This window comes from Mesorhizobium sophorae (assembly GCF_002270415.1).
In the GTDB taxonomy this organism is placed as follows: Bacteria; Pseudomonadota; Alphaproteobacteria; order Rhizobiales; family Rhizobiaceae; genus Mesorhizobium; species Mesorhizobium sophorae.
Genome location: NZ_NNRI01000024.1, coordinates 1 through 55686 on the forward strand (window position 1 = coordinate 1; position 55686 = coordinate 55686).

56 protein-coding genes and 2 pseudogenes (1 of these 58 only partly in view) are annotated in these 55686 nt (G+C 63.6%); 27 read left to right on the plus strand and 31 right to left on the minus strand.

The window, feature by feature from the left end:
* Nucleotides 1-320, plus strand: a pseudogene (locus tag CGZ66_RS38115) (LysR family transcriptional regulator); the annotation flags it as partial.
* A 30-nt stretch (nt 321-350) separates the two neighbouring features.
* On the opposite strand, the gene CGZ66_RS38120 reads toward CGZ66_RS38115, so the two are convergent.
* The 9 genes from CGZ66_RS38120 to CGZ66_RS38160 form a co-directional block, all read right to left on the minus strand.
* The gene (locus CGZ66_RS38120) at nt 351-2381 is read right to left on the minus strand and encodes a dipeptide ABC transporter ATP-binding protein (protein ID WP_095091850.1); all 2031 of its coding nucleotides are present in this window, start codon (nt 2379-2381) and stop codon (nt 351-353) included.
* Nucleotides 2374-3252 (minus strand): ABC transporter permease, encoded by an 879-nt coding sequence (locus CGZ66_RS38125; protein WP_095091851.1) that lies wholly within the window; start codon nt 3250-3252, stop codon nt 2374-2376. The genes CGZ66_RS38120 and CGZ66_RS38125 overlap by 8 nt, the downstream gene beginning before the upstream one ends.
* Complete coding sequence (locus tag CGZ66_RS38130) at nt 3249-4202, minus strand: ABC transporter permease (RefSeq protein WP_095091852.1); 954 nt, start codon at nt 4200-4202, stop codon at nt 3249-3251. The genes CGZ66_RS38125 and CGZ66_RS38130 overlap by 4 nt, the downstream gene beginning before the upstream one ends.
* 12 nt (nt 4203-4214) lie before the next feature.
* A complete protein-coding gene (locus tag CGZ66_RS38135) occupies nt 4215-6566 on the minus strand; it encodes a molybdopterin guanine dinucleotide-containing S/N-oxide reductase (protein ID WP_095091853.1) in 2352 nt (783 codons plus the stop codon).
* A gap of 132 nt (nt 6567-6698) precedes the next feature.
* Entirely contained in the window at nt 6699-8363 is a 1665-nt protein-coding gene (locus CGZ66_RS38140) for an ABC transporter substrate-binding protein (RefSeq protein ID WP_095091854.1), read from the minus strand.
* Between the two features lie 236 nt (nt 8364-8599).
* Entirely contained in the window at nt 8600-9784 is a 1185-nt protein-coding gene (locus tag CGZ66_RS38145) for a mandelate racemase/muconate lactonizing enzyme family protein (protein ID WP_095091855.1), read from the minus strand.
* Nucleotide 9785: 1 nt separating this feature from the next.
* Entirely contained in the window at nt 9786-10892 is a 1107-nt protein-coding gene (locus CGZ66_RS38150; protein WP_095091973.1) for a mandelate racemase/muconate lactonizing enzyme family protein, read from the minus strand.
* A 36-nt stretch (nt 10893-10928) separates the two neighbouring features.
* Entirely contained in the window at nt 10929-11621 is a 693-nt protein-coding gene (locus CGZ66_RS38155; protein WP_095091856.1) for a GntR family transcriptional regulator, read from the minus strand.
* A 120-nt stretch (nt 11622-11741) separates the two neighbouring features.
* The gene (locus tag CGZ66_RS38160) at nt 11742-12530 is read right to left on the minus strand and encodes a HalD/BesD family halogenase (RefSeq protein ID WP_095091857.1); all 789 of its coding nucleotides are present in this window, start codon (nt 12528-12530) and stop codon (nt 11742-11744) included.
* Between the two features lie 104 nt (nt 12531-12634).
* Here CGZ66_RS38160 and CGZ66_RS38165 point away from each other — a divergent pair, with 104 nt between their 5' ends.
* Nucleotides 12635-13567: a LysR substrate-binding domain-containing protein gene (locus tag CGZ66_RS38165; protein WP_095091974.1), complete on the plus strand. Its 933-nt coding sequence runs from the start codon at nt 12635-12637 to the stop codon at nt 13565-13567.
* Between the two features lie 21 nt (nt 13568-13588).
* On the opposite strand, the gene CGZ66_RS38170 is transcribed toward CGZ66_RS38165, so the two are convergent.
* The 3 genes from CGZ66_RS38170 to CGZ66_RS38180 are packed head-to-tail and all read right to left on the minus strand — an operon-like array spanning nt 13589 to nt 18183.
* A complete protein-coding gene (locus tag CGZ66_RS38170; protein WP_095091858.1) occupies nt 13589-14740 on the minus strand; it encodes an efflux RND transporter periplasmic adaptor subunit in 1152 nt (383 codons plus the stop codon).
* 15 nt (nt 14741-14755) lie between these two features.
* The gene (locus CGZ66_RS38175; protein WP_095091859.1) at nt 14756-17935 is read right to left on the minus strand and encodes an efflux RND transporter permease subunit; all 3180 of its coding nucleotides are present in this window, start codon (nt 17933-17935) and stop codon (nt 14756-14758) included.
* Nucleotides 17929-18183, minus strand: coding sequence for a hypothetical protein (locus CGZ66_RS38180; RefSeq protein ID WP_095091860.1), 255 nt, complete (start codon nt 18181-18183; stop codon nt 17929-17931). The genes CGZ66_RS38175 and CGZ66_RS38180 overlap by 7 nt, the downstream gene beginning before the upstream one ends.
* A 260-nt stretch (nt 18184-18443) precedes the next feature.
* Here CGZ66_RS38180 and CGZ66_RS38185 point away from each other — a divergent pair, with 260 nt between their 5' ends.
* Entirely contained in the window at nt 18444-19034 is a 591-nt protein-coding gene (locus CGZ66_RS38185; protein ID WP_095091861.1) for a TetR/AcrR family transcriptional regulator, read from the plus strand.
* Nucleotides 19035-19364: 330 nt separating this feature from the next.
* Here the strand turns inward: CGZ66_RS38185 and CGZ66_RS38195 are convergent, their stop codons facing one another.
* The 4 genes from CGZ66_RS38195 to CGZ66_RS38210 all read right to left on the minus strand — a co-directional run bounded on the left by CGZ66_RS38195 (nt 19365) and on the right by CGZ66_RS38210 (nt 23343).
* Nucleotides 19365-20387, minus strand: coding sequence for a LacI family DNA-binding transcriptional regulator (locus tag CGZ66_RS38195; protein ID WP_095091862.1), 1023 nt, complete (start codon nt 20385-20387; stop codon nt 19365-19367).
* Between the two features lie 124 nt (nt 20388-20511).
* Nucleotides 20512-21303: an ATP-binding cassette domain-containing protein gene (locus CGZ66_RS38200; RefSeq protein ID WP_095091863.1), complete on the minus strand. Its 792-nt coding sequence runs from the start codon at nt 21301-21303 to the stop codon at nt 20512-20514.
* Between the two features lie 3 nt (nt 21304-21306).
* On the minus strand, nt 21307-22293 hold the full coding sequence (locus tag CGZ66_RS38205; RefSeq protein ID WP_095091975.1) for an ABC transporter permease: 987 nt from the start codon (nt 22291-22293) through the stop codon (nt 21307-21309).
* A 114-nt stretch (nt 22294-22407) separates the two neighbouring features.
* The gene (locus tag CGZ66_RS38210) at nt 22408-23343 is read right to left on the minus strand and encodes a substrate-binding domain-containing protein (RefSeq protein WP_095091864.1); all 936 of its coding nucleotides are present in this window, start codon (nt 23341-23343) and stop codon (nt 22408-22410) included.
* 197 nt (nt 23344-23540) lie between these two features.
* On the opposite strand from CGZ66_RS38210, the gene CGZ66_RS40240 reads away from it, so the two are divergent.
* Entirely contained in the window at nt 23541-23708 is a 168-nt protein-coding gene (locus tag CGZ66_RS40240) for a hypothetical protein (protein WP_167392421.1), read from the plus strand.
* On the opposite strand, the gene CGZ66_RS38215 is transcribed toward CGZ66_RS40240, so the two are convergent.
* Nucleotides 23705-24862: a fumarylacetoacetate hydrolase family protein gene (locus tag CGZ66_RS38215; protein WP_095091976.1), complete on the minus strand. Its 1158-nt coding sequence runs from the start codon at nt 24860-24862 to the stop codon at nt 23705-23707. The two genes, CGZ66_RS40240 and CGZ66_RS38215, sit on opposite strands and share 4 nt — an antisense overlap.
* Before the next feature lie 243 nt (nt 24863-25105).
* Here CGZ66_RS38215 and CGZ66_RS38220 point away from each other — a divergent pair, with 243 nt between their 5' ends.
* The 7 genes from CGZ66_RS38220 to CGZ66_RS38250 all read left to right on the plus strand — a co-directional run bounded on the left by CGZ66_RS38220 (nt 25106) and on the right by CGZ66_RS38250 (nt 32055).
* Nucleotides 25106-26389: an NAD(P)/FAD-dependent oxidoreductase gene (locus tag CGZ66_RS38220; protein WP_095091865.1), complete on the plus strand. Its 1284-nt coding sequence runs from the start codon at nt 25106-25108 to the stop codon at nt 26387-26389.
* A gap of 85 nt (nt 26390-26474) precedes the next feature.
* Nucleotides 26475-27359: an ABC transporter permease gene (locus CGZ66_RS38225; protein ID WP_095091866.1), complete on the plus strand. Its 885-nt coding sequence runs from the start codon at nt 26475-26477 to the stop codon at nt 27357-27359.
* Nucleotides 27356-28225 (plus strand): ABC transporter permease, encoded by an 870-nt coding sequence (locus tag CGZ66_RS38230; RefSeq protein WP_095091867.1) that lies wholly within the window; start codon nt 27356-27358, stop codon nt 28223-28225. The genes CGZ66_RS38225 and CGZ66_RS38230 overlap by 4 nt, the downstream gene beginning before the upstream one ends.
* Nucleotides 28210-29274 (plus strand): ABC transporter substrate-binding protein, encoded by a 1065-nt coding sequence (locus CGZ66_RS38235; protein WP_095091868.1) that lies wholly within the window; start codon nt 28210-28212, stop codon nt 29272-29274. Before CGZ66_RS38230 ends, CGZ66_RS38235 begins: the two co-directional genes overlap by 16 nt.
* A gap of 204 nt (nt 29275-29478) precedes the next feature.
* Complete coding sequence (locus CGZ66_RS38240) at nt 29479-30087, plus strand: cupin domain-containing protein (protein ID WP_095091869.1); 609 nt, start codon at nt 29479-29481, stop codon at nt 30085-30087.
* Nucleotides 30077-31162, plus strand: a complete 1086-nt coding sequence (locus tag CGZ66_RS38245) for an ABC transporter ATP-binding protein (protein WP_095091870.1) — start codon at nt 30077-30079, stop codon at nt 31160-31162. Before CGZ66_RS38240 ends, CGZ66_RS38245 begins: the two co-directional genes overlap by 11 nt.
* A 539-nt stretch (nt 31163-31701) precedes the next feature.
* Complete coding sequence (locus CGZ66_RS38250) at nt 31702-32055, plus strand: nuclear transport factor 2 family protein (protein WP_095091871.1); 354 nt, start codon at nt 31702-31704, stop codon at nt 32053-32055.
* A gap of 99 nt (nt 32056-32154) precedes the next feature.
* Here CGZ66_RS38250 and CGZ66_RS38255 read toward each other — a convergent pair whose 3' ends face one another.
* The 3 genes from CGZ66_RS38255 to CGZ66_RS38265 are packed head-to-tail and all read right to left on the minus strand — an operon-like array spanning nt 32155 to nt 33556.
* The gene (locus tag CGZ66_RS38255) at nt 32155-32634 is read right to left on the minus strand and encodes an SRPBCC family protein (RefSeq protein WP_095091872.1); all 480 of its coding nucleotides are present in this window, start codon (nt 32632-32634) and stop codon (nt 32155-32157) included.
* The gene (locus CGZ66_RS38260; RefSeq protein WP_095091873.1) at nt 32631-32987 is read right to left on the minus strand and encodes an ArsR/SmtB family transcription factor; all 357 of its coding nucleotides are present in this window, start codon (nt 32985-32987) and stop codon (nt 32631-32633) included. Before CGZ66_RS38260 ends, CGZ66_RS38255 begins: the two co-directional genes overlap by 4 nt.
* Before the next feature lie 5 nt (nt 32988-32992).
* Nucleotides 32993-33556, minus strand: coding sequence for a dihydrofolate reductase family protein (locus tag CGZ66_RS38265; protein ID WP_095091977.1), 564 nt, complete (start codon nt 33554-33556; stop codon nt 32993-32995).
* A gap of 154 nt (nt 33557-33710) precedes the next feature.
* Between CGZ66_RS38265 and CGZ66_RS38270 the strand changes: the two genes are divergently transcribed.
* The gene (locus CGZ66_RS38270; RefSeq protein ID WP_095091978.1) at nt 33711-34067 is read left to right on the plus strand and encodes an ArsC family reductase; all 357 of its coding nucleotides are present in this window, start codon (nt 33711-33713) and stop codon (nt 34065-34067) included.
* A gap of 173 nt (nt 34068-34240) precedes the next feature.
* On the opposite strand, the gene CGZ66_RS38275 is transcribed toward CGZ66_RS38270, so the two are convergent.
* The 3 genes from CGZ66_RS38275 to CGZ66_RS38285 are packed head-to-tail and all read right to left on the minus strand — an operon-like array spanning nt 34241 to nt 36870.
* The gene (locus CGZ66_RS38275) at nt 34241-34597 is read right to left on the minus strand and encodes a DUF488 domain-containing protein (protein WP_095091874.1); all 357 of its coding nucleotides are present in this window, start codon (nt 34595-34597) and stop codon (nt 34241-34243) included.
* Between the two features lie 21 nt (nt 34598-34618).
* A complete protein-coding gene (locus CGZ66_RS38280) occupies nt 34619-35875 on the minus strand; it encodes an aminopeptidase (protein WP_095091875.1) in 1257 nt (418 codons plus the stop codon).
* 26 nt (nt 35876-35901) lie between these two features.
* Nucleotides 35902-36870, minus strand: a complete 969-nt coding sequence (locus CGZ66_RS38285; RefSeq protein ID WP_095091876.1) for a LysR substrate-binding domain-containing protein — start codon at nt 36868-36870, stop codon at nt 35902-35904.
* A gap of 95 nt (nt 36871-36965) precedes the next feature.
* On the opposite strand from CGZ66_RS38285, the gene CGZ66_RS38290 reads away from it, so the two are divergent.
* The 3 genes from CGZ66_RS38290 to sbmA all read left to right on the plus strand — a co-directional run bounded on the left by CGZ66_RS38290 (nt 36966) and on the right by sbmA (nt 39840).
* Nucleotides 36966-37190, plus strand: a complete 225-nt coding sequence (locus CGZ66_RS38290; protein ID WP_095091877.1) for a hypothetical protein — start codon at nt 36966-36968, stop codon at nt 37188-37190.
* Nucleotides 37191-37309: 119 nt separating this feature from the next.
* Nucleotides 37310-38467 (plus strand): YbfB/YjiJ family MFS transporter, encoded by a 1158-nt coding sequence (locus tag CGZ66_RS38295; protein ID WP_095091878.1) that lies wholly within the window; start codon nt 37310-37312, stop codon nt 38465-38467.
* A 113-nt stretch (nt 38468-38580) separates the two neighbouring features.
* Nucleotides 38581-39840 (plus strand): peptide antibiotic transporter SbmA, encoded by a 1260-nt coding sequence (gene sbmA, locus CGZ66_RS38300; RefSeq protein ID WP_095091879.1) that lies wholly within the window; start codon nt 38581-38583, stop codon nt 39838-39840.
* Between the two features lie 30 nt (nt 39841-39870).
* Here the strand turns inward: sbmA and CGZ66_RS38305 are convergent, their stop codons facing one another.
* Nucleotides 39871-40869: a polysaccharide deacetylase family protein gene (locus tag CGZ66_RS38305; RefSeq protein ID WP_095091880.1), complete on the minus strand. Its 999-nt coding sequence runs from the start codon at nt 40867-40869 to the stop codon at nt 39871-39873.
* Between the two features lie 191 nt (nt 40870-41060).
* Between CGZ66_RS38305 and CGZ66_RS38310 the strand changes: the two genes are divergently transcribed.
* Both CGZ66_RS38310 and der read left to right on the plus strand, forming a co-directional pair.
* Nucleotides 41061-41726: a tetratricopeptide repeat protein gene (locus CGZ66_RS38310; RefSeq protein WP_095091881.1), complete on the plus strand. Its 666-nt coding sequence runs from the start codon at nt 41061-41063 to the stop codon at nt 41724-41726.
* Nucleotides 41723-43162, plus strand: a complete 1440-nt coding sequence (gene der / locus CGZ66_RS38315) for a ribosome biogenesis GTPase Der (RefSeq protein ID WP_095091882.1) — start codon at nt 41723-41725, stop codon at nt 43160-43162. The genes CGZ66_RS38310 and der overlap by 4 nt, the downstream gene beginning before the upstream one ends.
* A gap of 27 nt (nt 43163-43189) precedes the next feature.
* Here der and CGZ66_RS38320 read toward each other — a convergent pair whose 3' ends face one another.
* Nucleotides 43190-44113, minus strand: coding sequence for a LysR substrate-binding domain-containing protein (locus tag CGZ66_RS38320; protein ID WP_095091883.1), 924 nt, complete (start codon nt 44111-44113; stop codon nt 43190-43192).
* Nucleotides 44114-44235: 122 nt separating this feature from the next.
* Between CGZ66_RS38320 and CGZ66_RS41280 the strand changes: the two are divergent.
* The 8 genes and pseudogenes from CGZ66_RS41280 to CGZ66_RS38355 all read left to right on the plus strand — a co-directional run.
* Nucleotides 44236-44970, plus strand: a pseudogene (locus CGZ66_RS41280) (MFS transporter); the annotation flags it as partial.
* Between the two features lie 88 nt (nt 44971-45058).
* The gene (locus CGZ66_RS41285; protein ID WP_245331401.1) at nt 45059-45520 is read left to right on the plus strand and encodes an MFS transporter; all 462 of its coding nucleotides are present in this window, start codon (nt 45059-45061) and stop codon (nt 45518-45520) included.
* Nucleotides 45521-45669: 149 nt separating this feature from the next.
* Nucleotides 45670-46854, plus strand: a complete 1185-nt coding sequence (locus CGZ66_RS38330) for a cell wall hydrolase (protein WP_095091884.1) — start codon at nt 45670-45672, stop codon at nt 46852-46854.
* 255 nt (nt 46855-47109) lie between these two features.
* Entirely contained in the window at nt 47110-47517 is a 408-nt protein-coding gene (locus CGZ66_RS38335; protein WP_095091885.1) for an AtpZ/AtpI family protein, read from the plus strand.
* A gap of 59 nt (nt 47518-47576) precedes the next feature.
* Nucleotides 47577-48335: a F0F1 ATP synthase subunit A gene (locus CGZ66_RS38340; RefSeq protein ID WP_095091979.1), complete on the plus strand. Its 759-nt coding sequence runs from the start codon at nt 47577-47579 to the stop codon at nt 48333-48335.
* 73 nt (nt 48336-48408) lie between these two features.
* Nucleotides 48409-48633 carry a F0F1 ATP synthase subunit C gene (locus CGZ66_RS38345; protein WP_006206606.1) on the plus strand — a complete coding sequence of 75 codons (225 nt, stop codon included), beginning with the start codon at nt 48409-48411 and terminating at the stop codon, nt 48631-48633.
* Nucleotides 48634-48700: 67 nt separating this feature from the next.
* Nucleotides 48701-49300 (plus strand): F0F1 ATP synthase subunit B, encoded by a 600-nt coding sequence (locus CGZ66_RS38350; RefSeq protein ID WP_095091886.1) that lies wholly within the window; start codon nt 48701-48703, stop codon nt 49298-49300.
* Between the two features lie 10 nt (nt 49301-49310).
* Nucleotides 49311-49802 carry a F0F1 ATP synthase subunit B gene (locus CGZ66_RS38355; protein ID WP_095091887.1) on the plus strand — a complete coding sequence of 164 codons (492 nt, stop codon included), beginning with the start codon at nt 49311-49313 and terminating at the stop codon, nt 49800-49802.
* 72 nt (nt 49803-49874) lie between these two features.
* On the opposite strand, the gene CGZ66_RS38360 is transcribed toward CGZ66_RS38355, so the two are convergent.
* Together CGZ66_RS38360 and CGZ66_RS38365 are read right to left on the minus strand one after the other, a co-directional pair.
* The gene (locus CGZ66_RS38360) at nt 49875-50570 is read right to left on the minus strand and encodes a ribonuclease HII (RefSeq protein WP_095091888.1); all 696 of its coding nucleotides are present in this window, start codon (nt 50568-50570) and stop codon (nt 49875-49877) included.
* A gap of 152 nt (nt 50571-50722) precedes the next feature.
* The gene (locus tag CGZ66_RS38365) at nt 50723-51877 is read right to left on the minus strand and encodes a PA0069 family radical SAM protein (RefSeq protein ID WP_143748966.1); all 1155 of its coding nucleotides are present in this window, start codon (nt 51875-51877) and stop codon (nt 50723-50725) included.
* 150 nt (nt 51878-52027) lie between these two features.
* On the opposite strand from CGZ66_RS38365, the gene CGZ66_RS38370 reads away from it, so the two are divergent.
* Together CGZ66_RS38370 and CGZ66_RS38375 are read left to right on the plus strand one after the other, a co-directional pair.
* Nucleotides 52028-52546, plus strand: a complete 519-nt coding sequence (locus tag CGZ66_RS38370; RefSeq protein WP_095091980.1) for a glycosyltransferase — start codon at nt 52028-52030, stop codon at nt 52544-52546.
* 147 nt (nt 52547-52693) lie between these two features.
* The gene (locus tag CGZ66_RS38375; protein WP_095091981.1) at nt 52694-53668 is read left to right on the plus strand and encodes a hypothetical protein; all 975 of its coding nucleotides are present in this window, start codon (nt 52694-52696) and stop codon (nt 53666-53668) included.
* A 147-nt stretch (nt 53669-53815) separates the two neighbouring features.
* On the opposite strand, the gene moaB is transcribed toward CGZ66_RS38375, so the two are convergent.
* From moaB to CGZ66_RS38395, 4 genes are all read right to left on the minus strand, one after another.
* On the minus strand, nt 53816-54358 hold the full coding sequence (moaB, locus tag CGZ66_RS38380) for a molybdenum cofactor biosynthesis protein B (RefSeq protein WP_095091890.1): 543 nt from the start codon (nt 54356-54358) through the stop codon (nt 53816-53818).
* Between the two features lies 1 nt (nt 54359).
* Nucleotides 54360-55247 (minus strand): 4-(cytidine 5'-diphospho)-2-C-methyl-D-erythritol kinase, encoded by an 888-nt coding sequence (locus CGZ66_RS38385; RefSeq protein WP_095091891.1) that lies wholly within the window; start codon nt 55245-55247, stop codon nt 54360-54362.
* A gap of 26 nt (nt 55248-55273) precedes the next feature.
* Nucleotides 55274-55459, minus strand: coding sequence for a membrane protein (locus CGZ66_RS38390; RefSeq protein ID WP_027023000.1), 186 nt, complete (start codon nt 55457-55459; stop codon nt 55274-55276).
* A 133-nt stretch (nt 55460-55592) separates the two neighbouring features.
* Nucleotides 55593-55686: the 3' end of a S49 family peptidase gene (locus CGZ66_RS38395; protein ID WP_095091892.1), read on the minus strand. Its footprint extends 770 nt past the window's final position; 94 of the gene's 864 nt are visible here — the last part of the coding sequence; its start codon lies off the right edge, out of view — the gene reads right to left on this strand; it ends in the stop codon at nt 55593-55595.

Below are 55686 nucleotides of genomic sequence, written 5' to 3' on the forward strand. Positions count from 1 at the left end.
GCGCCTTTGCCGGCATGGTCAAGCCGGCCATCTCGGCCGGACTGGTCTTCATCGGTCTGCAGCATGTGCTGTCTCGGCAGGCGGCGGCCTACCTGCCGCTCAGTGCCGTCAGCACGCATATCGAGCGCGGCGAAATGCGCCGCATCGACAACGCGCCGGTGTTCCAGCGCCCGATCTACCTTGCCTATCCCAGCAATCCGGTCTCGTCGGATGTCCTGGATGTCGCGCTCACCGGGCTGCGCTCGCTGGCTGGAGATTGGGCGGAAGGTCAGGGGTTTTCGGAAGGCGACCGTTCCCTGGGCATGACCGGCCAGATGTGACGGGTCAGGCCGTATCCATGGCCATGCCCGCTACGCCGGTTCGGTCACCACTTCCTTCTGCAGCCGTGCCAGTTCCTCGTAGGGGATATGGCAGCGGATCGAGTGGCCGGGCTGCGCTTCGCTAAGCGGCGGTTCCTGCTGCTCGCAGATCGCACCGATCTTGCGCGGGCAGCGCGTGTGGAACACGCAGCCCGACGGCGGGTTGGTGGCGCTGGGGATTTCGCCGTCGAGGCGAATGCGCGCCGTCTCGGTCTGATCGAGCTTGGGCACGGCCGACAGTAGTGCTTCGGTATAGGGATGATGCGGGCCGGAAAAGACGTCTTCCGACGGTCCGAGTTCCATGATGCGGCCGAGATAGAGCACGGCGATCTTGTCGGAGAGGTAACGCACCACGGCAAGATCATGCGAGATGAAGATGTAGCTGACGTCTTCCTTCGACTGCAGGTCGGCGAGAAGGTTGAGGATCGCCGCCTGCACCGACACGTCGAGCGCCGAGGTCGGCTCGTCGCACACCACGATGCGCGGGTCGCCGGCGAAGGCGCGCGCAATGGCGACGCGCTGCTTCAGGCCGCCAGAGAGCTGGCGTGGCTTGACGGCAAGATGCCGGTCGGTCAACCGGACTGAACGGACGAGGTCGTTGAGCCGAGCCTCGAGCGCCTTGCCGCTCAAGCCGGCAAGGCGCTTCAGTGCGCGGCCGATCAGGTGCCGGATCGAATGCGAGCGGTTGAGTGCCGAGTCCGGATTCTGGAAGACGATCTGCATCGCCTTGATCTGGTCGTCGCTGCGGTTTTCCAGCCGCGGCGCCAGCGCCTTGCCTTCGAGCACGATCGTGCCGCCGTCATCCGGCGGCACCAGGCCGAGCAGCAGCCTGGCGAAGGTCGTCTTGCCGCTGCCGGACTCGCCGACCAGCCCAAGCGTTTCGCCCGGGCGCAAATCGAGCGAAACGTCCTTCACGGCGCGCAGCGCGTGGCCATGGCTGGAATAGGTCTTGTTCAGCCCGGCGACGCGCAGCACCGGCACGGCTGCCGCCTTTGGGGCGGGCGCGACATCGCTCGGGGTTGCGCGCGGCAACGCCTGCGCCTTCTCGTGATAGAAGCAGCGCGACAGCCGGCCGCCTAGATCGTAGAGCGGCGGCAATTCGCTGCGGCAGCGGTCGTCGGCGAGCGCGCAACGGTCGGCGAACGCACAGCCCTTGATGTCGACGCCGATGCCGGGCAGGAAGCCCGGAATGGTGTCGAGCCGACCCTGGTCCTTGCGCTGACCGCCGCGCGGCAGGCAGCGCAGCAGTGCCACCGTATAGGGATGGCGCGGATCGTTGAATACGACCTCGGTCGGCCCTTCCTCCACCAGCATGCCGGCATAGAGCACACCGACCCGGTCGCACATGTTGGAGACGACCGCGAGGTTGTGGCTGATGAACAGGATCGAGGCCGACAGTTCCTGCCTGAGCTGCGCGATCAGGTCGAGCACTTCGGCTTCCACCGTCGCATCGAGGCCGGTCGTCGGCTCGTCGAGGATCAGCATCGACGGATCGTTGGCCAGTGCCATGGCAATCGCCACGCGCTGCTGCATGCCGCCGGAAAGCTGGTGCGGGTAGCGCTGCATGACGCTTGTCGGATCGGAGATGCGCACGCGGTTGAGCATGGCAACCGCGCGATCCTCGACCGCCTTGCCTGTTATGCCGCCCAGTTCAAAAATCTCGGTCAGCTGGCGGCCGACGCGGATCGACGGGTTCAGCGCCTTGCCGGGATCCTGGTAGACCATGGAGACGCTTTCGGCCCGCGCCCGCCTGAGGGCCTCAGCATCCAGCTTCATGACGTCCTGGCCGTCGAGCGAGATCGCGCCGCCGGTGATCGAACCGTTTCGCGGCAGATAGCGCACGACGGTGAGCGCCACCGTGGATTTGCCGCACCCGGACTCGCCGACGAGCCCGTAGGCTTCGCCCTGGCCAATGTTGAGGCTGAGGTTGCGCAGCACCGCGCGGTTGCGGCCGGCGACGCGATAGGCAACCGACAGGTCTCTGAGTTCGAGCGCGTTTTCTGCTTTCGCGGATTTAGTCATTGAGCGCTCCGTGAACGCCGTCTGCCGCCAGGTTGACGCCAATCACCAGCGAGGCGATCGCCAGCGCGTCGAACAGCACCGTCCACCAGAAACCGCCGCCGATCATGCCGTAATTGTTGGAGATCGACAGCCCCCAGTCGGGCGAGGGCGGCTGGATGCCGAAGCCCATGAAGGAGAGCGTGGCGACCGCGAAAATGGCATAGCCGAGCCGCACGGTGGTCTCGACCAGGATCGGCGGGATGACGTTGGGCAGGATCTCGACGAACATCGTATGCGCAGCACTTTCGTGCCTGAGCTGTGCGGCAGCGACATAATCGAGTTCGCGCTCGGCAAGCACCGCCGATCGCACCGTGCGCGCGATGATCGGCGCGAAGCTGAGGCCGATGACGACGATGACCGTCGTCTTGGATGTGCCGAGCGCCACGATCGCCAAAAGCGCAACGATGACCACCGGGATCGCCATGAAGGCTTCGAGGATGCGGCTGACGACATCGTCGACGAGGCCGCGAAAATAGCCGGTGAGCAGGCCGAGCGCCGTGCCGGCCACGGTCGCCAGCAAGGTTGCCAGCGGGGCGACGGTCAGGATGTCGCGCGAGCCGACGATGACGCGCGAGAAGACGTCGCGGCCGATCTGGTCGGTGCCGAACCAGTGTTCGGCCGAAGGCGGTGCGAGCGCGTTGATGATGTCGTCGGCAAGCGGGTCGTAGGGCGCGAAATGCTCGCCGAACAGGGCGCAGGCAACCCAGAACATCACAATGGCGAAACCGGTCAGGAAGGTGCCGGAGCGCAGCAGCGACAACAGCACCTCCGCCAGCGGGCCGCGCTTTCGCGTGTCGTCGGGAGTGGGGGAGGTGGTCTGGACAGCGCTCATTGATCTGACCCCAGCCGGATGCGCGGATTGAGCACGGAATAGAGGAAGTCGGCGACGAGCGTCGCCACGGCATAGACGATGCCGATGGTGAGAATTCCCGATTCCAGCATCGGGAAATCCTTGCCGCGCGCCGCGGTGAAGATCAGCGAGCCGATCCCTTGGTAGCGGAACAGCGTCTCGATCACGACGAGGCCGCCGATGAGATAGCCGGTCTGCGTCGCGATGACGGTGATGGTCGGCAGCAGCGCGTTGCGCAGCACATGCCGCCAGATCACCGTGCGCCATGGCAGGCCCTTGAGCACGGCTGTTCGTGTGTAGTCGGAATCGAGCGCCTCGATCATGCCGGAACGCGCCATGCGGGCGATATAGCCGAACAGCACCAGGAACAGCGGCAGCGAAGGCAGGATCAGGTAATAGAGCTGGGTGAAGAAGCCGGCATTGCGCGGCCAGGCGGCCGATATCGGCAGCCAGCGCAGCCAGACCCCGAAAATCAGGATCAGGATGATGCCGGTGACGAATTCGGGCAGCACCGTCACCGACAGGCCGCCAAGGCTGATGATGCGGTCGAGCGGCCGGTTGAGATTGAGCGCGGCGACGACGCCGCCGAGGATGCCGATCGGCACCACCAGCACGAAGGCGACCGCCGCGAGCTTCATCGAATTGCCGAGCGCATCGATGACGAAGGGCGCGACCGGCGAGCGGAAGATGTAGGAGGTGCCCATGTCGCCCTGGACGAAGTTCGAGATCCAGCCCCAGTATTGCGCCAACAGCGGGCGATCGACACCGAGCGTGTGGTTGAGCGCGTCGACGGCGCGCTGGTCGGCGAACGGGCCTAATATGGCGCGTCCGACATTGCCGGGTAGCACCTGGCCGCCCAGGAATACCATGATGCTGAGCAGGAACAGCGTCACCAGCGACAGCGAGACACGCCGGACGAGGAAGGAGAGAATGGCATCGACTCCTTATGTAAGATCCATCGGCCCAGGCATGCCGGACACGTCGGGTAAACTCACTGTGACAGGCGGATCGAATGCTGTCACCGGGGGAACGGCTCCGTCAAATCGCGACACCTCGACCAGCGTCGAATTGCAGGTCGGCGATTGGGCAAGGCGCGACGTCCCCCGATCGGGTGTCAGCACATTCGGATTGCCATGCTTTTCCAGACTGTTCGGCTGTCCGGGCGAGGAGGGGTCGAACCATGCACCGGTGGGCAGTTGGACGACGCCCGGAAACAGGCCATCCGTCAGCACGGCGCCCGCGAGGCACGCACCGCGATCGTTGAAGACGCGCACGACCGTGCCGTCCAGGATGCCGCGCGCGACGGCATCGGCAGGGTTGATCCACAGCGGCGCGCGGCCCGACACTTTGCCCGCCCGGCTCACCGAGCCATGATCGTACTGGCTGTGCAGCTTGTCCGCCGGCTGCGGGGACAGAAGATGCAGCGGGAACCGGCTGGCAAGCTCGCTGCCCAGCCATTCCCGCGGCTCGCGCCAGACAGCGTGACCCGGACAGTCGTCATAGCCGAAGGAATCGATTGTCGGCGAGAACAGCTCTATGCGGCCCGATGGCGTCGCCAGCCGATGCCGCTCTGGATCGGCGCGGAAGGAACCGAGCAGTGTCTGCGACGTAACCTGCCGGGCAAGGTCGGCGTGGCCGTCATGCCAGAAACGGTCGAAGGGTGGCATCTCGACCCCGGCCGCGTCCGCATTGTCCCTGGCTTGCTCGTAAAGCACCCGGATCCATTCGCTGGCTCCGCGCCCTTCGGTGAAGGCTTCGCTGGTGCCGAGCCGGGCCGACAGGTCTGCAAAGATCCGATAATCGTCGCGGGCTTCTCCAACCGGGTCGATCGCTTGCTTCATGGCGACGACGAGGTTTTCCCGGTTCGAAAAGGCGAGATCGTTTCGCTCCAGCGGTGTGGTGACTGGCAGCACGATGTCGGCATGGCGCGCCGTCGCCGTCCAGAAGGGCTCGTTGACGATGATCGTTTCAGGCCGCCGCCAAGCCTCGACCAGCCGGTTCAGGTCCTGGTGATGGTGGAACGGATTGCCGCCGGCCCAGTAGACGAGCCTGATGTCGGGGTAGACAAGCGCGGCGCCGTTGAAGTCGAACGAGCCGCGCGGATCGAGCAGCATGTCGGCCATCCGCGCGACCGGGATGAAGTCCGGCACCTGGTTCCTGCCTTGCGGCACGGACGGCCACCGGAATCCCATCTCCGGTCTTCCGGCGCCATTTGTCGACGAATAGCCGAAGCCAAGGCCGCCGCCCGGCAATCCGATTTGGCCCAGCAGAGCGGCAAGCGTGATTGCCGCCCAATATGGCTGCTCGCCATGGTCGGCGCGCTGCAGCGACCAACTGACCATCAGCATGGTGCGTTTGGCGGCCATTTCCCTGGCCAGCGCGACAATCTTTTCTGTGGCCACGCCGCTCAGGGCAGCCGCCCATCTGGGGCTCTTCGGCTGGCCGTCGCTTTCTCCCAGGATATAGGCCCGCACGACCTCGAAGCCGATGCAGTATCGCGCCAGAAATGTCTCGTCATGACGGGCCTCGGTGATGAGGACATGGCATAGAGCCAGCATCAAGGCGGTGTCGCTGTTTGGCCGAAGCGGCAGCCATTCGGTCTCGACGCCGCGCGGGGCATCGTCGCGCACGGGCGATACGTTGATCAGATGGGCGCCGTTGCCGACGGCGTTGCGCAAGGCCGCCGCCGCTTCGTGACGTGCCGCGCCGCCCCCCTGTATCTGCGCATTGCGCCAGGGCAGGCCGCCAAAGGCGACGATCAACTCGCTATTCCGTTCGATCCCGTCCCAGGTGGAATGATTGCCCGTCAGGCCATCGGTCCCGCCAAGCACGTGCGGCAGGATGATCTCGGCAGCGCCATAGGAATAGCTGAGGACCGAGCTTGTATAGCCGCCGATCGTGTTGAGGAAACGGTGGACCTGGCTTTGGGCATGGTGGAATCGCCCCGCACTCGCCCATCCGTAGGACCCCGCATAGATCGCGGCATTCCCATGCTCGACGCGAATTCGGTCCAGTTCGGCCGCCACGATATCCAGTGCGGTTTCCCATGGGACTTCGACAAAGGGTTCGCTGCCGCGCCCGCCCTTGGCGCTGGACCTGTCCCCCTCCAGCCAGCCACGCCTGATGGCGGGACGGGAGACGCGCAGGTCACCCTGTACCGTACCAAGCATGGACTTGCCGATCGGCGATGGATCGGGGTCGCCGCTCCATGGCTCGACGCCGACGAGCCTGCCGTTCTCGGCACGGACTTCGTAAGTCCCCCAATGCATGGTGGTGAGCAGGGTCTCGGACTCCATGGGACAATGATAAATCGCCCGCAACGCGGGTTTCGCGTCAGGCCGACGCGCAGCGCCTTGCCTCGGCCTGGCAGCGAAAGCGCCAGCCCCCGCAGGGGCTGGCAGTTGCGGGATGGCCTTGTCTGCCTCCGTTCAGGCCTTCGATGCCTTGTCTAGGAACAGCTGCGACATCGCGGTCGGCTGCACGCCGGCCACGCCTTTCGCCGTCGCTGTCAGATAGTCGTAGAAATAGCCGAAGATGACCGGCGTTTCCTCAAGCAGCAGGTTCTGGATCTTGCCTGCCGTCGCCTTCTGCGCCTCGAGGTCGAGTGCGGCGATGTAGCTGGTCGCCAGCGTGTCGTAGTCCTTGTTCTTGAAATGCGCGGCGTTCCAGGTGCCGTCGCTCTTCAGCGGTGCTGCAAGATAGACATTCGGCACCCCGCGGTGGCCATAGTCGGTGATGCCCATCACCGAATCCAGCCAGTTCGACTTGCCGAACACCGCGTCTCCGTAGTAGCCGCCCTGGTCGAGGATATTGAGCTCCAGCTCGATGCCGATCTCCTTGACCCAGTTCTGGATCAGCTGGGCGTATTCGGGGATTTCCAGATAGCGCTCGGTGGTCAGCGTCACCTTGAAGCCCTTGCCGGCGCCCGCCGCTTCCATCAGCTGCTTGGCCTGCGCGATATCCTGCTTGCGCTGCGGCACGCTCGCATCGGTTGACGGATAGGCCGGGGCGAACGGGCTGTCATTGCCCGGCGATGCCCGGCCTTTCATCAGACCGGCAACCAGCTTGTCACGGTCGAGGCTGAGTGCGATGGCGCGGCGCACGCGAGGGTCCTTGAACGGGTCGGAATCGCAGCGCATATGCAGTTGCTGGTGAGCGACCGATTTCAGGCTGATGATGTCGACGTTCGGATCGTTGAGCAGCGCGACACCGGACAGCACCGGCAGCTGGTTGATGATGTCGACCTGCCCGCCCTGCAGTGCCAGGATTTGCGGCTGCGTGTCGGTAAAGAAGGTGAATTCGGTGCGCTCCGGCAACGCCTTCGTGCCCCAATAGTCTTCGTTGCGGACGAAGGAGGCGCCGACCTTTGCCGTGTATTTCTCGATCTTGAACGGCCCGGTGCCGTCGAAGCTCTTCTCGTACTCGCCCTTGTAGCTCGCCGGGATGATGACCGCGTTGTAGTTGTCGGACGACAGCATGTAGGGGAAGTTGCCGTTCGGCGCGTCGAGGTGGAACTCCACGGTGTAGTCGTCGACCTTCTTGCTGGCGCCCTTCTGCAGGATGCCGTTGAACACCGACAGCGCGTTGGACGAGTTTGCCGGATCGGCGAGGCGGTCGATGCTGGCCACAACGTCATCGGCCTTCATCTCGCCGCCGCTGTGGAATTTCACGCCCTTGCGCAGCTTGAACGTCCACACCGTGCCGTTGTCGTTCGGCTTCCAGCTTTCGGCCAGCGCCGGCTGCAGCACGAGGTCGGGGCCGTCGACGCAGAGGAATTCGGCAACCTGCTGCATGACCAGGAGGCCGCCGGCGTCGGCAATGGTAACAGGGTCGATCGTTGCCGCCGGCACGCTGCTGGCGACGCGGATGGTGGCGCCGGGCGCGCCCTGGGCGCGCGCCAGCGATGGCATGCCGCCGAGGCCGGCGGCTGCGCCGATGCGGCCCAGCAGCGGCAACGACAGGCCGAGCAGGCTGCCGTGACGGATGAAGTCGCGGCGGCTGACCCTGCCGTCGACCAAGCCATCGATCAGGTGATTTTCAAGCGGCGAGCGATTGCGCCGGATCAGGTCGAGAATGTGATAATTCTTGCTCATGGGTTTTTACCCTTCCCCTACGTTTTTGTGGCTGACGAATTTCTGCGGAAAGCTCCATTTGCGGCCGCCAGAATAGCCTGTGACCGGGACTGTAGCATGCGATCTTGTCCGGTCCATCCAGTCCTTGGCGTGGATGCGCCGGATTCCTGGCTGCACTGCTCTCACCCGTCTTTGTCCAACCTTCCCGACCAGAGTCGCGGTGGTTGGCTTCTCGTTTCTTGGTCGTCTGCCGTCATCTAGTTCAACGGCAAACGGCGATAGGTTCCGGGCTTTGCCGGGTCATGATACTTGTTGCATGGTCCTTTCTCGGTAAAGTCTCTGTGACAGGCAGCCAGGTTTTCCCGTGCCAGCGTGACGCCGAGACCGGGGCCCTCCGGAACGCGCACGACGTTGTTCCTCGGCGAAAACGGCCCTTCCTCGGTGACATCCATCGGCAGCATGCGAAACAGCGACTGGTTCGGCTCCCTGATCCAGCCGAGCGCCGCGCACAGATGCAGATAGGCCGCGCTGCCGATGCCGCTGTCGCCGCTGTAGCACCAGAAGTCGATGCCGGCATGCTCGCAGGCGCCGACGAAACGCAGCAGGCGGCCGATGCCGCCATGCGTCGTCGGGTTGCCGACGAAAGCGTCCGGCACCTTCATGTCCATGGCGCGTGCAATGTCGATGTTGTGGGTCGAGAACGGGATCGAGCAGTGGCGCCGCAGTTCGCGCATCTCCTCGATCGTCGCCACCGGATCCTCCCAATTGCGCACGCCCAGCTCCTCCAGCGGCCGCGCCAGGCGGCGCGCCGTCGTCAGCGAATAGGCCTGGTTGGAATCGATGCGAATCATCGCATCGTCGCCAAGTCGTTCGCGGATCAGCTCGACCATTCTCAGCGAGACTTTTGGATCCTGAGTCGAAAACTTGCCTTCGAAGAAGGTTGTCCCATGGATCTGGTGCAGCTCGACGCAATAGTCGGCGACCTCTTCCGGCGTCGTCTCGCCCTTGACCTTCAGCCCGTCGCCGCGCAGCGAAAAATAGTCGGTGAACGGGATGTCCTTGCGCACGGCGCCGCCGAGCAACTGGTAGAGCGGCTGGTTCCATGCCTTGCCGCGCAGGTCCCAGAACGCCATCTCGATGGCGCCGAAGGCCATGATGCGGGTGCGGTCGTTGATCGACTGCACGCCGGTCCAGTAGGGCAGGCAGACATTCTCGGCGCCCGCGATGTCGAAGGCATCGCGGCCGACAAGGCGCGGCGCCAGGACATCGTTAATGATCGCGGCGGCCGCCGGCGTCGGCGCCTCGCCGAGGCCGATCATCCCATCCTCGGTCTCGACCTCGACGATGGTCGGCGAGAACCCGTCGAGTTCGCCGAACACCCAGGCGTAGGGCGCCTCGAGGCGCAGGTTGATCGGCGTGGCCTTGATGCCGCGGATTTTCATCTCAGCGGCCGATTTCGAAGAACGGCGCCCCGAGCAGGTCGGGGACCACGTCGATGCCGAGGCCGGGTCCATCCGGAATGCCCATGCGGCTGCCGGTGACCGGCGGCTTGTTCGAAGCCGTGCGCACCGTCACCCATTCGTGGAAGGCGATGGCGTGCAGGCGGCGTTCCTCCGGCGTCGACAGCGACAGATGCGCCATCGCCGCGGTGTCGATCTCGGCGCCGCCAGTGTCCTCGACGGTGATCATGAAGCCGAGGTCGACGGCGAGATCGCGGATCTGCCGCGTCTTCGTCACGCCGCCAAGCCGCGAGATCTTCAACGTCAGCCCGTCGGCGGCACCCTTGCGATGGATATCGAGCATGTCGTCCAGCGAGGCAACGGATTCGTCGAGCACCATCGGCTTGTCGAGCGAGCGGCGCACCGACATGCATTCGTCGATGGTCGTGCAGGGTTGCTCGAACGTGTAGTCGATGGCCCGCGTCGCGTCAGCGAACTGGCGCGCCTGGTAGGGGGTCCAGCCGGCATTGGCATCGCAGAAGATCACCGTGCCTGCCGGCACCGAGGCGGCGACCGCAGTGACGCGCTCGATGTCGTCATGGACATTGCCGCCGACCTTGACCTGGAGCCGGTGGAAGCCGTCCTTGACGATGCGCTTGGCCAGCGCCGCCATGGCCTCGACGCTGCCGTGGGTGACGACCTTGTAGAGCTCCGCCGTCTCGCTCTCCCGGCCGCCGAGCAGCGTCACCAGCGGCACGTCGGCGGCGCGCGCGGCAAGGTCCCAGCAGGCCATGTCGAGCGCCGACTTGATGTAGGGATGGCCCTTGAACACCGTATCCATCAGCCGGCCGATGCCGGCCAGCCCGCGCGGATCGTGGCCGATGAGATGCGGCGCGATCTCGACCACGCCGGCACGCACGCCGGCCGCGAAGGCGGGCGAGTAGAAATTGCCTAGCGGCGCCATCTCGCCCCAGCCGGTGATCCCGCTATCCGAGGTGATGGCGACGATCACCGCGTCGAAGGCGTCGGCAACGCGTCCTTTGGACATGCGGTAGGGCCCGTCCACGAAGGGCTGCACGACATGGTAGGCTTTGATGGTTTCGATCTGCACGTGTCTGTCCATTGTCTGCGGTGGTGAGGAACGGGGTCAGGCGCCTTTCGACGGGCGCTGTTCGAGACCGCGCGCGTAGGAAAGAAGCTCCTCGAAATCGAGGTCGATATGCTCGCGGGCATGGCGCTGGGCAGCGCGCATGTCGGCACCTTTGAGCAGCGACACATAGGTCTCGTGAACGTCTTCGGCCGGCACCGCTTCGTTGCGGGCCTGCTGATGCAGGGCGAAATACATCTGCAGCCGGCTGGTCAGCCGCTGCCAGGTTTCCAGCAGCACCGAATTGTCGGCCCATTCGTAGATCAGGCCATGCAGTTGCAGCGCCGTTTCGATCTGGCGGGTGGTGTCGCGGTTGCGGGTCGCCTGTTTCACCGCCTCGTGGCGTTGGTCGAGCTCGTCGAAGAAACGCTGGTCGCGCAGCGGCCAGGTCCGCTCGATGGCGAATTCGTCGAGCACCTTGTTGAGCGAATAGGCATCGTCGATGTCCTTGGCGGTGACATCGACGACGAAAGTGCCGGCATAGGGAATGCTGGTCAGGATGCCTTCCTGCACCAGCTCGCGCATCGCCTCGCGCAGTGGCGCGCGGCTGACCCGCATCTGTTCGGAGATCCGGAGCTCGTTGAGTTTCTGGCCCGGTTCCAACTGGCCGGTCAGGATCGCGCGCCGCAGCAGCGCGACGATCTCGGCGCGCCGCGTCGTATCCGCGATCGGACTGAAATCCACTTTCGCCATTCGGCTACTCCCAAGGAAACCGAGAGCAAGACAAGCAGATTGTCGACAATCTAACAAGAGGTCAATTTCGGATTCTTGGGGACCGCTTGGGGGACCGCTGGCATGTCTGCTTCTTCGGCCTCAGGCCGCGCGGCCGTAGAAGCCGACCCGTTCCTCGGCGCTGAACATAACGCCGGGCTTCTCGTAGTAGGAGAACACCGCGATCATGCGCTCGCGCTCACCTTCGACGGTGGTGACGCGATGCGCGGTGTTCTTGCCGCGAAAGACGTTGAGTGTGCCCGGCTTCATGCGCAGGATCTTGGCTTCGGGGTCACGCCCTTCGAGCAGCCTGGCGACGCCGTCATAGTTCGGATTGTCGTCCGACCGCAGGTCCGTGCGGTATTCGAGGTCGCCGCCGCGTTGCGCCTGCTGCAGCAGAAGGGTGGTGGTGAATTCCGAACGGTCGAAATGCCAGTTGAGCGCCTCGCCGGCGCGATAGGCCATGACATTGGTGCGCGCCAGTGGGTCCTGCATGACATGCAGCCTGGTCTTGCCCATCGCCGCCGCCAGGAAGCGCAGCAGCGGTTCGTATTCGTAAATGGCGAGCACGACGCTGCCGGGGATCTGGTCGGCGCAAACGGTGTGGCTGATGGTCTCGACCTTGCGCAATGCCGGATGGTCAGGCGCAAGCTCGGGAATGTCAGGCTTGAAATAGATGTTGTGCATCCGTTTGTGCACATGCGAGCGCGCAGCCATGACAGGCTGGATTTCCCCCACCGCCTTTTCAGTGACGCCGGGCCGTAAGAACCCCTCGAGGTTGAACATGCCGTCGGCTTCCAGTGCCGCGATGGATTGGTCGACGAGGCGCTGCCATTCGGCGCTGCCTTCGCGGTCGAGCGGATAGCGGTCGAGATCGAGGATGTCTTTCATGGTCGTGGGCTCCGAGTTTCAGAGCCTATGAGACGGCAAAAAAATCTTTCTCTCAACGCGCAAAATAATTAGGATTGGCCAAGAAAAACTTTGGGAAGATCGATGTGGAACGGCTGCCTCCGCTGAATGCGATCAAGGCCTTCGAGGTCGCGGCGCGCGCCGGCAGCTTTACCCTGGCTGCGACCGAGCTTGGCGTGTCGTCGGCGGCGGTGAGCCAGCAGATACGCAATCTCGAAACCTGGTTCGGCAAGCAACTGTTCGTGCGCAGCGGCAACCGTATCGCACTGACCGACGCCGGCCACGCCATCTATCCGCAAACCGCGCGGGCGCTGGGCGACATAGCGGCGATCGGCCGGCGCATGCTGGAAGGCGGCTTGCGAACCCGCCTTGTCGTCAGCGTGCCGTTTTCGCTCGCCGAACTGTGGCTGGCGCCGAAGCTCGCCGTGCTTCTCGATGCCTTTCCGCAGATGGCGATCGATGTCCGGGTCGAGGACGATCCGGTCGACCTGATTCGCCAGAACATCGACCTGCGCATCAGCTATGGCGACTATCACTATCCCGGATTGAAGCTCGTCCGGCTTGTCCATGATGATGTCTTGCCGGTCTGCGCGCCCGAATTCTGGCACCGGCACGGCAATGGCGATTCGGGTCTGGCGGACCTGCATGAAAACCTGTTCATCCACACCAATTGGGGACCGAACTACGCCTCGCATCCGACCTGGGCCGATTGGTTCGCGGCATCCGGCGGCAGTCGCTCGCCCGACCCGTCGCATGGGCGGCGCGTCGGCCTGTCCAGCCTGGCAATCACCTCGGCGAGACTGGGTCTCGGCATTGCGCTTGGTCAGCAGGTCATGGCGCGCGCCGATCTGGAGGCAGGCCGCTTAATCGCGCTGTCACCCGTCTCGGTCCGCCTCGGGCATCCCTACTGCGCGTTCATGCCGCCGGCCAAGGCTGATCGTGCCGATGTCGTGGGCCTGGTGGAGCTGCTCACGAAAGCGGCGCCCGCGACCTATGGGAAGGTCGGGGCGCCGCGCTGAGGCCGGACCTGACGGGGGTGTTCAGGTGGCCGGCTTTTCCGGCAGCGGAGAAATCGGCATTCCGGGTCCGATCTTCTGCAGATTGCCTGTTATCACCTGATCGCCTTCGGCCACGCCGGTCAGGATCGCCACCTGACTGCCGCTGGTCGGGCCAAGGGAGACCAGCCGCTGGTCGACCGTGTTGCCCTTGCCGACGACGTAGAGATATTTGCCGAGCTGGCTCGAGCCCAGCGCCGTCTGCGGCACCATCAGCGCATCGGCCTGCTGCTTCACATGCAGCCGGACGCGTACATATTGGCCCGGCAGCAGCGTGAACTTGCCGTTGCCGATCGTCGCCCGCGCCGTGATGGTGCCGGTCGAACGGTCCACCGTATTGTCGATGAAGGTGAGTTCGCCCTTCTGACTGGCCTCGGTCTCGCCGGGAAGCAGCACCTCGACCTCGATCGGACCGGCCGCGCGAGCCTGCTCGATCTCAGCCAGGTCCGACTCGCTCGGATTGAAGGTGACGTAGATCGGATCGAGCTGCACCAGCGTGTTGAGCACGGTGCCGGCAACGCTGACCAGCGTCCCGACCGAGGCCTGGTTGCGACCCAGGCGTCCGGCGAACGGCGCGCGGATTTCGGCATAGCTCAAATTGAGTTCGGCCGTGCGGACCGCCGCCTGGTTGAGCGCCAGCGACGCCTGTGCTTCGCGCAAGGTGCTGGTGCGCTGGTCGAACCCGTCCTTGGCGAGATAGCCGCTCTTCGCAAGCTCGGTGCCGCGTCCGAGATTGGACTGGGCATACTCGAGCGTTGCGGTATCGCGCTGCACCTGCGCCTTCGCCTGGTCTAGAGCCGCCTGGAAGTCATCAGGCGAGATCTTGTAGAGCAGATCGCCCTGGCGGACGTCGACACCGTCTGCAGCGGCCTGCTCCTGCAGATAGCCCGGAATCCTGGCCTGCAAGGTGATGTTGCGGATCGGCTCCGTCCGCGCGGCGTAGTCGAGGTAGATCGGGATCGTCTTCTTGACGACGCTGACCACCGGTACCGGCATGACGAACGCCGCCGGGGCGGGCGCCGCACCAGCGGTGCCAGCATTGAGGCTGACGTTGCCCATGTCGAGCAGATGGACGCTGGCCACCGAGATCGCTCCCAGCGCGACGGCCGTTCCCAGCGCGATTTTCCATTTACGCATGATTAGTCTCCAATCTTATTCGGCCGCTTCCGCCAGGGGAGGGAAGGCGGTTTCGGCAGTTGGTTCAGTGTGTTCGTCAGCGGCGGGCTCGTCATTGCCGCCGCGTTCGCGCAGCTGTTCGATGACCGCGTAGAAGACCGGTACGAACACCAGCGACAGGATGGTGGCCGCCACCATGCCGCCAAAGACGGTGGTGCCGATCGACTGACGGCTTGCGGCACCGGCGCCGGTGGCGAACATCAGCGGCAGCACGCCGAGGATGAAGGCGAAAGCCGTCATCAGGATGGGCCGCAGCCGCAGCCGTGCCGCCTCCATCGCCGCGTCGACGATGCTGAGGCCTTCCTCGCGTCGTCTCCTGGCGAACTCGACGATCAGGATGGCGTTCTTGGCCGCCAGGCCGATCAGCATGACGAAGCCGATCTGCGAGTAGACGTCGATCTGCATGCCACGCGCCCACAGCACCGCGAACGCGCCGAACAGGGCGAGCGGCACCGCCAGCAGCACCATGAACGGCATCGCCCAGCTCTCGTACTGCGCCGCCAGGATCAGGAAGACGAAGACGATGGCGAGGCCGAAGACGACGGACGCGATCGATCCTGCCTTGAGTTCCTGGAAGGTGATGCCGGTCCATTCGAAACCGAAATCCCTGGGCAGTGCCGTGGCGGCTGCCCGTTCCATCGCGGCAACCGCCTGGCCCGAGGAGAAGCCCGGTGCGGCACCGCCATTGATCGAGGCCGACGCGTTGTTGTTGTAGTGCGGCACGGTTTCGGGGCCGACGAACGGCACGAGCTTGCCCAGTGTGCTCAACGGCACCATGCCGCCGGAGGCATTGCGCACATAGAGCCGGGAAATGTCGGCAGCGCCCGCACGTGCATCCTTGTCGGCCTGGATGGTCACCCGGAAGGTGCGGCCGAACAGGTTGAAGTCGTTGACGTAGAGCGAGCCGAGATAGATCTGCAGCGTGTTGAACACATCCGGCAGGTTGAGGCCGAGCAGTTTCGCCTTGCTGCGGTCGAGGTCGTAGTTGAACTGCGGCGTCGAGGTCGAGAACGGCGAGAACAGCTGCTGCGGATTGATCTCGGGCTGCTTGCGCGCCTCGGCGATCACGGCTTGCGTCGCGTCGTTGAGGGCTGAACTGCCACGGCCGGTGAGATCCTCGACGACGAATTCGAAGCCGCCCGTGGTCCCGATACCGGGGATCGAGGGCGGATCGAAGCTCAACGCGAAGGCTTCCGGGATCTGCAGCAGCTTGCCGCGCACATCGGCGACGAGCTTCGACGCGCTCTGGTCGGGACTGCGTTCCTCCCAGGGCTTGAGGATGGCGAATTCGACCGCCGAGTTCGACTGCGCCGCACTGGTCAGGAAGTTCAGGCCGCTGATCGAGCCGACGATGTCGACGCCGGGTGTCGCCTGGAGGATGTCGCGCGCCTTTTGCGCCACGGCGTCGGTGCGCTCCAATGAAGCGCCGTCGGGCAGCTGGATGACGACGAAGAAGTAGCCCTGGTCCTCAACCGGAAGGAACGTCGAGGGCAGGCGCTGCCAGACGAAGTAGGTGGCGACAAGTCCGGCTGCAAACAGGCCAAGCATGATCCAGCGCAAGCGGATGAGGATGCGCACGCCGTGCGCATAAGCATGCGACAGCCGGTCGAAGCCTGTGTTGAACCAGCGGAACAGCACGAACTGCGTTGGCTCGCGATGCCGCAGGAATGCGGCACTGAGCGCGGGGCTCAGCGTCAGCGAATTGAAGGCGGAGATGCCGACCGAGATCGCCACCGTCAGCGCAAACTGGTTGTAGAGCTTGCCGGAGACGCCGGGAATGAAGGCGACCGGCACGAACACCGCCATCAGCACGGCGGTGGTGGCGATGATCGGACCGGTGACCTCGGCCATCGCGGCCTTGGTCGCCGCCAGTGGCTTGAGCCCGGCCTCCAGTTGTCGTTCGACGTTCTCGACCACCACGATGGCATCGTCGACGACCAGGCCGATCGCCAGCACCATGCCGAGCAGGCTCAGCATGTTGAGCGAGAAGCCAAGCATCTCCATCACGACGAGCGTCGCCACCAGCGACACCGGAATCGCGATGGTCGGGATGATCGTCGTGCGCCAGCTCTGCAGGAAGATGAACACCACGGCGACGACGAGGACCAGCGCCTCACCGAGCGTGATCAGCACGTCATGCATCGACGCCGAGACGAAGCGGGTCGTGTCGTAGTGCATGGAATAGGAGACGCCCTTCGGGAAACGGGCCGACAGCTGCTGCATCTTGTCCTTGACGCGCTGCTGCAGATCGAGCGCGTTGGAGCCGGGCATCTGGTAGACGGCGAGCACCACGGTCGGATCCTTGCCGAAGAAGGCCGACGATGAATATTGCAATGCGCCGAGCTCGATGCGGGCGACGTCGCGCAGCCGCACCAGGGAGCCCGTGTCGGTGTTGGCGCGCACGACGATGTCGCCGAACTCCTTGGGATCGCTCAAGCGGCCGACGGCGTTGACCTGCATCTCGAAGGCGGTGCCGGCCGGAGCCGGCGACTGACCGATCTTGCCGGCCGCCACCTGGACGTTTTGCTCGGCAATAGCGTTCTGGACGTCGACGGCGGTGATGCCGAGATTGGCGAGCTTGTCCGGATCGAGCCAGACGCGCATCGAATAGCGCCGCTCGCCGAAGATCTGCACGTCTCCCACACCGGGCAGCCGCTTCAGCGGATCGACCACCTGCAGATAGGCAAGGTTGCTCAGCGCCACCGGATCGACCGAACTGTCGGGCGAGGTCAGGTTGACGATAAGGACGAAGTTCGGATTCTGTTTCTTGATCGTCACGCCGCCCTGATTGACGATCGCCGGCAGCGACGAGGCCGCTTGCGAGACGCGGTTCTGGACGTCGACGGCGGCGGTGCTGAGCGAATAGCCGACATCGAAGGTGATCGTGATGGTCGAGGAGCCGTCATTGGAGCTCGTCGACGACATGTAGGTCATGCCTTGCACGCCGTTGATCTGCTGTTCCAGCGGCGTCGTCACGGTGTCGGCCACCACCTGCGCGCTGGCGCCCGGATAATGAGCACTGACCACGACCTGCGGCGGTGTGATGTCGGGAAACTGCGAGACGGGCAGCAGGAAATAACAAATCGTCCCGGCGAGCACCATGATGATGGCGATCGCCGAGGCGAAGATCGGACGATGGATGAAAAAGTTTACCACGAAACACACGCCTCCCCGGCCGCTCTTGCCTTGCCGAAGGCGCTGGCAACCTTGGACAGCCTTTGGCCGCGCCCGTCACCGGGCTCTCCCGGCGAACGCAACAACGGCATCTCGCTGTGCTGCGCATCGGCGAGCGAGCGCAGCATCCTTTCGAAGGCGCGCGGGTCGACGCCATCTGCTTTCATGACCAGCCGGATCATCGGATCCCGGACGGCTTCATCTATGGTAAGATCGCGGCGCTGTGGCATTGGCCGGCTCCTTGTCTGTCGGTTCGCAGCCCATGCTCACGAACCGTTTTCATCTCTTCACCGGCCGAGGCCGCATGAACTGCAATTGTTCGCCCATCTCGCTGAGGTCCCTCTGGATCTGGCAGGACCAGTTCACGGTCTTGTGATTGACGGAGGGCGACATAGGTGTTACCAGTAAGTAACATTCGTGACGTTACAGACCGGTAACACCCTAGTCAAGAGGCGTACCGAGGGATTTTTGGGAAACCAAGGAGGTTTTGATGGAAGACGGCACTGTGGAACGCGTTCGCCCCCGGGACAGGATCCTGGAGACGGCGCAGGATATGTTTCACAAGCATGGCATCAAGGGCGTCGGCATCGACGCCATCACTGAGGCCGCCGGAACCAACAAGATGACGCTCTATCGTCATTTCGATTCCAAGGATGATCTCATCATCCAATGCCTGCGCGCCACCGCCTGCAAGGCTGGTGCGATCTGGGAGAAATTCGAGATTCAGCATCCCGGCGACAAGCTGGCGCAATTGCATGCCTGGGTTCGCATGGCCGCCGATTGCCTGACGGCTGACGGCCGCGGCTGCGACATGGCCAACGCCGCCATCGAGCTGACCGACGCGGATCATCCGGCCCGGCGCGTGATCAAGGAACTCAAGGAAGCCCAGCGCGATCGCCTTGTCACGCTGTGCCGGGATGCCGGCATCGGCCAGGCCGAGCTGCTTGCCGATACGCTGTCGCTTCTGCTTGAAGGCGCCCGTGTCAGCGTTCAAAGTGTCGGTACCGAAGGCCCCAGCGCGCAGTTCGTCCGCATGGCTGAAGGGCTAATCGTCTCCTTCCGCGGCACTGCTGCCGGCTGAATTCTCCCCGGCAATCTATTCGATCTCGTGACCGAGAATGAACGATGCGTCACGCCTTTGGCGTGAGCGCCATTGCAATCGCCACTGACTGGAACGAAAAAAGCCCGCTGCCGGGAGGAGGTGGCAGCGGGCTCGATTTCGAGTGTGGCGCGGGAGGAGGTGCACCCCACTCAGCGTCGGCATCGCATCTGGGAGGAGTAGATGGCCGACAACTGCAAATTAGGGGCTGCCCAATGATTCGGCAATCGTGGATCGTGCATAGCAGCTGTGCAGATTCGCTGTATCACCCGCGAAAGTTGCCGAGTGTGACCGAAAAAGCGCAGGCCAGCTTCACTGCACCGGGACGTTTTCCCTGAAGATCAGGCGCGGCTCGATGAACTTCCGCGTCAGATAGGGCGCCGAGGATGCAATCGAGCCGAGCAGGCGGATGACCGACTGCTCGGCGATCAGCCTGGCATTCTGGTCGATGACGACATCGAGCAGGTCGTCGACGAGATAGCCCCGCGTGTCCCTGGTGAGGTCGTGACAGATGAACACCGGCTTGCGGTTCGGCCTTAATTCCCGGATCGCCTTTGCAACGCCCGAATGTCCGGCTCCGACGCAATAGATGCCGAGCAGTTCGGGCTCGTTGTGCAGCGCCTTCATGGTCTCGGCATAGCTGACGTCGGGCTCGTCGTTGATCTCGACCGCGCTGCTGACGGTCAGGTTGGGAAACTCCTCGTTGAGCACCGAGCGGAAACCCATTTCGCGCTCTTCATGACCGCGATAGGAGCGCGAGCCGACGACCATCGCCAGATGGCCAGTGCGACCACCTAGGAAGCGTCCCATCAACAGCGCCGCGGTTCGTCCTGCCACCCGGTTGTCGATGCCGACATAGGCCGATCGCGGTGCGGCCGGGACATCCGATACCAGCGTGACCAGGCGCATGCCGGCGTCGACGATGTCGCGCAGGATGTTGCGTGTGCGCGGATGGTCGACGGCGATGACTCCGACGCCATTGGCCCGGAGCGAGAGGTTTTCGACGGCGGTCTGCAGCGCGTTCGGCGAGATTCCGGCGAGGTTGTGGATCCGGCACGAGGCGACAAGCGGCAGCCGCGCGGCGTAGTCCTCGATATGTCCGGCGAGATCGCGCATGAAGGCATTGCTGCCGATCGGCAGCAGGAATTCGAGATGGGCGGGCCGCGAGGGCAGCGTCACCTGATCGGCGACCGGCAGATAGCCGAGTTGCTTGGCGGCCTCCATGACGCGCTGGCGGTTGGCGGCGCTCGCACCTGGCCGGTTGTTGAGCACCCTGTCGACCGTTGCTGTCGACAGCCCGCAATTGCGGGCGATATCCGAGACGGTGGCTTTCATGCCCTAACCCTATGTCCCGATGCGATGCCGCGCCAGACGAGCGATGCGATTTGAGGTGACGGCTGATTGCCGCCCATCAGCCGGACAGTCATTCGGCCGCCTCGACAAGACGGCTGTCCCGGACTCAGTGCGATGGCTTGCCATCGGCGATGGCATCGCGGATTTCCTTGTCCGACATACCGGTGATGATCCGCTCGACTTCCGCCACGCTGGTCTTCTTCGGGTCGATGTCGTCGGCGACCACCTTGCCCCGGCGCATGACGACGATGCGGTCGACCACCTGGAAGACATGGTGGATGTTGTGGGCGATGAAGATGCAGGAATGACCGGAATCGCGGGCGTTGCGCACGAAGCTCAGCACGCCCTGTGTTTCGGCGACGCCGAGATTGTTGGTCGGCTCGTCGAGAATGATGAGGTCGCTGTCGAAATGCATGGCGCGCGCGATCGCCACCGCCTGCCGCTCGCCGCCGGAGAGCGAGCCGATCGGTGTCGTCGGCGGGATGTTCTTCGAGATGCCGACCTGCTTGAGCAGGTCGCGTGCGACCGTGTTCATGGCGTCCTGGTCCATCCGATTGAGGAAGCGCGGCGGCTTGATCGGCTCGCGTCCGAGGAACAAATTGCGGGCGATCGACAATTGCGTGACCAGTGCCGAGTCCTGATAGATCGTCTCGATGCCGTGGGCGATGGCGTCGCTGGTATTGCGCAAGCTCACCTTCTTGCCGCGGATGAAGATGTCGCCGCTGGTCAGCGGAACGGCGCCCGAGAGCACCTTGATCAGCGTCGACTTGCCGGCGCCATTGTCGCCGAGCAGGCCGACGATCTCCCGTTCATTGACATGGAAACTGGCGCCCTCGAGTGCCTGCACGCGGCCATAGGACTTGCGGATGTTCTGCATGCGGATCAGTGGCTCGGCCATGGTTCAAGTCCCTGCCTGATGCCGGCGTTCCAGCCATGAATGGAGCGCCATCATGCCAAGGATGATCGCACCGATGAAGATGTTGTAGGCAAGGCCGGGCACGCCGATCAACACAATGCCGTTGCGCATGACGCGCAGGATCAGGATGCCGAGCACGGTGCCGATGATCGTGCCGCGCCCGCCGGTCAACGCCGTGCCGCCGATCACCACCATGGCGATGACTTCGAGCTCATAGCCGGTGCCGCTGTTGGGGTTGGCGGCCGAGGTGCGCAGCGACGAGATGACGCCGGCAAGCGAGGCCATCAGCGATGACAGGACGAACAGGCCGATCTTGACGCCGCTGACATTGACGCCTCGGGCGCGCGCCGCATTGGGATTGCCGCCGGCCGCCTGGATCCAGTTGCCGGTGCGGCTTTGCGTCAGGACATAGCCGAGCGCGATGGCCGCGGCGATGAACCAGAACAGCGACATGTAGATGCGGAACGGTCCGATGAAGAAGTCGCCGACCAGCGCCTCCGCCAGCCAGCTGCCTTCGGCGCTCCAGGTGCGCTGCGGAAACCCGTCGGTGACGAAAAGGGCGGTGCCGCGCACCACCAGCAGCATGCCGAGCGTCACCAGGAAGGACGGGATCTTGAGCTGCGTGACGAACCAGCCATTGACCAGCCCGATGAAGGCGGCGACCAGCAGCGCCGCGACAAAGCCGACCTCCAGCGACGTGAGGCCGCTGTTGAACAGCGTCCACATCAGCACCGGCGAGAAGCCGAACAGCGAACCGACCGAAAGATCGAACTCGCCCGACGTCATCAACAGCGTCATCGCCAGAGCGATCAGGCCGAGTTCGACCGTGAAGGCCAGCGTGTTCGAAATGTTCTGCGGCGACAGGAAGTCGTGGTTGATGCTCCAGAAAACGGCGATCTCGATGACGAGCAGCACCAAGGGGCCGAATTCAGGCCGCGCGATCAGGTGTTGGATGAGCGAACGATTTTCCACGAGCAACCCGCGATAGGATTGGAAAGGCTGAGCCTTGCACAGCGAAGGGCTCGGCGAAAATGGAGAAGTCAGTCGCGACCGCCGGGGCAGTCGCGACTGTTTGAGTTTGGGATCTTATTTGCCGGAAAGGATCTTGTCGTAGACCGCGGCCGTATCCTTTTCGTAGAGCGCACCGGTGATCACGTTGAAGCCCGGAGGAATCCCGGCAGCGGCCATGTTGGCCAGGGAGAGGGCGACATAGCTGGTCGCCTGCGGGTCCTGCCACTGGCCGGCATTGACGTAGCCGTTCAGCACTTCCTGGGTGGTGTCGAGCGAGTTGCCCCAGCCGACGACCGGGATTTCACCCGGCTTGATGCCGACCTGGTCGAAGACCCGCTTGATCGAGCCGGTCACCAGGTCGCCAAGGCCGATTATCGCCTTGACCTTGGCCTTGTTGGCGGTGAGGTAGTCGACCATGCGGTTGATCACTTCGGCCTGGTCAAGCGTCGCCTCGGTGATCTCATAGGTGATGCCGAGCGGACCGAAGACGCTCTTGATGCCTTCCTCTTCCTGGACGCCATAGGTGGCCCCGGGAACCTCGACCGGCATCCAGACGAAGTCGCCTTTCTTCACCAGGCCCTTGTCGACCAGATACTGCGCCCAGTGCTTGCCGAAGGTGACGTTGTCACCGCCGACATAGGCGTTGAAATTGGCTTTGGGGTCTGGCGTGTTGAAGTTGATGATCGGGATGTTGGCCGCGCGGGCTTCCTTGACGATCTCGACAAGGCTGCCCGGATCGGGACTGGTGGTGACGATACCGTCGGCCTTGGCGGAGAGGGCGGCGCGAACCGCTTCCTGCTGCGAGGCCACGTCGCCATTGTGGAACGAGGTGTTGACGGTGTTGCCGGTGTCCTTGGCCCATTGCTTCGCGCCGGCCAGGAAGTAGGTCCAGACCGGGTCAGCCGGGCCGCCATGCGAAATCCAGTAGAAGGTCTTGGCCTGTGCCGCTGCCGGAACAATCGTCAGCGCCACCAACAGGCCATATAGAACGAGTCTTAGCCGTGTCAGCATTTGATTTCCTCCCGTTTGTAGATGGTCAGTTCCTTATCCGTCCCTTGTTCCGGCGACCGCCGGATCGCGTATTTGCCAGCGCCGGTTGGATGCGTCAGAGCATTCCCTTTTTCGACGGATGGCAAGCCTCCATCTGCAGATGTAGTGGGCGCCTGACGGGGCGCCATCAACGCTCCCATCAGATTGCATCAGTTGCGGTGGTTTTTCGCGGCGGTCGAAAGATTGGCGTCGACGATGCCGCCGGCGCCGACGTGGATCATTCCGGCAAGCTCAGCAATCGCGCCTATCGGCACCAGCGTGAGCCGCCGCGCCTTGGCGGTCGGAATGCCGCCATGGGTGGCGGCTTGCGAGCCGAGGCCGGCTAGATAAGCTTGGCCCCGGCCAACTCGCGCATCAGATGGCTGGTGCCGTAGGTCCAGTGCGGGCAGTCGGGCGACAGCCGTACCCGGTTGACCAGCGCGCCGAATTTCTCCGACGAGATCGTGACGATGTCGCCGACCTTGTGGGTGAAGCCCTTGCCCTTTTCGCCGCGATCCTTCGACGGCACGAACATGGTGCCGAGATAGAGCGCCAGCCCGTCGGGATATTGGTGGTGGGGGCCCATGGCGGCGGCAACCAGCTCTTCCGGCGAGCGGCTGATCTCGGCCATCGAGCTTGCGCCCTCCAGCGAGAACCCGTCCTCGCCTTCGACCTTCAGGCGCACGACGGCCCGCTTGACGTCATCGATCGAGAATGTGTCGTCGAACAGCCGGATGAAGGGGCCGAGGGCGGCCGAGGCATTGTTATCCTTGGCCTTGCCGAGCAGCAGCGCCGAACGCCCTTCGACGTCGCGCAGATTGACGTCGTTGCCGATGGTGGCGCCGACGATCCGGCCGCTGCCGGCGGCGATCATGGCGATCTCGGGCTCGGGGTTGTTCCAGGTCGACACCGGGTGCAGGCCGACATCGGCGCCGAAGCCGACCGAGGCCATCGGCTGGCACTTGGTGAAGATCTCGGCATCGGGACCGATGCCGACTTCCAGATATTGCGACCAGGCGCCGCGTGCGATGAGCTTGGCCTTGATCTCCATCGCTTCTGGCGAACCGGGCCTCAGCTTCGACAGATCGTGGCCGATCAGCCCGGCAATGTCGGCGCGGATGGCGTCGGCCTTTTCCGCCGATCCGCGCGCCTGTTCCTCGATCACCCGTTCGAGCAGGCTGACGACGAAGGTGACGCCCGAGGCCTTGACCGCCTGGAGGTCGACCGGGGACAGCAGATACGGCTTGTTCGCATCGCGCGTGGCCTCAAAACTGTTGGCGGCGACGGCGTCGAGTGAGCCGATCGGTTTGCCCTTGGCCGTCCGCACATGGCCGGCGGGATCAGGTATCCCGCAGACATCACGCACAGTCGGTGCCGTGCTCGACGTGATGTCGAGGACCGTGCCATCGCGCACCGTGACCACCATGGGATACGAGACATCGCTGCTCCTGGCGCGGCCGACAAAAAGACCTTCAGCGGGCACGTGCGTGGGGTTGGTCATGGCGTTCGGTCCTCTGAAATGATCGACAATGCGGGCCGGCCGCATCGGCGCGGCACTTTCACCGGATTCCGGTCAAAGGTCTATCCCGTTGGCTGCCAATCTGCATTGCCGTGTTCCATCGGCAAGTGCCTGGTCCGAACGGTCCGTTGGCGTTGGTCCAAATGTCAGGGCCGCAAATACTATTTCAAAACTGTGAAATTCTGACTAGAGTTTTCATTCATACCAGCCCATCCAGGTGACCCTTTGCCCGCACCGTTCTCCGATCCCGTCTGGCGCAAGCCGCAAGCGGCCTCCAGGTTTCAGTCGCTGTTTGCCGGCGGCGTACGTGCCGATGTCGTCATTGTCGGTGGCGGCATCATGGGTCTGTCGACGGCTTTGCATGCGGCCCGCTCTGGCATGTCCGTGCAGGTGCTGGAGGCCGGCGACATCGGCCGCGGCGCCTCGGGGCTCAATGGCGGGCAGGTCATTCCAGGCCTGAAATACGATCCGGAATGGCTGCTCGCGCATTTTGGCCCGGAGCGCGGCGAGGCGCTGGTCAATTTCGCCGCTTCGACCGCGGATGCGGTGTTCGAACTGATCCGGGATGAAAAGCTGGCGGTTCCCTTCGTCCGCAATGGCTGGATCCAGGCGGCGCACACCGAGGCCGCACTGAAGGCGGCGGCAAAACGTGACCGGCAATGGCGGGCGAGGGGCGCCGACGTCGAGCTTTTGAGTGAGGCCGAGATCGCGGCGATGACCGGCGCTCGAGGGTATCTCGGTGGCTGGCTCGACCGCCGCGCCGGTGTCATCGATCCGCTCGCTTACACATCGGAACTGGCCCGGGTCGCAGCGGCGGCTGGTGTCGGGATAGCGGAGCGCCAGAAGGTCGTAAAGCTCGTCAACGCCGGCGGCGTTTGGCGTGTTTCGACCGAAAGCGGCACTGAATTGCAGGCGAAGGCGGTCGTGCTGGCGACCAACGCCTATACGGATGGTTTGATCCCTGGCCTCGCCGAGACGATCGTGCCACTGCATTCCTTCCAGATCGCCACGGCACCGTTGACGCCCAAGCTGGCGGCCACGATCCTCCCGGAAGGGCAGGCCGTGTCGGATTCGCGTCGCATCCTCGTCTACTACCGCAAGAGCGCCGACGGCCGGCTGGTGCTCGGCGGGCGTGGCCGCGTGGCCTTGCCGACGAGCGCCAGTGACTGGGCGCATCTCGAGCGGGCGCTGCGGCGGCTCTATCCCTGCCTGTCCAACGTCGCCATCGAGAAGCGCTGGTTCGGTCGGGTGGCGATGACGCCCGATCACCTGCCGCACATCCACGAGCCGCAGCAAGGCCTTGTCGCCGTTGTCGGCTGCCAGGGCCGTGGCGTCGGCCTGATGACGGCGCTTGGCGAGCGCATTGCAACCTATCTTTCCGGTGGCGACGCCAGGCGACTGCCGTTTCCGCTCACGCCGATCCGGCCGATCCCGTTCCACGCCTTCCGGCAGGTCGGCGTTGCCGCAACCATCGCCTGGTATCGCCTGCTCGATGCGCTGGAGCATTGACGCAGCTTGCCAGCGGGATTCCGCTTGACAGTTTCATAAATATGAAAAATTCTTAGGCAATTTCAAAATTTCGGTGAGCAGGTCGATGTCGACCATTGTTGCAACGCAAACGCCAGAGGCCCGGTCTTCAACGGGCTTCCGGGTCGCGATGTTGCTGCCGGGCGCATTGGTCACCTTCCTGCTGATCCTGTTTGCCCTCGGCCTTGTGCTCTTCCTTGCCTTCCGCAACAACGACGGTTCGCTGCTCGGCACCGGTTTCAGCCTGGCGAATTTCGCCACCGTGCTGTCCGATCCGCTGTACTGGACGGTGACGATGCGCTCGCTGGTCATTGCCGCGCTGGTGACGCTGGCCACCGTCGTCACCGCCTATCCCGTTGCCTACTACCTTGCCTTCCATGCGGGACGGCGGCGCGGCCTGCTGCTTTTCCTGGTGACGTTGCCGTTCTGGACCAGCTATCTCCTGCGCGTCTTCGCCTGGAAGATCGTGCTCGCCTACAACGGCGTCTTGAACTCGGCGCTGATCGAAAGCGGCATCTGGTCCGAGCCGACATTGGCCTTTCTCAACACGCCGGCCGCTGTCGTCGTCACGCTCGCCCACGCCTATGCGCCGTTCGCCATCCTGCCGATCTATGTGGCGCTGGACACCATCCCGAAGTCGCTGATCGAGGCCGCTTCCGATCTCGGCGCCAGACCCTTCACCTCTTTCCGCCGGGTCGTGCTGCCCAATTCGATGCCCGGCGTGCTGGCGGCCGCACTTGTCGTCTTCGTGCCGACGGTCGGCGACTATGTCACGCCAGCGCTCGTCGGCGGCCCGGCCAGCACCATGATCGGTACGCTGATCCAGGCCGAGTTCGGCAAGGCCAACGACTGGCCGTTTGGCGCCGCACTCGCCGTCGCCGTCATGCTGGTCATCCTTGCCGTGGTGCTGGTCGCACGCTTCACGGACCGCAGATTTGGCAGCCGCACATGAACATCGCGCACACGCAGGGTGGCGGCCGCTGGCTTGGCGTCTATGTCATCGCCTACCTGGTCTTTCTCTATTTGCCGGTGCTGCTGATCCCGCTGTTTTCCTTCAACAACTCGATCCAGGCAGCATTTCCGCTGCAGGGCTTCACCTTGCAATGGTACGCAACGCTCTACGGCAATTCGGTGCTGTCCGGCGCGCTCGTCAACAGCCTCGTCATCGCTGCGATTGCCGCCACGGGGGCAACGCTGTGCGGCATCACCGTGTCCTACATGGATCTCTATGGTCGCTCGCCGCTGGCCGCCACTATCAGCGCCGTCGCGCGGCTGCCGATCCTCATCCCGGGTGTCATCGTCGGCATATCGCTGCTGATCCTCATCAACCTCATCGGTCTCGGGCCGTCGCGCATTGCCATCGTTCTCGGCCACATACTGGTGGCGCTGCCAACGACGGTGGTGATCATGCGCAGCCGCTTTGCTGCTATTCCGAAAACCATTCGCGAGGCGGCACTCGACCTCGGCGCTTCCGACTGGACGACCTTCCGGCGGGTGATGCTGCCGCTCAGCCTGCCGGCCATCGTCTCGGCCTTCATGCTGGCCTTCCTGATCTCCTTCGACGAGTTCATCGTCGTCTTCTTCCTCGCCGGCACCGAGCCGACGCTGCCGCTCTACATCTGGAGCCAGCTTCGGTTCCCGAAATCGCTGCCGACCGTCATGGCGCTGGGCACGTCGATCCTGGCCGTCTCCTTCGTCATTGCTGCAATCGCCGAAATCCTGCGCCATCGCGGCCTGTCCGCGGCGGCGCCACGACCCGCGGATCCATCACAACCAAAACAAACCAAGAGAGGAGAACTGCAATGGCATTCGACCTGATATCTGGAAAGATGGCCCGGACCGGCCTGGTCGCCCTGGCTTTGGCGCTGTCGTCGACCGTGGCTTTCGCCGGCGACAAGCTGCAATATTTCACCTGGTCGGGTTATGAATTGCCCGACTTCAACAAGAGCTTCCTTGCCGCGCATCCCGATGGCGTCGAGGCCTCCATCTTCGGTGACGATGATGACGCCTTCACCAAGGTCAAGGCCGGCTTCCGCCCCGACATCGCCCATCCCTGCTACGACAAGGTGGCGCGCTGGAACAAGGAAGGCCTGCTGCAGCCGATCGACACCAAGCGCATCAAGAACTGGGATTCGATCTTCCCGGTGTTCAAGAACCTGCCCGACCTGCAGGCCGGTGACGGCAAGGTCTGGATGGTGCCGTGGGACTGGGGCAACACCTCGATCCTCTACCGCACCGATCTGGTGAAGAACCCGGAAGCGAGCTGGAACCTTCTGTGGGACAAGCAGTATGCCGGTCGCATGGCGACCATCGACGCCGTGCATGACACGCCGATCGTTGCGGCACTTCTGGCCGGCGTCAATCCGTTCGACATGACGCCGGAGCAAATGGACAAGGTGGCGGAGAAGCTGCGCGAGCAGCGTCCGCTGCTCTCCAACTACACCACCGACATGACCTCGGTCGAACAGGCGCTGGCCAGCGGCCAGCTGGTCGCCGCCATGACCTGGAACGCGTCGGCCACCTCGCTGAAGAAGCAAGGGGTGCCGGTCGAGTTCATGAAGCCGAAGGAGGGCATGCTGACCTGGTCCTGCGGCTTCGTCGTGCTCAAGGACGCCAAGAATGTCGATCTCGCCTACGATTTCATCAACAGCCGGCTGGACGCCGACTCGGGCAAATACCTGATCGAGTCCTATGGCTATGGTAGCTCACTGAGCTCTGCCTTTGCTACCGTGCCGAAGGAGGAGTTGGAAAAGCTGCAGCTGCCGTCCGACCCGGAGGTGATGCTGAAGACCACCATCTTCACCGGACCGATGAAACAGAATGACGAACTCGCCAAGATGTTCGAAAAGGTCAAGGCAGGCGGCTGAGCCTGGTTCTTCCTTCTCCCCTTGTGGGAGAAGGTGTCGCCGAAGGCGACGGATGAGGGGTGTTCCAGCTTGGCAAAGACGGTGATCCGTCCAACACCCCTCATCCGTCTCTGCGCTGCGCGCCGATCCACCTTCTCCCACAAGGGGAGAAGGGAAGCCCAGCAAGCGCCCCGCCCAAAAGTTGACTGCAACGAGGACGAATGCATGGACATGCTGGACGAAGCGGCTGAAAAGCCGAAGGACGATGCCGATGTGCGGGTTGGCCGGCGCGTGCGGGCGCTGCGGCTTGAGCGCAACCTGTCGCTGGCCGATCTGGCCGCCAGGGCCGGCGTGTCGATCGGCGCGCTCAGCCAGATCGAGCGCGGCATGTCCTCGCTACGCGTCAAGGTGATCTGGCCGCTCGCGGCCGCCCTCGATATCGAGCCGTCGGCGCTGATCGCCGACGGCAACGATGCCGTTAGCGATCTCTATTGCGTGCGTGCCAACAGCCGCCGCGCCATTCCGGTCAAATCTGAAGGCATCGCCAAGGTGCTGCTGTCGCCGCCGGGTGCGACGCTGACCGGCATGCTGGTGTCGGTGGAAGCAGGCGGCGGCACCGCGGAGGCCTATGCCCATGCCGGCCATGAATTCGGCTTCGTCGTTTCGGGTGAGGTCGAACTGGTGGTGGATTCGACGAACTATGTGCTGAAGACCGGCGACAGTTTTGCGTTCAAGAGCACGCTTTTGCATGCCTTTCGCAATCCGGGCGCCGAGCGCTGCCAAATCCTTTGGGTCAACACCACCAAGCCGTCCGAGGTGCGCGATGGCGCCTGATCCTCTTGTCCGGCTGCAGGCGGTCTCGAAGATCTTTCCCGGCGGCATCGTCGGCATCGACGCCGTCGATCTCGACATCGTCCGCGGCGAGTTTCTCACCCTGCTTGGGCCGTCGGGCTGCGGCAAGACCACCAGCCTGCGCGTCATCGCCGGCTTCGAAAGCCCGTCGAGCGGCAAGGTTCTGCTCGACGGCCGTGATATCACTGCACTCAGGCCCTACGACCGGCCAGTCAACACCGTGTTCCAGGATTACGCGTTGTTTCCGCATATGAACGTTGCCGAAAATGTCGGCTTCGGCCTGTCCTTGCGAAAACTTTCCGGCGCCGAGCAGGCAGAGCGCGTCGGCGAAGCCCTCGATATGGTTGGTCTGGCCGACAAGCTCGGCGCCCGCGTCTCCGAACTGTCGGGCGGCCAGCGCCAGCGCGTCGCGCTCGCCCGTGCCATCGTCTGCGAGCCGCGCGTGCTCTTGCTCGACGAGCCGCTGTCGGCGCTCGACGCGCATCTGCGCGAACAGATGCAGGTCGAGTTGAAGCGGCTGCAGTCGCGGCTCGGCACCACCTTCGTCATGGTCACCCACGACCAGACCGAAGCGCTGTCGATCTCCGATCGCATCGTCGTCATGAACAAGGGCCGCATCGAGCAGATCGCGCCGCCGGCAACGCTCTACGACCGGCCCGCGACCACATTCGTCGCCAGTTTCATCGGTACCATGAACCTTTTGCAGTCGCGTTTTATCGGGCGCGACGGCGATCGCTTGCGGTTCGCCGCCGGTGCCTTGCCGCTCGAAGCGACCTCCGAAACCGGCGAAGCTCCGGCCGAGGGCACTATCCGCACTGTCGGCGTGCGGCCCGAGGATTTGCTCGCGGCCACCGAGGCGGCACCCGGTACGGCGCCAGCGCGCGTCAACAGCATCGTCTTTCACGGCCGCACGTTGCGCCTGCATGCCGAACTGGGGCAGGGCGCGCCTGTTGTCATCGACGCGCCGCGCCAGGCCGATGGTTTTCAATTCAGCGTCGGCGATGTGGCGCATATCAGCCTGCGCCGCGGCGCCAACTGCCCTATGCTGCCGGGCTAGTTTCACCGTCGTTCCAGAACCGGAGCACCGGGGGTGAGCAGTCATCTGGACTGCTTCACCGACGGCAAATGGGTGGCACCCGTGGTATCGGAGGCGCTTGATGTGATCTCCATCCACCGAAGAGGCCTACACCAGATCTCCGTCAGCTCGAAGGGCCGATGTCGACAAGGCCGTGGCCGCCATTCCTCGAGGTCAACGGCATCGTCGGCTACGGGGCGTAGGCGTGGAAATTCCACGCTTGACTCGAAGTTAGGTTCCTGTTTTGTTCTACGTAATACAAGGCAAGAGCGTACTTCTGCGGGCGTATGCGTATGTATCTGCAAGGCGAATTCGACTTCGGCATTCCAAAGCCGTCATGGTGGCCTAAACGGCCGGCCGCTGAGGGCGATGTGATCCGCCGATCGCTCCCTCAAATCGTCGTCACATACCCCGCGCGATATCATCATCCTGACATCGCTTGTCAGCTACCAAGCGCATCAATGATGGCAGGCCAACAGGCTGTCCCCTAGTTGCAATGCGTCTGAACAGGAGGAACACAAATGACCATCGCGGATATTGCCAAGGATTTCACCGAACTCCTACAGCAAGGCGACCACCACGGTGCCGCCGAGAAATACAATGCCGACGAAATCGTCAGCTACGAAGCCATGGAGGGACCGATGGCCGTCTCGCATGGCAAGGAGGCCCTCAAGCAGAAGGGCCAGTGGTGGCAAGAGAACCACGAAGTCCATGGCGGCTCGGTCGAAGGCCCCTATGTCAACGGCGACCAGTTCGCAGTGCGCTTCAAGTTCGACATAACGCCCAAGGCTACGGGCGAGCGTGTCACCATGGATGAGGTCGGCGTGTACACGGTCAAGAACGGCAAGATCACCGAAGAGCGCTTCTACTATTGAGGCCGGAAATAATACCGGACTCCGGGAGCCTGCTCGCTTCGCGGCAGGCTTGAAAATAAGCATGGCGGCCGGGACGATAGCCCGGCCGCATGTGAGAGTTCAAATCGTCTTCACGTACTCTGCCAGTTGATCCGCCACCGTGCCCCAGCCATCGAAGAAGCCCATCTCTTCATGGTTCTTGCGGGTCGCTTCGTCGCGGTGGATGGCGGTGGCGGTGTAGCGCGTACCCTTGCCGTCCGGCTGCAAGGAAATGACCGCGGTGATGAACGGCTCCCCTGACGGCCGATAACCCGGCAGCAGCGCATCCGTCCACACCAACCTCTCGTTCGGCACGATTTCCAGATAGCAGCAATGGCGGTCGCTGACCTCCTTGCCGTCAGGCGACTGCATGCGCGTGCGAAACAGCCCGCCCGGCCTGAGGTCGATCTCGCAGTCAGTGACCATCCATGGCTTCGGCGTGAACCATTGCTTGACATGGGCAGGGGTCGTCCAGGCCTTCCACAACAACTCGCGCGGCGCATCGACGACACGCTCCAGCACGAGGTCCAGCCTGGGATCCGGCTTGAACGGATAGCTCATGCGTCTTTCTTCTTCAGGGTCATCACATAGGCGTCGAACTGGTCGAGGCGGCGCTCCCAGAGCGTGCGCTGTTCGGCCAGCCAGTTTTCGGCGAGCTTCAGCGGCTCGGGCGCCAGTTGATAGGTTCGGACCCGGCCAGTCTTTTCCGAGCGCACCAGTCCGCAGCCTTCGAGGACCCTGAGATGCTCGATGAACGAGGGCAGGGCCATGTCGAAGGGCTGCGCAAGTTCGCTGACCGAGGCGGGGCTGCGGTTCAACCGCTCGACCACGCGTCGCCGCGTCGGGTCCGACAGGGCGCGAAAAATGCCGTCGATCGGTGGCGGTGTTTGTGTCGCGGATTGCAGACTTGTCATGGCGATCACCGCTCGACACGATAAGTGAGCACCACGGCGCCGTTGGCGAAGGAGCGTGTGTCGACCAACCTGAGGTCCGCCGCGTCCTCGGTCCTGTAGAAAAGCTGCGCGCCGCTGCCGAGTATGACCGGGAACACCATCAGCCGGTATTCGTCGACAAGGTCGTGCTGCTTGAGCGCATTGACCAGCGTGCGGCTGCCGCCAACGACGATATCGCCTTTCAGATCCTGCTTGAGTTTGCGGATCGCGGCCATCGGTTCGCCTTGAAGGACCGTCGTGTTGTTCCAGGCCGGGGTCTTCACCGTCGTCGACACCACATATTTCGGCATGCTGTTCATCCGGTCCGCAAAGGCGCCTTTGTAAGTCGGCCAGGCGTCGGCGAAGCTTTCATAGGTCACCCGGCCGATCAGCAGCGCTTCGTGGTCCAGTACCTCTTGGAATTTGTACTCGATCTGTCCGGCCTCGTGCCGTTTGCCGACCCAGTTGGTGTGCCGGTAGCCCGGCTCGCCTCCCGGCGCTTCCATCACGCCATCGATGGAGATGAATTCCGATACAACGATCCTGGCCATGGTCATTCCTTTCCGGCTTTGGCTTTTACTTAGGAAAATTCCTTAGTGTTGGCAACAGCCAAAATTCGAAGGATGCCAACCAGGGGTGCTGGCAAAGCGGGAAGGGCGGTTCTAGGCTGGGAGCGGATTCGACTGTCAGTTTGGGGAAGTGCGCTTGACGATCACGATGTACGGCATCACCACCTGCGACACGATCAGGAAGGCACGCGTCTGGCTGGAAGGTCATGATGTGCCCTATCGTTTTCACGACTACAGGGTGGAAGGGCTGGAGGCGAAGCGGCTGGATGGCTGGGTCGGCAAGGTTGGCTGGGAAATTCTGCTCAACAAGGCAAGCACGACCTTTCGCGAATTGGCCGACACGGACAAGCAGAACCTCGACGAGAAGAAGGCCAAGGCGCTCATGCTGGCCAAGCCGACCATGATCAAGCGGCCGGTGCTGGACCTAGGCGACAGGATTCTGGTCGGCTTCAAGCCGGATGGTTATCAGCAGGCGGTGGGCGGGTTGGAGTAGCAGGCCGGCGAAGCTGCCGATCTCCCCCCTTGCGGGGGAGATGGCCGGCAGGCCAGAGGGGGGTGGGAAGGATCGCCAACCGTTGGTTGTTCCAAAATCGAACTTGTCTCAGGCATCTCCCCCGCAAGTGGGGAGATCGGCCAATCGCCACCGTTGCAGGGAATAGGCGCCCTTCAATCCGACTTTCTGAGATACGCCGCCAGCGCCACCGCATTGTTGTGCGCCTCGTCATGCGCACCATAGAGCAGCGTGACCTTTCCGGTGTCGAGCAGCGCACGCAACTGCCCGACCGCCTCTGCATTCCCGTCCAGCTCAGCCCGATATCGCTTCTGAAACTCCGCCCAGCGCTCCGGCGCATGGCCGAACCATCCGCGCAAGCCATCGCTCGGTGCGATCTCCCTCAGCCATAGCGCCAACACGGCCTCTTGCTTACTGACGCCGCGTGGCCAGATCCGGTCGACCAGAACCCGTTGCCCATCGTCGGGCGCCGGCGGCTCGTAGATCCGCTTGACCGCCAGGTCGAAGGCCATCCGACGCTCCTCAAGTGCCTGTCAGGTCCATTCGCCCTTGCACATCACCGGCACACGGGCGCCATCCTTGTGGACGCCATCTATGTCGATCTTGTCCGAGCCGATCATCCAGTCGATGTGGATGAAACTCTTGTTGCCGCCGCGTGCGGCGATTTCGTCCTGGCTGAGCGAGGCGCCGTCGACGAAACACTTCGAATAGCATTGGCCGAGTGCGATGTGGCAGGCGGCGTTCTCGTCGAACAGCGTGTTGAAGAACAACAGGCCGCTGGCCGCGATCGGCGAGGAATGCGGCACCAGCGCCACCTCGCCGAGACGGCGCGCGCCCTCGTCGGTGTCGAGCACCTTCTTCAGCACGTCCTCGCCCTTCGAAGCCTTCGCCTCGACCATCCGGCCCTCCTCGAAACGCACCGAGATCTCGTCGATCAGCGTGCCTTGGTAGGACAGCGGCTTGGTCGAGGAGACATGGCCCTCAACGCGCCTGGCATGCGGCGTGGTGAAGACTTCCTCGGTCGGGATGTTCGGGTTGCAGGTGATGCCGTTCTTGGCGGTCGAGGCGCCGCCCATCCATTCGTGGCCGTCCGCCAACCCGACGGTCAGGTCGGTGCCCGGCCCGGTGAAATGCAGCGCATGGAAATTGTGGCCGTTGAGCCATTCGGTGCGGCCACGAAGTGCTGCATTGTGCGCCTTCCAGTTGCCGATCGGGTCTTCGACGTCCACCCGCGACGCCGCAAAGATGGCGTCGGCGAGCTTCGCCACGGCAACGTCGTCGGCATCATCTGGGAAGACCTGCCTGGCCCAGGCGAGATCCGGGTAGGCGACGATGTTCCAATTGATGTCGAAGCCGGTGATCTTCTCCAGTGCCGGCTGATAGGCCATCGAATTCGCCTTGTTGGCGCGCGCCACTTTCGCCGGATCCTGCGCCGACAACAGCGACGGATCCTCGCCGCGTACGGCAAGCCGCGCCGCATTGTTGGCGAAGGCCTTCGCCATGCCTTCATAAAGCCAGCCGGCGGCCCGGTCGAAACTGGCATCGGCGCCGAAGCGATAGCGCGCCAGCGTCATCTCGTCGTCGTTGAAGATCGGCGTCACCAGCCCGGCGCCGGCCTTGTAGGCATGCTCGACGATCCGTCTGGTCAGCGGCAGCGCCGCGATCGACGACGTCAGCACCAGGTCCTGTCCGGGTTGCAACTGCAGCCCGACCTTGATGGCGACTTCCGCCAGCCTGTCGAGCTTCACCGGGTCTATCGATGCGGCAACGCCGCGCGAATGTGTGGTCATGATCCTGCCTGCCGTAGTTTGATGTCTCACTCTACATAGACCGGTGGCACGGTGCTTTCCACCGCGATCCCACCGGTGGGTGCGGTGGCCGCATTCGGCGACCCGAACTGTGCCATCGTCGCCTCGATCTCTTCCTTGATCCAGACCTTGAAATCCCGGACCTTGCGGTTTTCGGCCTTGGCCGAGGAGGTCACCAGCCAATAGCCGAGGCCGCTCTGGGCGCGGATCCCGAACGGCGCCACGAGCCGGCCGTCGGCCAGCGCATCGGCGGTGAGCAATTGCCAGCCGAGCATCACGCCATGGCCGGCAATCGCCGATTCAAGGCACAGCATCGGATCGGTGAAGCGCGCGCCCTTCAGGAAGGTGACCGGTGGAACGCCGGCTGCCTCGAACCAGCTTTCCCAATTGATCATGGCCCGTTCGTCGGTGATGGCGCAGGTCTGGGCAAGATCCTCGATCGATTTCAGTTTCCCGGCGATCGCCGGGGCGCAGACCGGAAAGACTTCCTGGGCCAAAAGCAGTTCCGCCCTCCCGCCCGGCCATTTGCCGTCGCCGAGCCGGATGGCAATATCGATGTCGGAATGGTCGAGATCGGCCAGCCGCACCGAAGCATCGATGCGCAAAAGCACGTTGGGATGCCGCGCAAAGTGACGCGACAGCCGCGGCAGCAGCCACTTCGAGGCAAAGGCCGGCGCCACCGAAACCACCAATGTGCATTGCGTCGCCTCGTCGGCCAGCGCCACGGCGTGGGCAAGCTCGCGAAACCCCGCACCGAGGCGGGCCGAGAAGGCAGCGCCGAACTCGGTCAGCACGAGACCGCTCGCCGTTCGCTCGAACAGCGCCTGGCCGAGCTGCTTCTCGGTGCGGCTGATCTGCTGGCTGACGGCGCTGACGGAAACGTTGAGTTCTCCGGCGGCCGCCGCGAGCGAGCCGAGACGGGCGACGGTTTCGACGGCGCGAAGCCCGTTGAGATGGACGCGATTGAGCATGGCCATTTGAGTTTTTCTAAACCGATCCGGCTGAAATCTCAATTGAAAGACACATCGGAACGGCACATTTTACGGAGGGAGCCAGACCCGTGGAGCCAAAAATGCTGAGCATGTTGTCATCGCTGAAGATCTTTTTCTCGACCCATGCTCCGCAAGAGCCAAGCCGCGAGAGCGTGACGCAGAGATGGCTGACCGATCCGCTTTCGCATCCTGTGCTCAACACCATGTCGGAGCGCGAATTGGGTGATGTGCCGTTCAGGCTGACGGCGCTCCGCACGGTGCACGAGACTGCTTCATTGCATGCGGGTTTCGGTGGACGCTGCTAAACGGACGCCTCGCTTTCCGGCTTAAGCAAAAGTCGAGGCGAGCGCCGCGCACTGCGACCGCGCTGGCCCAACCAAAGGTGGATTGTTTCACAGCCTCGCGCACTTAATTGTGCACTGCAATGACAGCCACCTCGACAGCACTACGTTTCGTCATCGCCGGTATGATCGCCATGGCTGTTGCCATGGGCATCGGCCGCTTTGTCTATACGCCGATCCTGCCTGGCATGATGGAGGAGCTCCATCTGTCGCCGGCCGATGCCGGGTGGATCGCCTCCGCCAACTATCTTGGCTACCTTGTCGGCGCGCTGGCGGCGGCGGGCGGTTGGGCGCAGGGACGTGAACGCATGCTGATGCTGGTGGGTCTCGGCGCCAGCACTGCCCTTGCTGCGTTGATGGGACTGTCCGACACCATGGTCGCCTTTCTCGTCATCCGCTTTCTGGCCGGCCTGGCCAGCGCCTTCGTCATGGTGTTCATGGCCAGCATCGTTTTCAGTCATATTAACGCTGCCGGCCGCGGCGACCTGCAGGCGTGGCATTTTGGCGGCGTTGGTCTCGGCATCGCGGTGTCCGCGGCGATGATGGCGGCGCTGGTCACCGAACATGCCGGCTGGGCGGCTGGCTGGCTCTGGTCGGCGGCAATTTCGGCTTGCGGTTTCGTCGTCGTGGCGCTGTTGGCGAACGAAGGCCCACTCGCCAATGGCGACGCCACGCGCGAGCCGGCGCTGCCGAAGGACTGGTCGCTGATGAAGATCATCGTCGCCTACGGCCTGTTCGGTTTTGGCTATGTGGTGACGGCGACGTTCCTGGTCGCCATCGTCCGGCAAGGCGGCGGCAGCCGCGTCTTCGAGGCGATGGTGTGGATGGTCGCCGGCCTTGCCGGTTTTCCCTCCACCTGGCTCTGGCAGAAGATCGCCGCCCGGATCGGGCTTTACGCAGCCTATGCGCTGGCATGCTTCATCGAAGTTGCGGGCGTCACCGCCAGCGTGGCTATCGGCGGACGCACAGGGCCACTGCTTGGCGGCCTGTTGCTCGGCGGCACCTTCATTGCCATCACGGCACTTGGCCTGCAGGCCGCGCGGCACCAGGCGCCAAAAGCGCCGCGGCGTATCTTTGCCTTTATGACGGCGTCCTTCGGCCTTGGCCAGATCATCGGCCCGATCGCCGCCGGGTTGCTGGCGCAGATGTCAGGCGATTTCTTCCTCGCCTCGATCGCCGCCGCAGTGATGCTGGTCGTCTCCGGCGCCATCACATGGTCGGCCGCGCCAAAATCGCCATGATTATAGGGTTGCTCGATGCCGGGCATCGGGTAGGCATTTGCTTTCCACCTAATATGTGACTTTATGCCCGCTAAACCCCGCTGATTTGCCCATCGACCGAGGAATCCCCCACAGTGTTCGTATCCTTCTTCCCGCAGCCGAAGCTTTTTTTCTCTTCGGCAGCCATCTGGAGCCTTGCGGCGATCCTGTTCTGGTTTTTCGGCGGCGAGCAGTTGGGCGCCGTTTTCGGACTGCCCACAGCTGCCGCCGACGCGCCACCAATCGTCGGTATCGCCGTCCTCGCGTCTAAGCCGTTCCTCTGGTTCTACATCTATTTCACTGTCTGCGTTGGGGTCTTCTACGCGTTCTGGCGGCTCTACGCGCCGCACCCCTGGCAGAATTGGTCCATCCTTGTAGCGGCATTGATCCTGTTCTTAATCTATTTCAATGTGCAGATCAGCGTCGCCGTTAACGACTGGTACGGTCCCTTCTTCGACTACATCCAGGGGCTGATTTCCAAGACAATAGAATCGACCAATGCCGAGTTTTACGCCCGGCTGGCCACGTTCGCTTGGCTGGCGCTGGTCGGCATGAATGTCAGTGTTATCAATGCCTTTATCGTCAGCCATTGGATATTTCGTTGGCGGATGGCGATGAACGAACACTTCATGACGAACTGGAGCAAATTGCGCCACATCGAGGGGGCTTCTCAGCGTGTTCAGGAAGACACGATGCGTTTCGCTCAAATCATGGAGGATCTCGGTACCAGCTTCGTGCAGTCGATCATGACGTTGATTGCGTTCCTTCCGGTCTTGATCAAACTTGAAGTCCATATCAGCGAATTACCAATAGTCGGCGCCGTTCCTCATCCCCTTGTGGTTGCCGCGATCGCCTGGTGCGTTTTCGGAACCATTTCAGTAATGATCGCCGGTTTGAAACTACCAGGCCTCCAGTTCCGAAATCAGCGCGTCGAGGCAGCATATCGCAAGGAGCTGGTCTATGGAGAGGATCACGCTGACCGTGCTCAGCCCGCCACGGCAGCAGAATTGTTCAACAATGTTCGCCGAAATTACTTCAGGCTTTACTTCCATTACATCTATTTCAATGTGGTTCGTTATACCTACTTGCAAGCCGACAATATCTTCTCATTCTTTGTCATGGGGCCGTCGATTGTGGCGCACAGGATAACACTCGGCGTTCTCAATCAGATACCGAACGCGTTTGGCAGAGTGACGGGTTCGCTGCAGTTTCTGCTCACCTCCTGGTCGACCATCGTCGAGCTGCAATCGGTCCACAAACGCCTGCGCGCCTTTGAAGCGACGCTGCAAGGCGAGCCGCTGCCGCCGATCGATCAGCGCTATCTGGAACGCCAAGGCGCCGAGGACCCGGCTTAAAAAGCTGAGGTTTGGAACCGGGTTGGCGGCTCAGCCGCCAACCGATGCCTGTGTCTCGCCGGCTTTCCGCCGCGAAGCATAATCGCGAAAACTGATGCATTCGACATCGGCCTTGACGCAGACCTCGCCGGCAAAGCGCTCCAGCGCGTTCCAGTAGGCGCCGTCATTCATCAGCGCGAAGTGGAAGCCGAGTTCCAGCGGAATGCGCTTGTCCCGATATTGCGCATCGAAGGCGGCGCGAAAGGCATCGTAGGTTCGGTTGGCGAACTCGTCCGCCTTGCTCGGCCGCTCAAAGCCGCCGGAATGTCTGACATAGAGATTGTAATCCATGGCGATCACCGGCCTTGATTTCGGTCCTTCAGGAATCTGCGGCAGTGAAAAGTGCATGATGCCTTGGCTGGCCGTCGGCCGGGCAGGGCCCTGCGAGACGCCGCTGGCGTCGAATTGATAGCCGGCCGCCGGCAGTGCCTCGTAGAGCGCCTTGTCCGTCGACAAATACGGCGCGCGGAAACCGACCACCGCATGCCTTGCGAAATCGCGCCAGCCCTCCGGTTCGGGCGCGATGCCGTTGATCGCATAGGCGTTCTCGAGAATGTGCTCGAACGAGCTGAACTCCTTCAGCCAGTCGGCCTTGCTCCAGTCCTTGCCGTCGAAATGGCCGCAGCCATGGCTGGCGATATCGTGGCCCTCATGCGCGGCAAGTCCGATCTGCTCGAGCCGCTCGCTCACTTCCTGCTTGGAGGCGGCAAAGCCGATGTTGGATTTGCCTGATGTCTTGCCGGGCGCCGTGTATTCCTTGCGCGTTTCCGGCGACAACAGGAACACGCAGGACAGGAAGTAGGTGAAATGCGCCCCGGTGCGCTGCGCCAGCGCGCGGCTGCGCTTCCACTGCGAAATGTCGCGGGCGCTGTCGAACGAGATGATGACGACCTGCCTGGGCTTTGGTGGCGCCGGCGGATCGGCCAAAGCCACACCGGCGGTGGCGAGCGAAGCGAGGGAAAACGCAACAGCGCGGAACGGACGATACATCGGCAATCTGATCTTAACTCGGAGGATGTCTGGAAGCCGGCTATCGCGCAAATGTGGCGCGGGTGCGATTGGTCTTTTGGGCGGCCCGCCGTGGGAATAGGCGATTTTCCCGCCGAACCCCTTCCATGCCGACAAAATTTCGCTAAAACGCGGGCTGACAACGGCCCGAGAGGGCAGGAATGGTTTGATTGATGTCCGACGACAGTTTTATCCGTGAAGTCAACGACGAGATGCGTCGCGAACAGGCGCAGAAGCTGTGGGACCGTTTCGGTCCCGCCTTGCTTGTCCTCGCGATCCTCGTGGTGCTCGGCACCGCCGCCTTCGTCGGCTATCGATACTGGGACGAGACGCGCGCCAACCGCTCCGGCGATGCGTTCTCGCAGGCGCTGAAGCTTGCCAATGACGGCAAGAACGACGAAGCGCTGACCGCTCTCGACCAGTTGGAGAAGGATGGCTACGGCGCTTATCCGCTGCTCGCCCGCATGCGCGCCGCGACCGTCAAGGCCAGCAAGGGCGACGTCGACGCCGCCGTCAAGGACTTCGACGACGTCGCCGCCGACACGGCCATTCCTTCAGGCATTCGCGACATGGCCCGGCTCAGGGCAGCGCTCCTGCTTGTCGACCATGGCTCCTTCGCCGATGTCTCCAGCCGGGTCGAGGCGCTTACGTCGGACACCAACACGCTGCGCCACACGGCGCGCGAGGCGCTCGGTCTTTCCGCCTGGAAGGAAGGCAAGACCCAGGATGCGCTGAAGCTGTTCGACCAGATTGCCGCCGACGACGGCGCCCCGCGCAACACCCGTGAGCGGGCAACCTTGATGTCCGAGCTGATCCGCGGGTCGGGCAGTGCGTCGTGACCTTCAAAGTCGCCATCATCGGCAGACCTAACGTCGGCAAATCGACTCTTTTCAATCGGCTGGTGGGAAGGAAGCTGGCGCTTGTCGACGACACGCCGGGCGTCACCCGCGATCGCCGTGTTCATGCCGCCAAGCTTTACGATCTGCATTTCGACGTCATCGACACCGCCGGCTTCGAGGATGCCGCCGCCTCGACCTTGCCGGGCCGCATGCGGGCGCAGACCGAGATTGCCATCCGCGAGGCCGACCTGATCTTCTTCACGGTCGATGCCAAGTCCGGCCTGATGCCCGATGACAAGACTTTCGCCGAGATCGTGCGCAAGTCCGGCAAGCCGGTCGTGCTGGTCGCCAACAAGGCCGAGGCGAAAGGCGCCCAGGGCGGCATGCTGGAGGCCTGGGAGCTCGGCCTCGGTGAGCCGATCCCAGTATCGGCCGAACACGGCCAGGGCATGCCCGACCTGCGCGACGCGGTGATCGGAGCGCTTGGCGAGGCGCGCGCGTTTGGTGAAGAAGAAGACGGCGAAGGCGAAGAGGTCGTCGCCGGTGAGGTGCTGATCGGCGAGGACATCGTCGACCCGGATGCGGAAGATGTGCCTTCATACGACGACACCAAACCGATGCGCATCGCCGTCGTCGGCCGCCCGAATGCCGGCAAATCGACGCTGATCAACGCGCTGATCGGCGAGGAGCGGCTGTTGACCGGGCCGGAAGCCGGCATCACCCGTGATTCCATCTCCGTCGACTGGGACTGGCATGGCCGCCGCTTGAAACTGTTCGACACGGCCGGCATGCGCCGCAAGGCGAGGATCCACGAAAAGCTGGAAGTCATGTCGGTGCAGGACGGCTTGCGCGCCATCCGCTTTGCCGAGATCGTCATCATCGTGCTCGACGCCACCATTCCTTTCGAGAAGCAGGATCTGCAGATCGCCGACCTGATCATCCGCGAGGGGCGGGCGCCGGTGATCGCCTTCAACAAATGGGACCTGATCGACCATCCCCAGGAGCTTCTGGCGGAGTTGCGCGAGAAGACCGAGCGGCTGTTGCCGCAGGTGCGCGGCATCCAGGCGGTGCCCGTCTCGGCCGAAACCGGGCGCGGCCTCGACAAGCTTATGGATGCGGTGCTGAAGACCCACAAGGTGTGGAACAGCCGCGTCTCGACAGGCAAGCTCAACCGCTGGCTGGAAAGCATCCTGGCGCATCATCCGCCGCCTGCCGTCGCCGGTCGTCGGCTGAAGGTCAAATATGTCACCCAGGCCAAGACGCGGCCGCCGGGCTTCGTCGTCCAGTGCTCGCGGCCGGAGGCGATGCCGCAATCCTATGTCCGCTATCTCTCCAACAGTCTGCGTGAAGCCTTCGACATGCCCGGCGTGCCGATCCGCATTGCGCTGCGCACGTCGGACAACCCGTTTGCCGGCAGGGCCAAGAAACGCAGCTGAGCATCGCTGCCCGTCCTGGCGCCATGATCAAGCCACGTCGCGCAAACCGTTTTCGTTGGTCCGCGTGTTATCGGGCAGCTGTTGCCGCACCGCCTGCAGCAATATCTCGGCGAGGCGCGCGACCACCGGCTCGGGTTCGGCATCCTTGCGGTGCAGGAACAACGCCATTTTGGGTAGTGCCGGCAGCCCAGCGATCTCCGGTGTCATCGCGCTGACGCTGGCCGGCAGGCCGATGTCGGTGCGGATGGTCAGCCCCAGTCCCGCCGCGACAGCTGCCCAGATGCCGCCAAGGCTTGGGCTGGAAAAGGCCATCCGCCACGACAGACCGGCGCGGTCGAGCGTTTCGGTCGCCACCGTGCGCAAAAGGCAGGGTGCTTCAAGCGCCACCAGCGGCAGCGGCTCGCCGTTGCGCAGGCTGGTCGCGATGCGCTTTGCCGGGCCGATCCAGCGCATCTGCACGTCGGCGACGTGCTCGCTGTAGGGCAGCGTCTCGCCGCTGTGCCAGGCGAGCGCGATGTCGAGATTGCCTGAAGTGACGCGCTCGGCAAGTTCGTAGCTGCGCGCGATCCTGGCTTCGATCTTGACCTTGGGATGGGCACGGGCGAAGCGCCCGAGCACGTCAGGCAGCACCGCCTCGCCGAAATCCTCCTGCAGCCCAAGCCGTACCCAGCCTTCCAGCTCGACGTCATGGATAGCGGATGCCGCCTCGTCATTGAGCTCGATCAGCCGCCGCGCATAGCCAAGCATGGTCTCGCCGGCCTCGGTCAAGGCGAGGCCCCGTCCCGACTTGCGGAAGATCGGCGTCGCCGCCTGCTCCTCCAGTTTCTTCAATTGCGCGCTGACCGCCGACGTTGATCGGCCAAGCCGGTCGGCAGCCTTGGCGAAGCTGCCCAGCTCCATGCCGGTGACGAAACTGCGAAGAACGTCGAGGTCGAATGTCACGCGTCGCACGGCAATAGTCCTGATTTTCAGGATAGTAAGTCAAAAACTTCCCGATATTCGGCATGAATCTATGGCGGTAAAGACGAGGCGTCAAGGTCCGGATGCAGTCGGACCATCAAGGGAATTCAGTCATGTCGCTCGTCGCTACGGATTTGGGATGCAGCCAGGCCAGGCCTCGGCAGCAGCCGGATGGAGCCGCCGCTGGTGCCGCGACCGTCCGCTCCAATCATCGCTGGAAGGTGCTGGGCATCGGTGTTGCCGCCAATGCCAGCTTTTCCGCGACCTTCTCCGGCATCCCGGCGACGGCGGTCTTCTTGCGCTCTGGCTACCAGCTCGGCAATGGTCAGCTCGGGCTGGTTCTCGGTCTGCTTGGCCTGGGTGTGGCGCTGAGCGAACTGCCGTGGGGATTGCTCACCGATCGCTGGGGCGATCGCCGCGTGCTGCTGGCCGGACTCGGTGCCACCGCGGCATGGCTGCTTCTCATGGCATTGCTGGTCGTGCCGTCGCCGGCACACCTTCCCGGGGTTGTGCTTCTGGCCGCCGTGTTGCTTGTCACTGGCCTGCTTGGCGGCAGCGTCAATGGCTCAAGCGGCCGCGCCATCATGGCCTGGTTCCGTGAAGGCGAGCGCGGCTTCGCCATGAGCATCAGGCAGACTGCGGTGCCGCTCGGCGGCGGGCTCGGCGCCTTTGTCCTGCCGTCGCTTGCCTCGGTGCATGGCTTTGCAGCGGTCTACGGCCTGCTGGCCGCATTCTCCGCCGTCACGGCGCTTTTCGCGTGGCGCTGGTTGCACCAGCCACCAATCGGCGAAGACGCGACGTCCGCCAGCGACGCCATGGTGTCGGCCGGCCCGACACCGCTGCGCAATCCGGACGTCTGGCGTATCGCAATGGCCATCGGCCTGCTCTGCGTCCCGCAAGTGGCGGTGCTCACCTTCGCCTCTGTTGGGAACGACAGTGATCAGCGCCAGCCTGGCAGCCGTGCAGGTCGGCGCCATGGTCATGCGCGTCTGGAGCGGCCGCTTCACCGATCGACGCGGCAACCGCCGCTCGTTCCTCCGCTTTTTCAGCATGCTGAGCGCAGCCGCCTTTGCCACCCTCACGCTGCTTGTGTTTGTCGCGGCCACCATTCCCGCCTGGCAGCCGGTGCTCGCGACAACGATCGTTGCCGCGCTGATCGTTGCCGGCATCTGTGTTTCAGCCTGGCACGGCGTTGCCTACACCGAGCTTGCCACGCTTGCCGGCGCCAGCAATGCCGGGACGGCGCTCGGTCTGGCCAACAGCTTTGTCTTTGTCGCCTTCTTCCTGGTGCCGATCGCCATCCCTGGGCTTCTGGTCGTCGGATCATGGGCGTGCGTCTGGCTATCGGCCGCCATCTGCGCGCTGATGGCTCGGCCGATTTTCCTGCGGCCGGCCTGACTTCGCATGCTGGCCGCAAAATCGCCCGACTTCGGAACCACGACCTTGAGCCGACTGAGAAAACCCGATCGAACCTGTTAACGTCCCATCAAGGTTAATGCATCATTTTGCTCTCCAGTGGGGTCAGTCGCGTTCCTGGAGAGAGTTCCGTGCATCGACGTGTGTTGAAGCGGCTTGCGGCCGCCGCCGGTGAGAAAAAACGTGGCTTTCTGACCCCGTTCGTCATCGGTCTCGGAATCTGGATCGGCTTTCCGACCGTCGCCGCCTACCAGGACATGACCAGCTTTGTGTCCGGCCTCGAAGCGTCGAACACCCGCTGGAATTCCTATGTCGAGAAATCCGTCGCCGGCTCGACCCATGCGGCCGAGATGCCCTTTGTCGATTCCGACGTCACCGGCTCCATCTCCGGATCGGGCGTCCATCTGGCCGGCGTCGGCAACGTGTCGTTTCGTGGCAAGGGCGGCAAGGTCAGCGGCACGCCCGACGAGGATCGCATCGTGCGGGCCGACAAGAAGGGCCGCATCGTCCAGGTTTCTCCCGTCACGCCGCCGAAGAATTTCAATGCCGGCTCGATCTTCGAGCGCACCTCCTCCTTGCTGCGGCCCAGCATGGATAGCGGCTTGAAGATGGCTTTCGCCAAACCGCAGATCAAAGGCAAGGAAATCCAGATCGCCGCGGCATTCCATGCGCGTGAGGACAAGAAGCCGGATCCCGGCGTGCCGGCCATGCTTGCCGCGCTGGTCAACAACGACCATCCCGATGTGCTGGCGACCGCCTATGCGCAGGCCGAGCCCGACTATGCCAAGGCATCGCCCTTCGAAGCCCTGCTTCAGGACGAGCAGCCCAATGACGGTCGCTTCATCCCGCCGATGGCCAAGGGCGACCATTCCTGGATCCAGAACCCGCTGCCGGCGAGTGTCTTCTCCAAGAAGGAGCAGGCATGCCTTGCCAACGGCATCTATTTCGAGGCGAGAAGCGAATCCGTGCGCGGCCAGGCCGCCGTGGCTCAGGTCATCCTCAATCGCGTCCGCAACCCGGCCTATCCCAATTCGATCTGCGGCGTCGTCTACCAGAACGACAGCTGGTTCAACCGCTGCCAGTTCTCTTTCGCTTGCGACGGCAGGAGGAAGCGCATCGACAGCCCCGCCGCTTACAAGACCGCGCAGGATATCGCCATGGCCGTCACCGCCGGCAAGATCTTCATCCCCGAAGTCGGATCGTCGACCCACTACTACGCCCAATATGTCCATCCCGGCTGGGCGCGCACGATGCAGAAGATGACCAAGATCGGCCTGCATATCTTCTACCGCACCTATGGCGGCGGCTGGAGCTGAGCACCGCACAGTCACCGATCTTTTCGCGCTGCGTGCAGCCGATCGAAGAGCCAATGCCGGGGGGATTCGTGCAGCGCATCCCCGTCGTCGTGGCGGGCACGATGTCGCACCTTTATAACCAATTGATTTTGTTGCCTAAAATACATGACAATGAACTTCCGCCCGTGGCTTGACTGGCGCAAACCCTCTAACTATGTTGCCGGCGACTTTAGAAGCGGACGGACGGTGACGGTCTGACCGGGCAGGGGGGTTGCGATGGCCGATAAAAACAGGCCAGACGGAACCGGAGAAACCGGCCGCGGCAAGCAGCATGAAGCCGAAATCCGCGACGACGATCTTGAGCGCCGCCGGCGTGATCTTGAAGCATCGCTTGCGACAAGGCGGCCGGACCGGCTCGAGGGGAAAGACGACGCGAAAGCGGGCAGTGTGGCCGGTTATGGCCAGGCGCTCAAACTCTCCAGCGAGTTCATCGCCGGGGTGGTGGTGGGTGCCGGCATCGGCTGGATCATCGACCGTCTGGCGGGGACATCGCCATGGGGTCTGATCGTGTTTCTGCTGCTGGGTTTTGGCGCCGGCGTGCTCAATGTGATGCGTTCCGCGGGCGTTGTGGCAGAATTCGGACAGGGCGATAAATCGCGCCGTGACCAGGACGACAGGAAATGACCGCGCTTCATGTGTGGTAATGGTAACGAAGCCGTAAGCGGCATTGACGGGGTTTGAACGTGGCAGCTGACAAGGTCGATCCGATCCACCAGTTCCATATCAACAAGCTGATACCGATCGAGATCGGCGGCTACGACCTGTCTTTCACCAATTCCGCACTGTTCATGGTCGCAACCGTGGTCGTTGCGGCGGCATTTCTGTTTCTCACAACCTCGAGCCGCAGCCTGGTTCCCGGCCGGCTTCAGTCGGTCTCCGAGATGGCCTATGAGTTCGTCGGCAACATGTTGCGCGATGCCGCCGGCACGCAGGGCATGAAGTTCTTCCCGTTCGTGTTCTCGCTGTTCATGTTCGTGCTGGTCGCCAATCTGCTTGGCCTGTTCCCGTATTTCTTCACCGTCACCAGCCATATCATCGTCACCTTCGGCCTCGCCGCCCTGGTGATCGGAACCGTGGTCGTCTACGGTTTCATGAAGCACGGTTTGGGCTTCCTGAAGCTGTTCGTGCCGCATGGCGTGCCGGTCTTCCTGCTGCCGCTGGTGGTGCTGATCGAGGTGATCTCCTTCGTGTCGCGCCCGGTCAGCCTCTCGGTTCGTCTGTTCGCCAACATGCTCGCCGGCCACATCACGCTGAAGGTGTTTTCTGGATTTGTCGTCAGCCTGAGCGCGCTGGGCGCGGTCGGTGTGGCGGGCTCGGTCCTGCCGCTGGCAATGGCGGTGGCGCTGACGGCACTGGAACTGCTGGTCGCTTTCCTGCAGGCCTACGTCTTTGCGGTGTTGACCTGCATGTACCTCAACGACGCCCTGCACCCTGGGCACTGAGCAAGAGTTTCCGGCCCAACATTGGCGCCGGATTGAATCGCAACGGAATTTTAGATCCAAAGGAGTTGAACAAATGGACGCAGAAGCAGCAAAGTACATCGGCGCCGGCATCGCTTGCCTGGGCATGGGTGGCGCGGGCATTGGCCTCGGCAACATCTTCGGCAGCTACCTGGCGGGCGCTCTGCGCAATCCGTCGGCTGCTGATGGCCAGTTCGGCCGTCTGATCTTCGGCTTCGCCGTGACCGAAGCTCTGGGCATTTTCTCGCTTCTCATCGCGCTTCTGGCCCTGTTCGGCTGAGCTAAGCGTTGGGAAGATTGGACAGGCCGGCCGCGCGAGCGGCAGGCTTGAATTTCGGGGATAGTCCATGTTCGTGACATCTGCCTTCGCGCAAGAGTCCGCACCTGCAGCCGACACCAGCCACGCTGCGACGGAAGGCGACACGCATTCCGGCACCAGCGTGCCTGCCGAAGCGCACGGCACGTTTCCACCATTCGATCCTGCGACGTTCCCGTCGCAGCTTCTGTGGCTGGCGATCACTTTCGGGCTGTTCTACCTCTTCCTGAAGCGGGTTGTGATGCCGCGCGTCGGGGGCATCATCGAGGTCCGCAACGACCGGATCACCCAGGACCTCGACCAGGCGAGCAAGTTGAAGGGCGAGGCCGACGCTGCCGTTGCTGCCTACGAGCAGGAACTGACGGAAGCCAAGACCAAGGCCAACGCGATCGGCCAGCAGGCCGGCGATGCGGCCAAGGCCGAAGCCGAGACCGCACGCAAGAAGGTCGAGGCGGCCCTCGACGAGAAGCTTGGCGAGGCCGAAGCCCGCATTTCTTCCATCAAGGCCAAGGCCATGAAGGAAGTCGGCAGCATTGCCGAGGACACCGCTTCGGCGATCGTCGAGGCACTGGTCGGCGGCAAGGCCAGCAAGGCCGAGATCGCGGCCGCGGTCAAATCCGTGGCCCGGTGAGGAGCGCATCATGGATTACACATCTCTCGCGACGCTCTGGGCAACGATAGCCCTCATCATCTTCCTCGGCGTTGCCGTTTACATCAAGGTGCCTGGCATGATCGCCAAGGCGCTCGACGCCCGCGCCGCCAGGATCAGCAACGAGCTGGATGAAGCGCGCCGGCTGCGCGAGGAGGCCCAGCAGCTGCTCGGCCAGTACCAGCGCAAGCGCAAGGAAGCCGAGCAGGAGGCCGCCGACATCGTTGCGGCCGCCAAGCGCGAAGCCGACATGCTCGCTGCGGAAGCGCACAAGAAGACCGAGGACTATGTCGCCAGGCGCACCGCGCTTGCCGAACAGAAGATCGGTCAGGCCGAGCGAGACGCCATCAGCGAAGTCCGCGCCAGCGCCGTCGACATCGCCGTCGAGGCTGCGCGTGCGCTGCTCGCCGGCAAGATGGACGCCAAGGCCGGCGCCGACCTCTTCAAGGCATCGCTGGCGGATGTGAAGTCCAAGCTCAACTGAGCCTGTAACACAGAGCAAAGATCAAAGCCGCCCGGGAAACCTGGCGGCTTTTTGTTGTGGAAAACTATCCGCTCAATCCAGGCCGGCGAGGCTCTCGTCTTCCGCCACTTCCGTCCCGCCAAGCCTGAACGGCGCGAAGGACACGCGGTGCAGCCGCGCCACCGGCCCATGCGCTTCGATCGCCGTGCGATGGCGGGCCGTGGCGTAGCCCATGTGGACCTCGAACCCGTAGCGCTCGTGATGGTTGCCGCAGCCGCACATCATGCGGTCGCGCATCACCTTGGCGACGATCGAGGCAGCGGCGATCGATTGCGAGCGCTGGTCGCCCTTGATCAGCGCGCGCGCCACGCAGGGCAACCCTGGCGGCACGTCGCGCCCGTCGGCGAGCGCGAGTTTCGGTTGGACCGACAGCCCGACCAGGGCGCGGCGCATCGCTTCCAGGCTGGCCTTTAGGATGTTGCTGCCGTCGATGCCCTCGGCGCTGATGGACGCCATCGAAACGCCCAGCGCCGAGCCAAGAATTCGCACGAACAGCGCTTCGCGTTGCAGATGGCTGAGACGTTTGGAATCGTCGAGCCCGTCTGGAATGTTGGCGGGGTCGAGCACCACCGCCGCCGCGACCACCGGCCCGGCCAGCGGACCGCGGCCGGCCTCGTCCATGCCCGCCACCGGCCACAGGCCATCCGTCATCGCCTTCGTCTCGAAGGAGAAATCGGGTTTCTCGATGATCTCAAAGAGAAGCGGAGAATCGGAACGCGCGCGAGCCATGTTGCGGCGAGGTTCGCATCGGCTCCGATTCTCCGCAAGTCCCTCCGGGTCGGGTGGGGCGCCGGACCGGGAGGGCACCGTCTGCAGGCCGGGGCAGGCCGGACGGGATTCTTGTGCCGCGACAGGTCAAACCGCCGCGACGAATTGTCTTTTCAAAGCAGGGTCAGCTGCACCTGGTCCTTGCCGCCGGCCACGAACTGATCGGTCCGAAGCGTGCGCCGTTCGACGTTGAGGCCGAGCCGCTTGGCGGTGATCTCGAAGCGCCGGCCGATCTGCCAGGCGTAGGGACCAGCACCCTTCATGCGCTTGCCCCACTCCGAATCGTAGTCCTTGCCGTCGCGCATCGAGCGGATCAGCGACATCACGTGGCGGTAACGGTCGGGATAGTGGCGCAACAGCCAGTCCTTGAAGATCGGACTGACCTCCAGCGGCAGGCGCAGCACGACATAACCCGCTTCGCGCGCACCGGCGGCGCGTGCCGAATCGAGGATGCGTTCCATCTCCTGGTCGGTCAGGCCGGGGATGATCGGCGCCACCATGACCGAGGCCGGAATGCCGGCATCCGAAAGCTGCCGGATCGCCTCCAGCCGCTTGGTCGGCGTCGAGGCGCGGGGCTCCATCGTTCTGGCCAGCATGCGATCGAGCGTCGTCACCGACAGCGCCACCTTGGCCAGCCCGCGCTCGGCCATGCGCGACAGGATATCGATGTCGCGCGTCACCAATGCGGACTTGGTGACGATGCCGACCGGATGGCCGCGCGCTTCCAGCACTTCGAGGATCTCACGCATGATCCGATACTGCTTCTCGATCGGCTGGTAGGGATCGGTGTTGGTGCCGATCGCGATGGTGCGCGGCTGGTAGCTATCCTTCGACAGTTCCTTGTAGAGCAGTCGCGCCGCGTCCGGCTTGGCGAACAGCTTCGATTCGAAATCGAGGCCTGGCGACAGGCCCATGAAACTGTGCGTCGGCCGGGCAAAGCAATAGACGCAGCCATGTTCGCAGCCGCGATAAGGATTGATCGACCGGTCGAAGGAGATGTCTGGCGATTCGTTGCGGGTGATGATGGTGCGTGGCTTCTCGACCTGCACCTCGGTCTTGAAGGGCGGTAGTTCCTCCAGCGAATTCCAGCCATCATCGAAGACATGCCGGCTGACAGGCTCGAACCGGCCGGATGGATTGATGCCCGCCGACCTGCCGCGATTGCGGTCCGGACGGACACGCACGCCACTCTGCTCGATCATCGCATTGGCCATCTCGGCTCTTCCAGCTCCGAAAGCTGCAATGTCGGCGCGCACGATCTGTTCCATCTTCGCCCGCTCCCAGGGACTGTCTATGTTGTGTCGAATCGCTCTGTTCATGAAATTATTCCTATTTCGCCGATGAGAACAAAGCAAGAACTTTTTATGGTGCGCTGCAAAAACTGGCGCTGCGTTCGGCTTTCCGCTATTCGGCTAATGATGCTCAGTGTCCTGATCGAAACCCGCAATGACGAGGAGGGCCTCGCCCGCACGCTCGCCTCGCTGATTGGCGGCGCGGTCGAGGGCGTGGTGCGTGACGTCATCGTCTGTGACACGGGTTCAACCGACCAGACGCATCGTGTTGCCGAGCATGCCGGCTGTCACTACGTGACCGGCGGTATCGCTGCCGGCATCCGCCAGGCCAAGGGTGACTGGGTGCTGCTCCTGGAGCCGGGCTCGCGGCTGGTGGACGGCTGGATCGATGCGGTCGTTGCCCACACGGCCAGGCAGACCATGGCGGCGCGCTTCTCGCGGGCGCGCGGCAGCCGCACACCGTTCCTGGCCCGGGTGTTTTCGGGAAACCGCGCCTTGGCCGATGGATTGCTGATCAGCAAGCTTCAGGCCGCGGCAGCGTCGAAGAGTGCCGGCAGCGCCGAGGCCATCGCACGCGGCCTCGCGACAAAGCGGCTCGACGCCGAAATCTGGGTGGCACCGCCGAAGCAGCGCTCCCCGGAGTGATCTTTTTGCAGGTGCTCTGTTCATTGTGCATTGCACAAAATCTGACGCGAGGTTAGTTTCCCGTTCAGACGGGTGGATTGGGTTTGGGTCATGCCGAGTGATGAGCACCGATGCGGCATCGGCGCCACGCTCATAGCCGAGGACCCGATGAAGCTTTCACCTCCCAACAAATCCGGCGCTGCCAGTCTTGAGGCCGTTGCCCGCAACGGCAGCCTGCTGCGCCGCATCGCCGTGCGCATTCCGACCTATCTGACGGACCTGCGCGAAAACCCTGCCTGGCTGCCGATGTTCGTGCTGGCGCGCACAATGCCAGGACGCCGGATGCATTGGCTGGGCGCAAAACGCGCTCGTCCGGCCCATAATTCGGGGGATACGATGTTTGCCGGCGTCGACCGCGAAGCCGTGGTCGAAGCGCTGCGCTCCGACGGGCTGTTTTCGGGCCTGATGCTGCCACCGGCGACCCATGAAGAGATCGCCAGTTTCGCCCAGCGCACGCCTTGCTTTGGCAATTTCGATCGCCGTCTCGAATTCATGCCGGGTGAACATGCCGAGGCCGAGAAACGCATGGGTCGCTCACTGCTCAGCGGACATTTTTTCGAGCGCATCCTCGACTGCCGGGCGGCACTCGCCATCCAGCGCGATCCGCTGCTTCTGGATATTGCGGCGCACTATCTCGGCGGCCAGGCAAAACTCATCACCACGCGCGTCTGGTGGAGTTTTCCGACGGGTGAGGCTTCGGACGCCGACAAGAACCTTGCCTCGCTCGGCAAGTATCATTTCGACCTCGACGACTGGCGCATGCTGAAATTCTTCTTCTATCTCAAGCCGGTCGACGCCGACACCGGCCCGCATGTCTATGTCCGGGGCAGTCACAAGCGCCGCAGCCTCAAGCATCAGCTCACCTTGCTGGTCGGCCATCCCGCACAAGAGGTTCTGGATGTCTACGGCGAGCACAGCCCGGTGACGCTGACCGGTGAAGCCGGTCTCGGCTTCGTCGAGGATCCGTTTGGCTTCCACATGGGCACGGTGCCGGCGCGCACGCCGCGGCTGATGATGGAAGTCGGCTTCGGCGTGTCGCCGCCCTCACGCCGGCGCTTTCACGGCGAGCCGGTCATCCGCTGACAGGGAACCATCCCAGCCGGTCCCGCCTTCAAAATCGTGGCCGAGACTATTCATGCGGCATCCGGTTGGGAATGACACTTCGAAGGCGCAAGCAGTGTTCTGCTGGCGAAACCGAGGTCGGGCGCTTGAATTGCTTGCCGTTTGGCCTCAACCGCGCCGCAGATGCTCGTCCAGGCGCGGCATGATCTCGACGAAGTTGCAGGGCATGTGCCGGTAGTCGAACTGCGCCTTCAGGATGCCGTCCCAGGCGTCCCTGCAGGCGCCGGGCGAGCCCGGCAGCACGAAGACGAAGGTGGCGTTGACGACGCCGCCGGTCGCCCGGCTCTGGATCGTCGAGGTGCCGATCTTGTCGTAGGAGATGCGGTGGAAGACTTCCGAAAAGCCGTCCATGCGCTTTTCGAAGATCGGCTCCAGCGCTTCCGGCGTCACGTCGCGGCCGGTGAACCCGGTGCCGCCAGTGGTGATGACGACGTCGATCGCAGCGTCCCGCGACCAGCCGAGCACCTTGTCGCGGATCTTTTCGCGGTCATCGGTGACGATATCGCGGGCGGCGAGGACGTGGCCGGCTTCAGTGATGCGGTCGGCCAGTGTCTGGCCGGATTTGTCGTCGGCGAGGCTGCGTGTGTCCGAGACGGTCAGCACCGCGATGCGGATCGGAATGAAAGGCCGGCTCTCGTCAATCCTGGCCATCTCAGCCAGCCTCCGATGTCATGCTGCGCGTCGCGGCGACGAACCAGTCGGGCTGGCGGCTGCGGATGTCCGCGGCTGCGCGCTTGGCGACATTGCCGGTCTCGAACAGGCCGAAGCATGTCGCGCCGGATCCGGACATCCGGGAGAATCCCGATCCAGCCTTGTTAAGCCAGGAAAGCGCTCTGCCGATGGCGGGCTGCATCGCCAGCGCCGCGGGCTCAAGATCATTGCGGGTGATTTCCAGCCAGTTGCGCAGGCTATGGAAATCGATGCTGCGCGGCAAAGGCGGCAGTGGCGCATTGTCGCGACGCGACAGCGCTGCGAACACCTCGGCGGTCGAGACGGCCGTTCCGGGATTGACCAGCACCAGCCCCAGCGCCGAAAAATCGGGCACCATCGACAACTCGTCCCCGATGCCCCGCGCGATCAGCGGCTTGGCCGCCAGGCACATCGGCACATCGGCGCCAAGCGAAAGGCCGATCCGCCCCAGCTCAGTGCTGTCCATGTCTAGGGCCCATGTCTCCGCCAGCCCGCGCAGCACGGCTGCCGCATCGCTCGAGCCGCCGCCGACGCCGGAGGCAACCGGCAGGTTCTTTTCGAGCCGGATGGCGACCGGCGAGGTTTTCTTGGCCCCAGCCTCTCTTCGCAGCGCATCGCGGGCCTTGAGCACGAGATTGCTGGCGTCGAGCGGAACGGCCTGCGCGTAGCGGCCAGACACGGTAAAATCGTCGCTGTCGGCGAGCGCGATTTCGACCCGGTCGCCAAAACGCGTGAACACCGCCAGGCTTTCGATCAGGTGATAGCCGTCAGGGCGCCTGCCGGTGACATGCAGCGCCAGATTGATCTTGGCGTGCGCATGCCAGGTGCGCGACCCGATCTCGGTGTCCACGGCGTCAGTCGTATGCGGGATGATGCTCAGTCCTTGGCCAGCCGGTATTCGCCGGTCTTCGGATCCTTGACCAGCGTACCCATGGCACCGTTGGCTGCCTGCTTTTCCGTGCGCCGCACCTTGGCGGTCACGCGCTCGGCTTCCCGGATGAAGGTGCGGTAGCCGAAATAGGCGGCGACGCCAACGACGGTGAAGAAAATGATCTGCGGCATGTCAAAACTCCTCCCACGCTGGGCGGCGGCCGGTCGGGTCGGTTCATGCATGTCGCCCAAAGGTGGATCCGGTTTTAGGAAAGCGACATGCATAAGACTTCAAGCTCTCATGCTAGACGGTTTTGCCCGGTTTTCAAAGCCCGAAGCGAGACCACAACGCGCGCTCTTCCGCCGCATCGATCACGCCGCTGGCGGCTGCCGCGGCGATATCGGGCGCTGAAAAGCCC

What these genes read in the sequence shown, in the direction of transcription:
- CGZ66_RS38120 (WP_095091850.1), bottom strand. Translation starts at nt 2,381, where the DNA reads ATGACTAAATCCGCGAAAGCAGAAAACGCGCTCGAACTCAGAGACCTG.
- CGZ66_RS38125 (WP_095091851.1), bottom strand. Translation starts at nt 3,252, where the DNA reads ATGAGCGCTGTCCAGACCACCTCCCCCACTCCCGACGACACGCGAAAG.
- CGZ66_RS38135 (WP_095091853.1), bottom strand. Translation starts at nt 6,566, where the DNA reads ATGGAGTCCGAGACCCTGCTCACCACCATGCATTGGGGGACTTACGAA.
- CGZ66_RS38140 (WP_095091854.1), bottom strand. Translation starts at nt 8,363, where the DNA reads ATGAGCAAGAATTATCACATTCTCGACCTGATCCGGCGCAATCGCTCG.
- CGZ66_RS38145 (WP_095091855.1), bottom strand. Translation starts at nt 9,784, where the DNA reads ATGAAAATCCGCGGCATCAAGGCCACGCCGATCAACCTGCGCCTCGAG.
- CGZ66_RS38155 (WP_095091856.1), bottom strand. Translation starts at nt 11,621, where the DNA reads ATGGCGAAAGTGGATTTCAGTCCGATCGCGGATACGACGCGGCGCGCC.
- CGZ66_RS38160 (WP_095091857.1), bottom strand. Translation starts at nt 12,530, where the DNA reads ATGAAAGACATCCTCGATCTCGACCGCTATCCGCTCGACCGCGAAGGC.
- CGZ66_RS38170 (WP_095091858.1), bottom strand. Translation starts at nt 14,740, where the DNA reads ATGCGTAAATGGAAAATCGCGCTGGGAACGGCCGTCGCGCTGGGAGCG.
- CGZ66_RS38180 (WP_095091860.1), bottom strand. Translation starts at nt 18,183, where the DNA reads ATGCCACAGCGCCGCGATCTTACCATAGATGAAGCCGTCCGGGATCCG.
- CGZ66_RS38185 (WP_095091861.1), top strand. Translation starts at nt 18,444, where the DNA reads ATGGAAGACGGCACTGTGGAACGCGTTCGCCCCCGGGACAGGATCCTG.
- CGZ66_RS38195 (WP_095091862.1), bottom strand. Translation starts at nt 20,387, where the DNA reads ATGAAAGCCACCGTCTCGGATATCGCCCGCAATTGCGGGCTGTCGACA.
- CGZ66_RS38200 (WP_095091863.1), bottom strand. Translation starts at nt 21,303, where the DNA reads ATGGCCGAGCCACTGATCCGCATGCAGAACATCCGCAAGTCCTATGGC.
- CGZ66_RS38210 (WP_095091864.1), bottom strand. Translation starts at nt 23,343, where the DNA reads ATGCTGACACGGCTAAGACTCGTTCTATATGGCCTGTTGGTGGCGCTG.
- CGZ66_RS38215 (WP_095091976.1), bottom strand. Translation starts at nt 24,862, where the DNA reads ATGACCAACCCCACGCACGTGCCCGCTGAAGGTCTTTTTGTCGGCCGC.
- CGZ66_RS38225 (WP_095091866.1), top strand. Translation starts at nt 26,475, where the DNA reads ATGTCGACCATTGTTGCAACGCAAACGCCAGAGGCCCGGTCTTCAACG.
- CGZ66_RS38230 (WP_095091867.1), top strand. Translation starts at nt 27,356, where the DNA reads ATGAACATCGCGCACACGCAGGGTGGCGGCCGCTGGCTTGGCGTCTAT.
- CGZ66_RS38235 (WP_095091868.1), top strand. Translation starts at nt 28,210, where the DNA reads ATGGCATTCGACCTGATATCTGGAAAGATGGCCCGGACCGGCCTGGTC.
- CGZ66_RS38240 (WP_095091869.1), top strand. Translation starts at nt 29,479, where the DNA reads ATGGACATGCTGGACGAAGCGGCTGAAAAGCCGAAGGACGATGCCGAT.
- CGZ66_RS38245 (WP_095091870.1), top strand. Translation starts at nt 30,077, where the DNA reads ATGGCGCCTGATCCTCTTGTCCGGCTGCAGGCGGTCTCGAAGATCTTT.
- CGZ66_RS38250 (WP_095091871.1), top strand. Translation starts at nt 31,702, where the DNA reads ATGACCATCGCGGATATTGCCAAGGATTTCACCGAACTCCTACAGCAA.
- CGZ66_RS38255 (WP_095091872.1), bottom strand. Translation starts at nt 32,634, where the DNA reads ATGAGCTATCCGTTCAAGCCGGATCCCAGGCTGGACCTCGTGCTGGAG.
- CGZ66_RS38260 (WP_095091873.1), bottom strand. Translation starts at nt 32,987, where the DNA reads ATGACAAGTCTGCAATCCGCGACACAAACACCGCCACCGATCGACGGC.
- CGZ66_RS38265 (WP_095091977.1), bottom strand. Translation starts at nt 33,556, where the DNA reads ATGGCCAGGATCGTTGTATCGGAATTCATCTCCATCGATGGCGTGATG.
- CGZ66_RS38275 (WP_095091874.1), bottom strand. Translation starts at nt 34,597, where the DNA reads ATGGCCTTCGACCTGGCGGTCAAGCGGATCTACGAGCCGCCGGCGCCC.
- CGZ66_RS38280 (WP_095091875.1), bottom strand. Translation starts at nt 35,875, where the DNA reads ATGACCACACATTCGCGCGGCGTTGCCGCATCGATAGACCCGGTGAAG.
- CGZ66_RS38285 (WP_095091876.1), bottom strand. Translation starts at nt 36,870, where the DNA reads ATGGCCATGCTCAATCGCGTCCATCTCAACGGGCTTCGCGCCGTCGAA.
- CGZ66_RS38290 (WP_095091877.1), top strand. Translation starts at nt 36,966, where the DNA reads ATGCTGAGCATGTTGTCATCGCTGAAGATCTTTTTCTCGACCCATGCT.
- CGZ66_RS38295 (WP_095091878.1), top strand. Translation starts at nt 37,310, where the DNA reads ATGACAGCCACCTCGACAGCACTACGTTTCGTCATCGCCGGTATGATC.
- CGZ66_RS38305 (WP_095091880.1), bottom strand. Translation starts at nt 40,869, where the DNA reads ATGTATCGTCCGTTCCGCGCTGTTGCGTTTTCCCTCGCTTCGCTCGCC.
- CGZ66_RS38310 (WP_095091881.1), top strand. Translation starts at nt 41,061, where the DNA reads ATGTCCGACGACAGTTTTATCCGTGAAGTCAACGACGAGATGCGTCGC.
- CGZ66_RS38335 (WP_095091885.1), top strand. Translation starts at nt 47,110, where the DNA reads ATGGCCGATAAAAACAGGCCAGACGGAACCGGAGAAACCGGCCGCGGC.
- CGZ66_RS38345 (WP_006206606.1), top strand. Translation starts at nt 48,409, where the DNA reads ATGGACGCAGAAGCAGCAAAGTACATCGGCGCCGGCATCGCTTGCCTG.
- CGZ66_RS38350 (WP_095091886.1), top strand. Translation starts at nt 48,701, where the DNA reads ATGTTCGTGACATCTGCCTTCGCGCAAGAGTCCGCACCTGCAGCCGAC.
- CGZ66_RS38355 (WP_095091887.1), top strand. Translation starts at nt 49,311, where the DNA reads ATGGATTACACATCTCTCGCGACGCTCTGGGCAACGATAGCCCTCATC.
- CGZ66_RS38360 (WP_095091888.1), bottom strand. Translation starts at nt 50,570, where the DNA reads ATGGCTCGCGCGCGTTCCGATTCTCCGCTTCTCTTTGAGATCATCGAG.
- CGZ66_RS38365 (WP_143748966.1), bottom strand. Translation starts at nt 51,877, where the DNA reads ATGGAACAGATCGTGCGCGCCGACATTGCAGCTTTCGGAGCTGGAAGA.
- CGZ66_RS38370 (WP_095091980.1), top strand. Translation starts at nt 52,028, where the DNA reads ATGCTCAGTGTCCTGATCGAAACCCGCAATGACGAGGAGGGCCTCGCC.
- CGZ66_RS38375 (WP_095091981.1), top strand. Translation starts at nt 52,694, where the DNA reads ATGAAGCTTTCACCTCCCAACAAATCCGGCGCTGCCAGTCTTGAGGCC.
- moaB (WP_095091890.1), bottom strand. Translation starts at nt 54,358, where the DNA reads ATGGCCAGGATTGACGAGAGCCGGCCTTTCATTCCGATCCGCATCGCG.
- CGZ66_RS38390 (WP_027023000.1), bottom strand. Translation starts at nt 55,459, where the DNA reads ATGCCGCAGATCATTTTCTTCACCGTCGTTGGCGTCGCCGCCTATTTC.